52 protein-coding genes and 1 pseudogene (1 of these 53 cut by a window edge) are annotated in these 56,882 nt (G+C 66.0%); 20 read left to right on the forward strand and 33 right to left on the reverse strand.

The window, feature by feature from the left end:
- Nucleotides 1-730, forward strand: partial view of a TIGR02281 family clan AA aspartic protease gene (locus tag RE429_RS15730; protein WP_414471662.1) — the 3' portion only. Its footprint begins 23 nt before the window's first position; 730 of the gene's 753 nt are visible here — the last part of the coding sequence; its start codon lies off the left edge, out of view; it ends in the stop codon at nucleotides 728-730.
- Here RE429_RS15730 and RE429_RS15735 read toward each other — a convergent pair.
- The 10 genes from RE429_RS15735 to RE429_RS15780 all read right to left on the reverse strand — a co-directional run bounded on the left by RE429_RS15735 (nucleotide 697) and on the right by RE429_RS15780 (nucleotide 10,079).
- Nucleotides 697-1,494 carry an ADYC domain-containing protein gene (locus RE429_RS15735; protein ID WP_414471663.1) on the reverse strand — a complete coding sequence of 266 codons (798 nt, stop codon included), beginning with the start codon at nucleotides 1,492-1,494 and terminating at the stop codon, nucleotides 697-699. The two genes, RE429_RS15730 and RE429_RS15735, sit on opposite strands and share 34 nt — an antisense overlap.
- 51 nt (nucleotides 1,495-1,545) lie before the next feature.
- Entirely contained in the window at nucleotides 1,546-1,776 is a 231-nt protein-coding gene (locus tag RE429_RS15740; protein ID WP_414471664.1) for a hypothetical protein, read from the reverse strand.
- A 177-nt stretch (nucleotides 1,777-1,953) separates the two neighbouring features.
- Nucleotides 1,954-2,964, reverse strand: coding sequence for a tRNA dihydrouridine(20/20a) synthase DusA (dusA, locus tag RE429_RS15745; RefSeq protein WP_414474223.1), 1,011 nt, complete (start codon nucleotides 2,962-2,964; stop codon nucleotides 1,954-1,956).
- Nucleotides 2,965-3,058: 94 nt separating this feature from the next.
- A complete protein-coding gene (gene ybaK, locus RE429_RS15750; RefSeq protein WP_414471665.1) occupies nucleotides 3,059-3,529 on the reverse strand; it encodes a Cys-tRNA(Pro) deacylase in 471 nt (156 codons plus the stop codon).
- A gap of 38 nt (nucleotides 3,530-3,567) precedes the next feature.
- Complete coding sequence (locus RE429_RS15755; RefSeq protein WP_414471666.1) at nucleotides 3,568-4,185, reverse strand: urease accessory protein UreE; 618 nt, start codon at nucleotides 4,183-4,185, stop codon at nucleotides 3,568-3,570.
- Between the two features lie 56 nt (nucleotides 4,186-4,241).
- A complete protein-coding gene (locus RE429_RS15760) occupies nucleotides 4,242-4,718 on the reverse strand; it encodes a nucleoside deaminase (RefSeq protein ID WP_414471667.1) in 477 nt (158 codons plus the stop codon).
- Nucleotides 4,719-4,733: 15 nt separating this feature from the next.
- Entirely contained in the window at nucleotides 4,734-5,699 is a 966-nt protein-coding gene (gene xdhC, locus RE429_RS15765) for a xanthine dehydrogenase accessory protein XdhC (RefSeq protein WP_414471668.1), read from the reverse strand.
- A complete protein-coding gene (gene xdhB / locus RE429_RS15770) occupies nucleotides 5,696-8,023 on the reverse strand; it encodes a xanthine dehydrogenase molybdopterin binding subunit (protein WP_414471669.1) in 2,328 nt (775 codons plus the stop codon). Before xdhB ends, xdhC begins: the two co-directional genes overlap by 4 nt.
- Before the next feature lie 4 nt (nucleotides 8,024-8,027).
- A complete protein-coding gene (xdhA, locus tag RE429_RS15775) occupies nucleotides 8,028-9,539 on the reverse strand; it encodes a xanthine dehydrogenase small subunit (RefSeq protein WP_414471670.1) in 1,512 nt (503 codons plus the stop codon).
- Nucleotides 9,540-9,638: 99 nt separating this feature from the next.
- Nucleotides 9,639-10,079 (reverse strand): VOC family protein, encoded by a 441-nt coding sequence (locus RE429_RS15780; RefSeq protein ID WP_414471671.1) that lies wholly within the window; start codon nucleotides 10,077-10,079, stop codon nucleotides 9,639-9,641.
- A gap of 199 nt (nucleotides 10,080-10,278) precedes the next feature.
- Between RE429_RS15780 and pepN the strand changes: the two genes are divergently transcribed.
- Nucleotides 10,279-12,930 carry an aminopeptidase N gene (gene pepN / locus RE429_RS15785; RefSeq protein ID WP_414471672.1) on the forward strand — a complete coding sequence of 884 codons (2,652 nt, stop codon included), beginning with the start codon at nucleotides 10,279-10,281 and terminating at the stop codon, nucleotides 12,928-12,930.
- A 306-nt stretch (nucleotides 12,931-13,236) separates the two neighbouring features.
- Nucleotides 13,237-15,456, forward strand: coding sequence for a PAS domain-containing sensor histidine kinase (locus RE429_RS15790; protein WP_414471673.1), 2,220 nt, complete (start codon nucleotides 13,237-13,239; stop codon nucleotides 15,454-15,456).
- A 177-nt stretch (nucleotides 15,457-15,633) separates the two neighbouring features.
- Here the strand turns inward: RE429_RS15790 and RE429_RS15795 are convergent, their stop codons facing one another.
- From RE429_RS15795 to RE429_RS15855, 13 genes are all read right to left on the reverse strand, one after another.
- Nucleotides 15,634-18,600 (reverse strand): bifunctional [glutamine synthetase] adenylyltransferase/[glutamine synthetase]-adenylyl-L-tyrosine phosphorylase, encoded by a 2,967-nt coding sequence (locus tag RE429_RS15795; RefSeq protein ID WP_414471674.1) that lies wholly within the window; start codon nucleotides 18,598-18,600, stop codon nucleotides 15,634-15,636.
- Between the two features lie 78 nt (nucleotides 18,601-18,678).
- A complete protein-coding gene (locus tag RE429_RS15800) occupies nucleotides 18,679-20,100 on the reverse strand; it encodes an ATP-binding protein (RefSeq protein ID WP_414471675.1) in 1,422 nt (473 codons plus the stop codon).
- 10 nt (nucleotides 20,101-20,110) lie between these two features.
- Nucleotides 20,111-20,809: a winged helix-turn-helix domain-containing protein gene (locus RE429_RS15805; protein WP_414471676.1), complete on the reverse strand. Its 699-nt coding sequence runs from the start codon at nucleotides 20,807-20,809 to the stop codon at nucleotides 20,111-20,113.
- A gap of 137 nt (nucleotides 20,810-20,946) precedes the next feature.
- On the reverse strand, nucleotides 20,947-22,152 hold the full coding sequence (locus RE429_RS15810; protein WP_414471677.1) for a S1C family serine protease: 1,206 nt from the start codon (nucleotides 22,150-22,152) through the stop codon (nucleotides 20,947-20,949).
- Nucleotides 22,153-22,292: 140 nt separating this feature from the next.
- Complete coding sequence (locus tag RE429_RS15815) at nucleotides 22,293-22,658, reverse strand: type II toxin-antitoxin system death-on-curing family toxin (RefSeq protein WP_414471678.1); 366 nt, start codon at nucleotides 22,656-22,658, stop codon at nucleotides 22,293-22,295.
- A gap of 28 nt (nucleotides 22,659-22,686) precedes the next feature.
- Nucleotides 22,687-22,860 carry a hypothetical protein gene (locus tag RE429_RS15820; RefSeq protein ID WP_414471679.1) on the reverse strand — a complete coding sequence of 58 codons (174 nt, stop codon included), beginning with the start codon at nucleotides 22,858-22,860 and terminating at the stop codon, nucleotides 22,687-22,689.
- Nucleotides 22,861-23,095: 235 nt separating this feature from the next.
- Nucleotides 23,096-23,560, reverse strand: coding sequence for a cytochrome c-type biogenesis protein (locus tag RE429_RS15825; protein ID WP_414471680.1), 465 nt, complete (start codon nucleotides 23,558-23,560; stop codon nucleotides 23,096-23,098).
- A gap of 4 nt (nucleotides 23,561-23,564) precedes the next feature.
- Nucleotides 23,565-25,547, reverse strand: a complete 1,983-nt coding sequence (locus tag RE429_RS15830; protein WP_414471681.1) for a heme lyase CcmF/NrfE family subunit — start codon at nucleotides 25,545-25,547, stop codon at nucleotides 23,565-23,567.
- A gap of 14 nt (nucleotides 25,548-25,561) precedes the next feature.
- Entirely contained in the window at nucleotides 25,562-26,020 is a 459-nt protein-coding gene (gene ccmE, locus RE429_RS15835; RefSeq protein ID WP_414471682.1) for a cytochrome c maturation protein CcmE, read from the reverse strand.
- Entirely contained in the window at nucleotides 26,017-27,108 is a 1,092-nt protein-coding gene (gene ccmI / locus RE429_RS15840) for a c-type cytochrome biogenesis protein CcmI (RefSeq protein ID WP_414471683.1), read from the reverse strand. Before ccmI ends, ccmE begins: the two co-directional genes overlap by 4 nt.
- A 98-nt stretch (nucleotides 27,109-27,206) precedes the next feature.
- Nucleotides 27,207-28,604 carry a sensor histidine kinase gene (locus tag RE429_RS15845; protein WP_414471684.1) on the reverse strand — a complete coding sequence of 466 codons (1,398 nt, stop codon included), beginning with the start codon at nucleotides 28,602-28,604 and terminating at the stop codon, nucleotides 27,207-27,209.
- The gene (locus RE429_RS15850; protein ID WP_370438333.1) at nucleotides 28,601-29,278 is read right to left on the reverse strand and encodes a response regulator transcription factor; all 678 of its coding nucleotides are present in this window, start codon (nucleotides 29,276-29,278) and stop codon (nucleotides 28,601-28,603) included. Before RE429_RS15850 ends, RE429_RS15845 begins: the two co-directional genes overlap by 4 nt.
- 16 nt (nucleotides 29,279-29,294) lie before the next feature.
- Nucleotides 29,295-29,609 (reverse strand): PepSY domain-containing protein, encoded by a 315-nt coding sequence (locus RE429_RS15855; protein WP_370438334.1) that lies wholly within the window; start codon nucleotides 29,607-29,609, stop codon nucleotides 29,295-29,297.
- Between the two features lie 323 nt (nucleotides 29,610-29,932).
- Between RE429_RS15855 and RE429_RS15860 the strand changes: the two genes are divergently transcribed.
- The 3 genes from RE429_RS15860 (at nucleotide 29,933) to RE429_RS15870 (ending at nucleotide 32,291) form a co-directional block, all read left to right on the forward strand.
- Nucleotides 29,933-30,178: a YdcH family protein gene (locus RE429_RS15860; protein ID WP_414471685.1), complete on the forward strand. Its 246-nt coding sequence runs from the start codon at nucleotides 29,933-29,935 to the stop codon at nucleotides 30,176-30,178.
- A gap of 387 nt (nucleotides 30,179-30,565) precedes the next feature.
- A complete protein-coding gene (locus RE429_RS15865) occupies nucleotides 30,566-31,309 on the forward strand; it encodes a S1 family peptidase (RefSeq protein ID WP_414471686.1) in 744 nt (247 codons plus the stop codon).
- 184 nt (nucleotides 31,310-31,493) lie between these two features.
- Complete coding sequence (locus RE429_RS15870; RefSeq protein WP_414471687.1) at nucleotides 31,494-32,291, forward strand: S1 family peptidase; 798 nt, start codon at nucleotides 31,494-31,496, stop codon at nucleotides 32,289-32,291.
- A 312-nt stretch (nucleotides 32,292-32,603) separates the two neighbouring features.
- Here the strand turns inward: RE429_RS15870 and RE429_RS15875 are convergent, their stop codons facing one another.
- The 3 genes from RE429_RS15875 to RE429_RS15885 all read right to left on the reverse strand — a co-directional run bounded on the left by RE429_RS15875 (nucleotide 32,604) and on the right by RE429_RS15885 (nucleotide 34,000).
- Entirely contained in the window at nucleotides 32,604-32,834 is a 231-nt protein-coding gene (locus RE429_RS15875; protein ID WP_414471688.1) for a hypothetical protein, read from the reverse strand.
- A gap of 192 nt (nucleotides 32,835-33,026) precedes the next feature.
- Nucleotides 33,027-33,227, reverse strand: coding sequence for a hypothetical protein (locus tag RE429_RS15880; RefSeq protein WP_414471689.1), 201 nt, complete (start codon nucleotides 33,225-33,227; stop codon nucleotides 33,027-33,029).
- Between the two features lie 461 nt (nucleotides 33,228-33,688).
- A complete protein-coding gene (locus RE429_RS15885; RefSeq protein ID WP_414471690.1) occupies nucleotides 33,689-34,000 on the reverse strand; it encodes a hypothetical protein in 312 nt (103 codons plus the stop codon).
- A 240-nt stretch (nucleotides 34,001-34,240) separates the two neighbouring features.
- On the opposite strand from RE429_RS15885, the gene RE429_RS15890 reads away from it, so the two are divergent.
- Together RE429_RS15890 and RE429_RS15895 are read left to right on the forward strand one after the other, a co-directional pair.
- Nucleotides 34,241-35,320: an IS4 family transposase gene (locus RE429_RS15890; RefSeq protein WP_414470626.1), complete on the forward strand. Its 1,080-nt coding sequence runs from the start codon at nucleotides 34,241-34,243 to the stop codon at nucleotides 35,318-35,320.
- Between the two features lie 546 nt (nucleotides 35,321-35,866).
- The gene (locus tag RE429_RS15895; protein ID WP_414471691.1) at nucleotides 35,867-39,139 is read left to right on the forward strand and encodes a hypothetical protein; all 3,273 of its coding nucleotides are present in this window, start codon (nucleotides 35,867-35,869) and stop codon (nucleotides 39,137-39,139) included.
- Nucleotides 39,140-39,206: 67 nt separating this feature from the next.
- Here RE429_RS15895 and RE429_RS15900 read toward each other — a convergent pair whose 3' ends face one another.
- Entirely contained in the window at nucleotides 39,207-40,238 is a 1,032-nt protein-coding gene (locus RE429_RS15900; protein WP_414471692.1) for an endonuclease/exonuclease/phosphatase family protein, read from the reverse strand.
- A 292-nt stretch (nucleotides 40,239-40,530) separates the two neighbouring features.
- Here RE429_RS15900 and RE429_RS15905 point away from each other — a divergent pair, with 292 nt between their 5' ends.
- The 5 genes and pseudogenes from RE429_RS15905 (at nucleotide 40,531) to RE429_RS15925 (ending at nucleotide 46,345) form a co-directional block, all read left to right on the forward strand.
- Entirely contained in the window at nucleotides 40,531-40,686 is a 156-nt protein-coding gene (locus RE429_RS15905; RefSeq protein ID WP_414471693.1) for a hypothetical protein, read from the forward strand.
- A 367-nt stretch (nucleotides 40,687-41,053) separates the two neighbouring features.
- Nucleotides 41,054-42,515 (forward strand): annotated as a pseudogene (locus RE429_RS15910) (sensor histidine kinase).
- Nucleotides 42,516-42,650: 135 nt separating this feature from the next.
- Nucleotides 42,651-43,739 (forward strand): TRAP transporter substrate-binding protein, encoded by a 1,089-nt coding sequence (locus RE429_RS15915; protein WP_414471694.1) that lies wholly within the window; start codon nucleotides 42,651-42,653, stop codon nucleotides 43,737-43,739.
- A 373-nt stretch (nucleotides 43,740-44,112) separates the two neighbouring features.
- Nucleotides 44,113-44,730, forward strand: a complete 618-nt coding sequence (locus tag RE429_RS15920) for a DUF2939 domain-containing protein (RefSeq protein WP_414471695.1) — start codon at nucleotides 44,113-44,115, stop codon at nucleotides 44,728-44,730.
- A gap of 505 nt (nucleotides 44,731-45,235) precedes the next feature.
- Nucleotides 45,236-46,345, forward strand: a complete 1,110-nt coding sequence (locus tag RE429_RS15925) for an AI-2E family transporter (RefSeq protein WP_414471696.1) — start codon at nucleotides 45,236-45,238, stop codon at nucleotides 46,343-46,345.
- Here the strand turns inward: RE429_RS15925 and RE429_RS15930 are convergent.
- The gene (locus RE429_RS15930) at nucleotides 46,311-46,805 is read right to left on the reverse strand and encodes a YcgN family cysteine cluster protein (protein WP_414471697.1); all 495 of its coding nucleotides are present in this window, start codon (nucleotides 46,803-46,805) and stop codon (nucleotides 46,311-46,313) included. The two genes, RE429_RS15925 and RE429_RS15930, sit on opposite strands and share 35 nt — an antisense overlap.
- A 220-nt stretch (nucleotides 46,806-47,025) precedes the next feature.
- Here RE429_RS15930 and RE429_RS15935 point away from each other — a divergent pair, with 220 nt between their 5' ends.
- The 4 genes from RE429_RS15935 to RE429_RS15950 are packed head-to-tail and all read left to right on the forward strand — an operon-like array spanning nucleotide 47,026 to nucleotide 50,983.
- Nucleotides 47,026-49,236, forward strand: a complete 2,211-nt coding sequence (locus RE429_RS15935; protein WP_414471698.1) for a transglycosylase domain-containing protein — start codon at nucleotides 47,026-47,028, stop codon at nucleotides 49,234-49,236.
- 47 nt (nucleotides 49,237-49,283) lie between these two features.
- Nucleotides 49,284-49,907, forward strand: coding sequence for a DUF1214 domain-containing protein (locus tag RE429_RS15940; protein ID WP_414471699.1), 624 nt, complete (start codon nucleotides 49,284-49,286; stop codon nucleotides 49,905-49,907).
- Entirely contained in the window at nucleotides 49,904-50,467 is a 564-nt protein-coding gene (locus RE429_RS15945; protein ID WP_414471700.1) for a hypothetical protein, read from the forward strand. Before RE429_RS15940 ends, RE429_RS15945 begins: the two co-directional genes overlap by 4 nt.
- Nucleotides 50,468-50,479: 12 nt before the next feature.
- The gene (locus tag RE429_RS15950) at nucleotides 50,480-50,983 is read left to right on the forward strand and encodes a GNAT family N-acetyltransferase (protein WP_414471701.1); all 504 of its coding nucleotides are present in this window, start codon (nucleotides 50,480-50,482) and stop codon (nucleotides 50,981-50,983) included.
- A 40-nt stretch (nucleotides 50,984-51,023) separates the two neighbouring features.
- Here the strand turns inward: RE429_RS15950 and RE429_RS15955 are convergent, their stop codons facing one another.
- Nucleotides 51,024-51,227 (reverse strand): hypothetical protein, encoded by a 204-nt coding sequence (locus tag RE429_RS15955; RefSeq protein ID WP_414471702.1) that lies wholly within the window; start codon nucleotides 51,225-51,227, stop codon nucleotides 51,024-51,026.
- Nucleotides 51,228-51,531: 304 nt separating this feature from the next.
- On the opposite strand from RE429_RS15955, the gene RE429_RS15960 reads away from it, so the two are divergent.
- Nucleotides 51,532-52,539 carry a hypothetical protein gene (locus RE429_RS15960; RefSeq protein ID WP_414471703.1) on the forward strand — a complete coding sequence of 336 codons (1,008 nt, stop codon included), beginning with the start codon at nucleotides 51,532-51,534 and terminating at the stop codon, nucleotides 52,537-52,539.
- A 43-nt stretch (nucleotides 52,540-52,582) separates the two neighbouring features.
- Here the strand turns inward: RE429_RS15960 and RE429_RS15965 are convergent, their stop codons facing one another.
- Both RE429_RS15965 and RE429_RS15970 read right to left on the reverse strand, forming a co-directional pair.
- Nucleotides 52,583-52,924 carry a DUF1491 family protein gene (locus tag RE429_RS15965; RefSeq protein WP_414471704.1) on the reverse strand — a complete coding sequence of 114 codons (342 nt, stop codon included), beginning with the start codon at nucleotides 52,922-52,924 and terminating at the stop codon, nucleotides 52,583-52,585.
- The gene (locus RE429_RS15970; RefSeq protein WP_414471705.1) at nucleotides 52,924-53,769 is read right to left on the reverse strand and encodes a peptidoglycan-binding protein; all 846 of its coding nucleotides are present in this window, start codon (nucleotides 53,767-53,769) and stop codon (nucleotides 52,924-52,926) included. Before RE429_RS15970 ends, RE429_RS15965 begins: the two co-directional genes overlap by 1 nt.
- Nucleotides 53,770-54,181: 412 nt before the next feature.
- On the opposite strand from RE429_RS15970, the gene RE429_RS15975 reads away from it, so the two are divergent.
- The gene (locus RE429_RS15975) at nucleotides 54,182-54,508 is read left to right on the forward strand and encodes a hypothetical protein (RefSeq protein WP_414471706.1); all 327 of its coding nucleotides are present in this window, start codon (nucleotides 54,182-54,184) and stop codon (nucleotides 54,506-54,508) included.
- A gap of 70 nt (nucleotides 54,509-54,578) precedes the next feature.
- A complete protein-coding gene (locus RE429_RS15980) occupies nucleotides 54,579-55,007 on the forward strand; it encodes a SufE family protein (RefSeq protein WP_414471707.1) in 429 nt (142 codons plus the stop codon).
- 128 nt (nucleotides 55,008-55,135) lie between these two features.
- On the opposite strand, the gene RE429_RS15985 is transcribed toward RE429_RS15980, so the two are convergent.
- Nucleotides 55,136-55,897 (reverse strand): DUF6456 domain-containing protein, encoded by a 762-nt coding sequence (locus tag RE429_RS15985; RefSeq protein WP_414471708.1) that lies wholly within the window; start codon nucleotides 55,895-55,897, stop codon nucleotides 55,136-55,138.
- Between the two features lie 442 nt (nucleotides 55,898-56,339).
- Entirely contained in the window at nucleotides 56,340-56,774 is a 435-nt protein-coding gene (locus tag RE429_RS15990) for a MucR family transcriptional regulator (RefSeq protein ID WP_414471709.1), read from the reverse strand.
- Between the last annotated feature and the right edge of the window lie 108 nt (nucleotides 56,775-56,882).

The following is a 56,882-nucleotide window of genomic DNA, read 5'->3' on the forward strand; positions in this document are numbered from 1 at the left end:
CGGGTTGCTCCTGATCGCGGCGCTGCTGGTCGCGCTCTTCGCCGACAACAGCATCGCCGACCTCTCTCCCATGGAGGCCGCGGGCCTCATGGGCGTCGGCGGCATCAGCCTGATCCTTTCCGCCTCCATCATCGAAGGCTTCGGCGAGCACTGGACCTACGGGGTGCAGGCGAGCGCCGTGAGCGGCGGCGTGCTGATCGCGCTGCTTGTGATGTATGCCTCACGCAGCGAGTTGCAGACCGTTCTCGACCGCGCCATCGGCGACATCTCGGTCGGGCGCACGGTGGTGACGCCGGACGGCGAGGTCGTCGCGGCGCGCAAGACCGACGGCAGCTTCCTGCTTCAGGGCAAGGTCAACGGCCACGACACGCGTTTCGTGTTCGACACCGGCGCGAGCACCGTGGTGCTGCGCGCCGAGAATGCGATCGCCCTCGGGTTCAAGCCGGAACGGCTCGATTATTCCATTCCGGTCGCGACGGCGAACGGCGGGGCGCTCGCCGCTCCCGTCATCATCGACAGCCTGTCGGTCGGGCCGATCACCGAACGCAACGTCCGGGCGCTCATCGCCCGGGAAGGCGTACTGCACGCCAATCTTCTCGGCATGTCGTTCCTGGAGCGCCTCGGCTCCTACGAGGTGCGCGGCAACCGGCTGATCCTGAGGGCGGAGAACGATTCCGGCCCCGGGCGAACCGGCCGTCACCTGGGCGCGGGCACCGTCACCGCCGACTGATTGAAGATGAGCGCACGCGGATCCGCCCGCATGGCGTCCTCGCTGCAATGTTCCGGTCCCAGCCGCCCCCTGAGGCGCGGATAGCGCTCCGCGAGCTCATCGAGCGTGATGTTGTCGGGAATGCGCGGATGGGCGACGCAGACGGCCCCATCCGGCCCCCAGGCCGCCTCGAAGGCCATGCCGGGAGCGGTGCCGGGGTGCTGGATCGCGAAGCGGTCGTAGACATTGACCGGCGTGCCGTTTCTCGTGCTCGGGCGGTCGTCGCCCCCGTAATCGGCGCGCAGCAGATGGATGCAGGCCCGGAGAAGGTCGGGCATCGGCACACCCTCCCTCGCCTCCCACGGGCGATATCCGAACAGGACGCATTTGCCCTCGGCGCCGCTGGTGCAGGTGAGATTGAAGCCGCCCTTGCCGTCGGGGAATGCGAAGGCCGCGCGGCGACCGCCCGGATCGGGATGGCAGAGATCCGCCGTGCTCCCGTCCGCCTGCCGCACCGACATGCGGTAGAGCGGCAAAGGCGCGCGAAGAATGGTCCTGTCCTCCTCGAAGCCGTCGATCCGGACCTCCACGGGCTGCCCGCCCTGGCCGAGAACGAGAGTCAGGCCGACAAGACCGTCGCCGCGCAGGACCCGGCTGTCCTCCAGCCTCAGGACCAGCTCCGTGTCCTCGAGGCGGATCTGCCCTTCGAGGGCCTGCAGCTTTTGGCTCATCCCCCCGATGACGGCGAGAATCAGTCCGAGAGGAAGAGCAGCAGGTCCGCGCATCGTATCGCCGGCTCCCCGGCGCGCCGGGGAGCCGCTGATGGTTCGGTGGAGTTACTTGAGAACGACGCGCGAGCCGTCCGCCAGGACGGCGGCCTCGATCCTGTCGGAGGCGAGGCCCTGCGACGTGAGCCCGTTGAGGGTGACGCCGTTCGCGCTCACCCCGTTCGCGCCGTTCGGCGGCGGCCTTTCATCCTCGATCCCGGCGAACCAGGCCTGAGCCTCTGCGGCGGCGAAGAGCCCGAGCCCGAGAGCGAGGGCGGCGGATACGGAACGGATCTTCATGATGGTCTCCCATGATGTGCGGGCGACGGCCTTGAAGCTTGGCCGGTCCCGACACCCGCAAGGATAGACCGAATGTTGTTTCAGTAAAGTTTTTTGATACTATGTTTCATCATCGGGTGTGCGAAGCCGCACCAGATGTGCGAAGACGACCCAGATGTGCGAAGACGACTTGGACGTTCAGGCCGCATCCGCAGCTGCGCCGTCCTGGCCCGAGCGCTCCAGGGCGCGGGAGACATGCGCCACCGCATCCCGCAGGGTCTGGAGATCGGCTCCGGGCTTCACCGCCTCGGTCGCCAGATGGCGGCGGTAGGCCCGGGCTCCCGGGCGGCCCGTGAAGAGGCCGAGCATGTGCCGGGTGATGCTGCTCAGGCGCTCGCCCTTCTCCAGCTGCGCGGCGATGTAAGGCTCGTAGGCTTCGACAGCCTCGAAGCCGTCGGCCACCGGCGGCTCCTCGCCGTAGAGTTCCCGGTCCACGCCGAGCAGGATCTCCGGCTCGTGATAGGCGACGCGGCCCAGCATGACCCCGTCGACATGCGCGAGATGCCCGTGAATTTCCGCCCAGCTCTTGATGCCGCCGTTGATCGCGACCGGCAGGTCCGGCCGCGCCGCCTTGAGGCGGTAGACCCGGCCGTAATCGAGGGGCGGAATGTCCCGGTTCTCCTTGGGCGACAGGCCCTTGAGCCAGGCCTTGCGGGCATGGACCGTCAGCTCGTCGCAGCCGGCCGCGACCACGCATCCGGTCAGACGGTCGAGAGCCTCCTGCGTATCCTGATCGTCCACGCCGATGCGGCACTTCACCGTCACGGGCAGGGAGACGGCGGCCTTCATGGCCGCGACGCATTCGCCCACGAGCACAGGCTCCTGCATGAGGCATGCGCCGAAACGCCCGTTCTGCACCCGGTCGGAGGGGCAGCCCACATTGAGGTTGATCTCGTCATAGCCGAAATCGGCGCAGATCGCCGCGGCCTTTGCAAGCTCCGCCGGATTCGACCCGCCGAGCTGCACCGCCACCGGATGCTCCCTATGGCTGAAGCCGAGAAGCCGCTCCCGCGGCCCGAAGATGACCGCGCCTGTCGTGACCATCTCCGTATAGAGCCGCGCCCGGCGCGACATGATGCGGTGGAACGCGCGGCAATGCCGGTCGGTCCAATCCATCATGGGCGCAACGGTGAAGAATTTCTGTGTCATCATTCCAGCGGGGTCGGGACGGGTCGAACGGCCTTTTCCGATATGGGGACGGCGATCACAAGGAAAATAAGCGATCGGCAATGTCGCGGAGCCGTCAGAGCAGCTCCGCCACCCGGGCGCCCAGCGCCGAGACCGCATCCGCCGGCCTCAGCTTGACCTGGAGGCCGCGCTGACCGCCGTTCATGAAGACCTCCTCGTGGGCGAAGGCCGATTGCTCGACGAGGGTCGGAACGCGCTTCTTCTGGCCGAAAGGGCTGATGCCGCCCACGTGATAGCCGGTGATCCGCTCCGCGTCGGTGGGCTTCATCATCTGGGCCGCCTTGCCGCCGAGAGCCGCCGCGAGCTTCTTCAGGTTCACCTCCCTGTCGGAGGGGAGGACGACGCAGGCGGGCCTGCCGTCCACCAGCACCATCAGGGTCTTGAGAACGCCGCCGGGATCCACCCCCATGGCCTCGGCCGCCTGCAGGCCGATGCGCTCCGCGTCCGGATCATACGCATAGGTATGGACCGTGAAGGGAACGCCCGCCTGCTGAAGGGCCTGCGTGGCCCGGGTCGTCTTGGACATGAGATGGCAACTTGGGACGGCGTCAGGACAGGACGCGATCAGTGATCGTGCTTGTGGCCGTGCCCATGATGGCCGCCGCAGCCGCAACCATGACCATGCTCATGCTCATGGTGGCCATGCTCGTGACCGTGCGCGTGCCCATGATGCTCGTGCGCGTGGTCCTGATGATGGTGCTCATGAGCGTGGTCGTGATGCCCATGGCCGTGATGGTGGTGATCGTGGTCGCAGACATGGGTGCTGCGCTCCGGCCTGAACGGGCGCTCCACCGGTGTCACGGTGCAGCCCTGCCCGCGCGCCAGTTCCGCGAGAGCCGGATCGTTCTCGATATAGAGGGCATCGTTCGACATCTCGGCGAGGCCGTGGTTCGAGCCCAGATGCCAGGCGAGGCGCATGAGGCGAAGCGGGTTCTCGGCCTTCACCTCCAGCAGCGCCTCGGGCTTGGCCTTCACCTGAACCAGGCTTCCGTCCTCCAGGCGCAGCGCGTCGCCGTCGTTGATCGTGGTCTCCATGTCGAGATCGAGCAGGATTTCGGTCCCGCCCTCGGCCCTGAGCGCCGCCTGCCGGCGGTTTCTCGCCTCGTAGTCGAGGGTCACCGTGTCGACGACACGGTCGGCCTTCACGGCGGGCTTGCGGACGATGGTGGTGACGCGGGGCATGGGCTTGTCTCGGGTGATGGCTGGATGAGCGTTAGATAGGAAGCGCGGCGAGCCAGTTAATACTCGATCTTGTCCGCCTTGTCCGCCCAGGTGTCGAAGACGGCCTTGGCCTCAAGGGTCGGCAGGTGGTCCATGGGGATGAGGCGCTCCGAGACCGGCTTGGGAATTTCGTCGTAGATCAGGCTGTCGTCGAAGCCGATCGCGGCGGCGTCCTCGCGGGTATTGGCGAAGACGATGCGCGACACCCGCGCCCAATAGGCCGAAGCGAGGCACATGGGGCACGGCTCGCAGCTCGTGTAGAGCGTCGCGCCCTCCAGGGAAAAATCGCCGATCTCCTGGCAGGCGCGACGGATCGCCGTCACCTCGGCATGGGCCGTGGGATCGTTGGTGGAGGTCACCAGGTTCCAGCCCTCCGCCAGAACCTTTCCGTCGCGCACGATCAGGGCTCCGAAGGGGCCCCCGGCCCCCGCATCCATGTGCCGGCGTGACAGGTCGATGGCGCGCGCGAGATAGCGCTGGTCTTGCGTGTTCATGTCGCTCATGAAGCTTTATGTATCGCCTGGAAGGGCGAGAGGCGAGCGATTTCGGTCAAGCTGACGGCGCTCCCGCTCCTGGAGCAGCTGGACCGCCGTGGACGCGGCGATGACCGCCGGGTTCTTGTCGGCGATGCCGGGAATCCCGATGGGGCAGACCAGCGACGCGATTCTCTCCCGGGGCAGCCCGATCTCCCGGAAGCGCTTTTCGAACCGGGCCCGTTTCGAGGCGCTGCCGATCAGGCCCACATAGGGAAATCCGCGCCGCAGGGCCGCGGCCGTGATCGCCAGATCGAGCGGATGATCGTGGGTCATCACGAGGATGAACGAATCCGGCCGCGCCTCGTCGATCTCGGCCTCGGGGCTGCGCATGCGCACGGCCGCCGCATTCGCCGGGACATGGGACGGAAAGGCGCCGTCCCGGTCGTCGAGCCAGCGCACGGCAAACGGTAGGGGAGCGAGCGCCAGCACGAGCGCGCGGCCCACATGTCCCGCGCCGAAGAGCAGCACGGGCGTGCGATCCTCGCCATGGGTCTCGCGCCATTGCGCCCCCGGGCCCGCATCCGCCTCCGAAGCCAGCTCGCGCCGGACCCGCCCGTCCTCCATGCGGCACTCCACGTCGAAGGAGGCTCCCTTGTCCTCCGCTTCGACGAGCGGCGCGATGTCGTCGAGATCGCGCCCGTCGAAGGTCTCGATGAGGATCTTCACCCGCCCGCCGCAGCATTGGCCGAGATCGGGGCCGAGCGCCTGATCGACGATCCGCGCAGGGCCCCGCCCCCGGCCGAGCATCTCGCGGGCCAGGTCGAGCATGAGGAATTCGAGCTGCCCGCCGCCGATGGTGCCGTGGAACGCGCCGTCGGGCCGCACCACCATGTGCGCTCCCACCTCGCGCGGCGCGGAGCCCTTCACCTCGCGCACGCCGATCAGGGCTGCGGCTCCATGCCGCGCGACGATGTCGGCGAGCTGGCGCCAGACCCTCACCCCATGGGCCTCCCCCGCAGAGCCTCGCAGGCGCGCAGGATCGCCTCCGGGGTCGCGGGCGCGTTCAGCGGCACGGGCTTCGAGGGATCGAGCGCATGGACCGCGTCGGCGAGGGCGCAGAACACGCTGTTGGCGAGCATGATCGGCGGCTCGCCGACGGCCTTCGAGCGGTAGATCGTCTCCTCCCGGTTGGCATTGGGATAGAGCGCGACGCGAAAGTCTTCGGGCACGTCGGAGGCCACCGGGATCTTGTAGGTGGAGGGGGCGTGCGTGAGCAGGTGCCCGTCCTTGCCGAACACCAGCTCCTCGGTGGTGAGCCACCCCATTCCCTGCACGAATCCGCCCTCGATCTGGCCGATATCGATGGCCGGATTGAGGGAGCGACCGACATCGTGAAGGATGTCCGCGCGCAGAAGCCGGTTCTCGCCGGTCAGCGTGTCGACGACGACCTCGGAGCAGGCGGCGCCGTAGGCGAAATAGAAGAACGGCCGGCCGCGCCCCTTCTCGCGATCCCAGGTGATCTTCGGCGTCTTGTAGTGCCCCGCCTCAGACATCGGCACGCGGGCGAGAATGCACTTCTTCGCCAGCTCGTCGAAGGCGATGCTCTCGTTGCCGATGAACACGCGGTCGTCGCGGAACGCGATCTGATCCTCGGCCACGCCATAGGCTTCCGCCGCATGGGCGATCATGCGCGTCTTGATCGCGCCCGCCGCGACCTTCGCGGCCATGCCGTTGAGATCGGAGCCCGACGAGGCCGCCGTGGGCGAGGTGTTGGGCACCTTGGCGGTCGTCGTGGCGGTGATGCGCACACGCTCCATGGCGATGCCGAATTCCTCGGCCACCACCTGCGCCACCTTGATGTAGAGCCCCTGCCCCATCTCGGTGCCGCCGTGGTTCAGGTGCACGGAGCCGTCCTGGTACACGTGCACCAGCGCGCCCGCCTGGTTCATGTGCGTGAGCGTGAAGCTGATGCCGAACTTCACCGGCGTCAGCGCGATCCCGCGCTTCATGATCGGCGAGGCCGCGTTGAAGGCCGCGATGGCCTTCCGGCGCTCGCGGTATTCCGACGTCTCTTCGAGCATGCGCACGAGATTGCGGAGCGTGTCGGTCTCCTCCACCTCCATGCCGTAGGGCGTGAGGTTCTCGCCCGGCCGGTAGAAATTGGCATAGCGCACGTCGAGCGGATCGCGGCCCGTCGCCCAGGCGATCTGATCCATCACGTGCTCGACGGCGAGCATCCCTTGCGGGCCGCCGAAGCCGCGAAAAGCGGTGTTCGAGACCGTGTTGGTCTTCAGCCGCTTCGAGGCGACATGCACGGCGGGCATCCAATAGGCGTTGTCCGCATGGAACATGGCGCGATCCACCACGCCGGCGGAGAGATCCGCCGAATAGCCGCAGCGCGCGAGCAGATCGACGCCGTAGCCCTCAATGCGTCCCTCGCCGTCGAAGCCGACGCGCCAGTCGCAGCGGAAATCGTGCCGCTTGCCCGTGAGGATGAAATCGTCGTCGCGGTCCAGGCGGAGCTTGCAGGGACGGCCGGTGACGCGGGCGGCCAGCGCCGCCGTCACGGCCCATTGGGTTGCCTGACTCTCCTTGCCGCCGAAGCCGCCGCCCATGCGGCGGGTCTCGCAGGTCACATAGGAATCGGGAATATCGAGCACGCGGGCGACCACGTGCTGCACCTCCGTCGGGTGCTGGGTCGAGGAATAGACATGGATGTCGCCATCCTCGCCCGGGATCGCAAGCGCCACCTGCCCTTCAAGATAGAAGTGCTCCTGACCGCCCACCTGGAACTGGCCTGCGAGCCTGCAGGGCGCGGCCGCGACCGCCGCATCCGCATCACCGCGGCCGAAGGCGTAATCGGGCAGCACCGTCTCGCCGCGCTTAAGCGCATCTTCCACCGTGACGCTCGGCGTCTCGGACACGATCTCCATCACGGCCTTCTTCACCGCGCGCCGCGCGATCTCGCGGGTCGTCGCAACGACCGCGAACACCGCCTGGCCGAGGAAGCTGATCTCGCTGTCCACGAACAACGGATCGTCGCCGAAGGCAGGCGAGACGTCGTTCCTGCCGGGAATGTCCGCGATGGTGAGAACGGCCTTCACTCCCGGCGTGGCGCGCACGGCGGACACATCGAGGGAGACGAGCCGTCCGCGCGCTTTCGGGGCCTGGCCGATGGCCACATGCAGCGTGCCCTCCGGCTCGCGGATGTCGTCGATATACTGCGCGACGCCCTGCACGTGCTTGGAGCCGGAATCGTGCGGCAGGGGCTGGCGGACGTGGCGGAGCGTTTCCTGATCGATCGCCTTGGTGGGTGCGTTCATGGCCTTACTCCGCCGCCTCCATCGCCTCGCGCCGGCCGACGATCCGCGTCGCGCGCGTCTCGCCCGAGGCGGTCTCGCTCAGCGCCTTGAACACGAGGTTGCGCGCCACCGTCATGCGGTAGGCCGCGGAAGCGCGGTGATCGTCGAGAGGTTGATAGTCGCGCGCGACGGCGGCCATCGCCTCGCCCCATCTCGACGGGTCGTCGAGGGACACGCCGGCGAGCGCGGCTTCCGTTTCCAGGGCGCGCTTGGGAATGCCCGCCATGCCGCCGAACGCGATGCGGGCCTGTGCGATCCTGCGCCCATCGAGCGTGAACCTGAAGGCGCCCATGACGGCGGAGATGTCCTCATCGAAGCGCTTGGACACCTTGTAGGCCCGGAACACCTCGCCCGATTTCAGCTTAGGAAGCCAAATCAGACTGACGAACTCGCCCGGTCGGCGGTCCTGCTGACGGTAAGCGATGAAAAACGACTCCAGAGGGATCTTACGGGTTGCCCCGTCCCGGTCCAGCCTTCCTCTTTGCAGGGTGATCTCGCTGCCGAGAGCAATCAGGGCCGGAGCCAGATCACCGATGGGCGAACCATTGGCGATGTTGCCGCCGACTGTGCCCGACGCGCGAACCTGGGCTGAGCCGAAACGGCGCATCAGCTCCCCAAGATCGGGATCGATCGCATGAAGATGCGGCATGGCTGCCGCGTGGGTTGCGCCTGCGCCGATGATAAGATCGTCCCCCGCGTCGATGATCTCATCGAAATCCTCCACGCGCCCGAGCCAAATGATCTTGTCGACTTCCGCTAAACCCTTCGTGATCCACAGGCCCACATCGGTGCACCCGGCCACCAGGGTCGAGTCGGGATGTGCCAGATAAAGCTCGGCCAAGGCTTCGACGGATCCGGGCGCGGCGAAGAAGCGCCCGGCATTGCCGACGAAGATGTCATCACGATGGATCTGCGGACCGATCTCCAGAAGCTGTCCGGCCACGATAAGCTTCGCGACGGCCTGCTGCCAATGCTCGTCCGGCTCCCGGGAGCACACGTCGAGCGCGGCCTCGACGATGGGGCGATAGCCCGTGCAGCGGCAGAGATTTCCGGCCAGTGCATCGTTGATCTGCTCACGGCTCAAGGGCCGCTCGGCTTCCTGGTACAGGGTGAACAGGCTCATCACGATCCCGGGTGTGCAGAATCCGCATTGGGATCCGTGATGCGCCACCATGGCGGACTGGACCGGGTGCAGCTCGCCGTTCCGCGCCAGATCCTCGACCGTGACGACATCAGCTCCGTCCACCTGGCCCAGGAGCAGGATGCAGGCATTGACGGGCTCGTAATGGACGCGCCCGTCCCTGAAACGGCCGAGCGCCACCGTACAGGCCCCACAATCGCCTTCGGCGCAGCCCTCCTTCGTTCCGACGCGGCGCTCCTGAAGCCTCAGGTAATCCAGAAGCGTGGTGCGCGGGTGAAAGCCGGAAACCTCGATGGGCTGTCCATTCCGCCAGAAGCGGATCGCGTCTCGTGCCAAGATTGTCCTCCGCCGGTTTCTTCCCGGCCTCTTATGGTGGGTCGGGAAGAATGGCGGAGCAAGGACTTTTCGCCAAGGAGACTTTCTGGGGATGCCCGCTTACCAGGAGCCGGTATTCGGCATGGACGCCCAGGGCTCCTGCACGGGCTTGGGTTCGCCGCGCTGCAGCAATTCGATGGAGATGTTGTCGGGCGTCTTGACGAAGGCCATGTTGCCGTCGCGAGGCGGACGGTTGATGGTGACGCCCGCGTCCATCAGCTTCCGGCAGGTCTCGTAGATGTCGTCGACCCGATAGGCGAGATGGCCGAAATTCCGCCCCCCGGAATACTCGTTCTCGTCCCAGTTATAGGTCAGCTCCAGAAGCGGAGCCTTGCTGTCCTTGGCCTTTTCCACGTCCCCGGGAGCCGCCAGGAACACGAGGGTGTAGCGCCCCTTCTCGTTCTCCGTCCGGCGAACCTCGACGAGACCGAACTTGTTGCAGAAAAAATCGAGAGACTGCTCCAGATTGGAGACCCGGACCATTGTGTGGAGGTATTCCATAAATCATCTCCTCTATGAGGTTCGCTCAGGGTGATGGCGCTTTTGGCGGAGAGATCAAGACCTATGCTTTTGACCCGCGGAAAAAGCCTTGGAATAATCCAAGTGGACGTGACTTTTATCGCCTGTCGATTCAGACAATCGTCCCCCTGCCGTCGAACCGCCACGATTCAAGGTAATCCTATTTCACAGAGAGTTGCCGATGCGCACTGATGCCGCCCAGATCGTTCGCCTTGAGGACTACCGGCCCAGCGATTTCCTGATCGACCGGGTCGAGCTGGACGTCAGGCTCCATCCGACGGCGACGACGGTTACCGCGACGCTGTCCCTGCGGCCGAATCCGGCCGGGCGCTCGGATGTGCCCCTCGTGCTCGACGGCGACGAGGTGAACCTGAAATCCGTCGCTCTCGACGAGCGGCCGCTGGAAGCCGGGGAGTTCGAGGCCCATCCCCAGTCCCTCACGATTTCCCAGCCTCCGCAGCACCCCTTCAGGCTCACCATCGAGACCGAGATCGACCCGACGGCCAACACCAAGCTCATGGGCCTTTACCGCTCGGGCGGGAATTACTGCACCCAATGCGAGGCCGAGGGCTTCAGGCGCATCACCTATTTTCTCGACCGGCCGGACGTTCTCGCCGTCTATACCACGCGCATCGAGGCGGACCGCGAGGAGGCTCCGGTTCTGCTCGGCAACGGCAATCCGGTCGAGAGCGGCCCCGTCGCGGGAACCGGCCGGCACTTCGCGGTGTGGCACGATCCCTTTCCTAAACCGTCCTATCTGTTCGCGCTCGTCGGCGGACGCCTCGGCCGCGTCGCGAAGCCCTTCACGACCATGACCGGACGCGACGTGGAGATCGCCGTCTACGTGGAGCCCGGCAAGGAGAGCCGCGCCGGATACGCGCTCGACGCGCTCGAGCGCTCCATGATCTGGGACGAGAAGGTGTTCGGCCGCGAATACGATCTTAACGTCTTCAACATCGTCGCCGTCTCGGACTTCAACATGGGCGCGATGGAGAACAAGGGCCTCAACATCTTCAACGACAAATACGTCCTGGCGAGCCCCGAGACCGCGACCGATACGGATTACGCGAATATCGAAGCGATCATCGCGCACGAGTACTTCCACAACTGGTCGGGCAACCGCGTGACCTGCCGCGACTGGTTCCAGCTCTGCCTGAAGGAAGGACTGACGGTTTTCCGGGATCAGGAATTCTCCTCCGACGAGCGCTCGCGGCCCGTGCACCGCATCGCGGAGGTGAAGGCCCTGAGAGCGCGGCAGTTCCTGGAGGATTCGAGCCCCCTCTCCCATCCCGTGCGGCCGAGCCAGTATCGCGAGATCAACAACTTCTACACCGCGACCGTCTACGAGAAGGGCGCCGAGATCGTCCGCATGCTCAAGACTCTCGTGGGCGGCGAGAATTTCCGCAGCGGGATGGATCTCTACTACGAACGCTGCGACGGCACCGCCGCCACCGTCGAGGATTTCCTGAAGGCCTTCGCCGACGTCACGGGGCGCGACCTCAGCCATTTCGCCCGCTGGTATGCGCAATCCGGCACGCCGCGCGTGACCGTGCGCGGCCATTTCGACGAAGCGGCTGCGACCTACCGCCTCGACTTCGAGCAGCGCACGCCTCCCACGCCCGGCCAGCCCACGAAGGAGCCGATGGTGATCCCCGTATCGCTCGGCCTCGTGACCGAGGACGGGCAGCCGATCGAGGCTTCCTGCGAGCGCGTGAATTCGCGTGGCGTCCTCGTTCTGGACAAGGCCCGGGACAGCATCACCTTCACGGGCGTGCGCTCGCGCCCCGTCCCGTCGCTCTTCCGCGGCTTCTCGGCGCCGGTGAAGGTCTCCCTCGAGCTTTCGAGCGACGATCTTCTCGTTCTGCTCCGGCACGACACGGACGCCTTCAACCGCTGGCAGGCGGCGCAGACGGTGGCGATGCGCATTCTCGTCGCCCTCTCGACGGGAGTGTCGGTCGGCGACGAGGACATGGAGGCGCTCTCCTCGGCTATACGCTCCTTCACGGAGACGGACGCTTTGAACGATCCGGCTTTCGCAGCGCTCGTCCTGACCCTGCCCAGCGAAGCCGACATCGCCCAGGAGATCGGAAAGGACGTGAACCCCGACGCCGTCCACCGCGCCCGCAAGGCCCTGCGCAGACGGATCGGCCAGGGAAGCTTGGAGCCTCTCGCGACGCTGCATCGCGCCCTTGCGCAGACGGAACCCTACAGCCCCGATGCCGCGAGCGCCGGAAGACGCGCTTTGCGCAACGCCGCACTCGACCTTCTGGCCTCAGCCGATCCATGCCTGGGAGAGAAACTCGCGAGCGAACAATTCGAGAGGGCGGGCAACATGACGGATCGGCTCGCATCCTTGAACGTCCTCATGACGATTCCCGGAATGGTGCGGGAGAACGCCATCAAGAGCTTCGAGGAGCGCTATCGCACCGAGCCGCTCGTGATGGACAAGTGGTTCACCCTGCAGGCCGTGATCCCGGAAGACACGACGCTCGATCGCGTCAAGCGCCTGATGGAACACCCGGCCTTCTCGTTCAACAATCCGAACCGCGTACGCTCCCTCGTCGGAAGCTTCGCGATGCTCAACCAGGTGCAGTTCAACCGGGAGGACGGGGCGGGCTACGCGTTCCTGGCATCCATCGTGCTGCGGATCGACGAGTTGAATCCCCAGCTCGCATCGCGGCTGCTCACCGCTTTCAGCACATGGAAGATGATGGAGCCCGTCCGCCGCTCCCATGCCCGCCGGGCGCTTCAATCGATCGCGCAAAAGTCGAATCTTTCCCGCGATGTAGGAGATATCGTGAATCGATCCCTTGAGGAGGCTCAGGCCTCCTGACGGAGATTTGGCACATCAAGAGCCCGGGCGACTTATCCCGAGCTTTCCCCAGGCATAAAAGCGGATAAGAATTTTTTATTAACCAAACCCGTCCTACAGCTGGACAAATCACCTGCCCGTGATTCTATTGTTGATGATTCGGAGAGATGCGGCACGTCCTCCGAGTGAGGACAGTTTCGGTTCCGAAGGGAGCATCGCATGGCGGGGGCGGTGACCGCATGCGTACCCGCACGCGCGGGTACGATTCTAGGGGTAGCGCGATCTGACGCGAACCCCGCTTATCGGCGGCTCGAGCAATACGAATCCTTGCTCAGGCTCGCCGTTCCGGCAGTACTCATTCTCTTTCTCGTCACTCTGGCCGGCAGCGCGTGGATTCAGATCCGCGACGGCCGTCGCGACACCCTGCTCGATGCCATCCAGGACATCGACATCATCGCCTCGCTCTCCGCCGCGAAGCTCGCCAACCACCGCGCTCCCGCCGATCCCGCGCAGGCGGCAGCCGAGCTCGGCACGCTCGCCAAGGAGATGCCGGCAAGCGCGCTGAGTCAGAACCGGAGCCTTCTTCTCATCAACCATTCGGGCGCGGTCATCGCCACCTATCCGCAGATGGACGATGCTCCGCGGACGCTGGCCGAGATTCTCGGCGATGCGCAGCCGCTCGCGCTCTTCGCCGACCGCGCGGGCGTGATGACGATCAGGATGGCCGACGGCAAGGAAGGCATTGCGACCGTGCGCGCGCTCCCGGCCTCGTCGGGCCAGATCGCCCTGGTTCAGCCGCTGCCCCATGTCCTCGCCGGCTGGTGGACGCGCACCATCGGGCATGTCTCCCTGCTCGGCGCGACCATCATGGTGCTTCTCGGCATCGGCGTCGCATACATGATGCAGGCCAACCGCGCCCGCGCCGCCGACGAGGTGTGCGAGAAGGTGCGCGACCGGATCGATTCCGCCCTCAACCGCGGACGCTGCGGCCTGTGGGACTGGGACATCGGGCGCGGCCGGATCTACTGGTCCGACTCCATGTACGAGCTGCTCGGCTACGAGCGGCAGGACGAGTTCCTCTCGTTCGGCGAAGTCAACGCCATGATCCATCCGGACGATCAGGATCTCTACACGCTCGCGGAGCAGCTCGCTTCCGCTACGACATCCCTGGTCGATTACGAATTCCGCATCCGCAGCCTCACGGGCGACTGGGTGTGGCTGCGCGCCCGCGCGGAGCTGATGAACGATCCCGACGACGCGGCGAGCCATCTCGTCGGCATCGCGGTCGACGTCACGGAGCAGCGCGGCCTCGAAGAGAAGACCGCCCGCGCGGATGCGCGCCTGCACGACGCCATCGAGGCTATTTCCGAGGCCTTCGTGCTGTGGGACGCCAACAACCATCTCGTGCTGTGCAATTCGAAGTTCCAGAAGCTCCACGAGCTTCCTGCGGACGCCAACCTGCAGGGCAAGTCCTATGCCGAAGTGATGGCGCTCGGCCGCCCGCCCGAAGTGCAGCATCAGTTCCTGCGCCGCGAGCAGCAGGACGTGGGCGCGCGCACGTTCGAGGCGCGCCTGCAGGACGGCCGCTGGCTCCAGATCAACGAGCGCCGCACGAAGGACGGCGGCTACGTGTCGGTCGGCACGGACATCACCGCGCTCAAGCGCCATGAGCATCGCCTCGTCGAATCCGAGAAGGAGCTCATCGCCACCGTTCTCGATCTCAAGCAGTCCCGCCAGAAGCTCGAAGCGCAGACGCAGCAGCTCGCGGATCTCGCCGAGCGCTACCTGGATCAGAAGGCGCAGGCCGAGAGCGCCAACCGTGCGAAGTCGGAATTCCTCGCCAATATGAGCCACGAGCTGCGCACGCCGCTCAACGCCATCATCGGCTTCGCGGAAGTCATGCAGAGCGGCATCTTCGGCTCGCTCGGCTCCGAGAAATACGAGGAATACTGCTCGGATATCCGCTCGAGCGGCGAATATCTCCTGTCGGTCATCAACGACATTCTCGACATGTCGCGCATCGAGGCGGGCCGTACGACCCTCAAGAAGCAGCCGCTCGAGATCCACGCCTCGATTCAGCGGGCGCTGAAGCTCGTCAGCGAGCAGACCAAGGCCAAGAATCTCGTCGTCACGGTCGACGTGACGCCCGAGGATATCGTGGCTCCGGCGGACGAGCGCGCGCTCCACCAGATCCTCGTGAACCTGCTTCAGAACGCGACCAAGTTCACCAGCGAAGGCGGCTGCATCACCGTGCGCACCCGCCTCGCCGGCGGCGCCGTCAACATCTATGTCGAGGACAACGGCATCGGCATTCCTGACCATGCCCTTCACAAGCTCGGCCAGCCTTTCGAGCAGGTCGAGACCGAGTTCTCGAAGAGCTACAAGGGTTCGGGGCTGGGACTTGCCATCGCCCGCTCGCTCGCGGAGCTTCATGGCGGCAGCCTGCGCATCAAGAGCCAGGAAGGAACCGGCACCATCGTGCTCGTCCACCTGCCCATGGCCGAGACCACGAACGCCGACATCGCCCTCGCGGACGCGGCTGCCTAGAGCATCGGACGTGGATGGCCGCGACTGATCCCCGGATCAAGTCCGGGGACGGCCATGACGGAAAGAGTGGAACGAGCGGAGAAACGCAGGTCACGATGACAGGCCCCCGGATCAAGTCCGGCGACCGGCATAACGGGAGAATGCGGAGGAGGTGCGGGCAGCTCCCCTCGAAACCGGTCAGCTCAGGACGCGGTCGTAAATCTCCCGGACATGCTCGCGCACCGCATTCAGATGCGTCAGCAGCACCTTGGCGTCGGGCAGGCCCGCGATCGTCGCGAGGCGCTTGAAGATGGCGGGCGGAACGCGGTCGGGAACGAAGGCTCCTTCGATCGCCAGCCTCTGCCACTGGAAGATCGCGTTGAATTGCCGATGGGCCTCGACGAGGTCCTTCGCGTCCGCATCCGAAAGAAGCCCTGCCCTGCAAGCCTCCTGGAAGGTCTCCTCGGACGGCAGCCCGATCAGCGCGGCGTGCCGGTTCGCATGCGCGAGGACGAGCGCCTGCGCGATGAAATCCAGATCGGTCAGGCCGCCCTTCGCGAGCTTGAGATCCCACGGGTCGTCGTCGCCCTTTTCCTGCGCGATCAGGTCGCGCATCGCGCGCACCTCCGCCATCACGTGGCGAGGGTCGCGCTCGGCGCCCACGATATCCTCGATGGACCGGGCGACCCGCGGCGCGAAATCGGCGTCGGCGAACAGGATGCGGGCGCGCGTGAGTGCCATGTGCTCCCACAGCTCGGCCTCGCTCTGCTGATAGGCGACGAAGCCCTTGTACTGCGCGGCGAGCGGTCCTTTGCCGCCCTGGGGCCTCAGGCGCAGGTCGACCTCGTAGAGGAGCCCGCGCCGGGTCGGCACGGTCAGGGCGGCGACGAGCCTTTGAGTGAGGCGCGTGTGATACACGACGGCGTCGAGGGAGCGCGGACCGGTGCTCTCGCGCCGCTCCTCGTCGAAATCGTAGACGACGACGAGGTCGAGATCGGAGCCCGCCGTAAGTTCCTTCGTGCCCAGGCGCCCGAGCCCGAGAACGGCCACCCTGGCGCCGGGAATCACGCCGTGCTCGGCCTCGAATTCCTGCCGGACGCGCGCGAAGGAGGCTCGGACGATCGCGGCCGCGATCGCCGCATAGGCTTCGCCCGCCTGCGCGGGAGAGATGATGCCGGAGAGAAGCCGCGCGCCCGTGATGAACCGCATCTGCCGCGCCGCATCGCGGGCGCGGTCGAGGAACTCCTCGTAATTGGCGGGGCTTGCGATGATCTGGCGCACATGCTCCTCAATCGCCGCCTCGTCGACCCGTGGAATGCCGAAGGCGGGATCGATCAGGACGTCGAGCACATGCGGCGATTGCGCGACCGTGTTGGCGAGCCGCGGCGCGGTCCCGAGAAGGTCCGCGAAGCGCAGGCGCAGCTTGTCGTGGGATTGCAGGATCGTGAGGAGCTCGACGGCGGCCGGCATGCGGCCGAACGCGCTGTCGAGAGCCGCGAGCGCTCCGTCGGGATCGGCGGTGCCGCCGAGCGCCGACAGCAGGGCCGGAGTGAGCTCGGTCAGCACCTCGCGGGCCCGCGCGCTGGTGATGGCGGAGCGCCGCCCGAAATGCCAGCCGCGCACGGTCTCGGCCGCCTTTTCCGGCTCGCGGAAACCCATGCGCTGAAGGGTGGCGAGCGTCTCCGGATCATCGCTCGTGCCGGTGAAGACCAGGCTGCCCACATCGGATGCGAGTTCCGGTCCCTCCTCGAAGAGCAGCGCGTAATGGCCCTGCACGATCTTCGCCTGATCCGTCAGCGCTTTCGAGAACGCCGCGAGGCTGGGATAGCCGCAGAAATGCGCGAAGCGCTCGAGCTCCTCCTCGTCCGAGGGAAGACGCTGCGTCTGCTCGTCGGCGACCATCTGGAGCCGGTGTTCGATGGTCCGCAAGAAGCGATAGGCCTGGGACAGCTCATCGCGCGCCTGGGCCGTGATCCAGCCTTCGTTGTGCAGCTCGACCAGCATGTCGAGGGTGCGCCGGCCCCGGAGCGCGGGGCGCCTGCCGCCGAAGACGAGCTGCTGCGTCTGCACGAAGAACTCGATCTCGCGGATGCCCCCGCGTCCGAGCTTGATGTCGTGGCCCGCCACCGCGATCTCGTCATGCCCGCGCACCGCGTGGATCTGCCGCTTCATGGCGTGCACGTCGGCGATGGAGGCGAAGTCGAAATATTTGCGCCAGATGAAGGGCCGCAGCTCCTTGAGGAAGGTTTCGCCGAGCGTCAGGTCGCCCGCGACGGGTCTCGCCTTGATGAAGGCCGCGCGCTCCCAGTTCTGCCCGAGGGTCTCGTAATAGACATAGGCCGAGGAGAGCGACATCGCCGTGGGCGTCGAGCCCGGATCCGGGCGCAGGCGGTAATCGACGCGATGCACATAGCCGTCCGGCGTGCGCTCCTGCAGCAGCCGGGCCAGCTGCTGCGCAATGCGGGTATAGATCGTCGTCGCCTCGGCCCCCTCCCTGATCGCCCGCGTTTCGGGATCGAAGAAGATCACGAGGTCGATGTCGCTCGAATAGTTGAGCTCTCCCGCCCCATGCTTGCCGAGCGCGAGCACCGTGATGCCCGCGCCCTCGCCCGGCATCTCCGGATTCTGGAGCGTGATGCGGCCGAGATCCGCGGTGTCCGTCAGGATCAGGTTCAGGCCGCCCGACACCGAGGCGTCCGCGAAATCGGAGAGGGCCTGAGTCACCGCTTCCGTTCCCCAGAGGCCGCCGATATCGGCAAGGGCGACCAGGAGCGCATGGGCGTTGCGGTTGCGCCGGAAGGCTCTCGTTGCATCGTCGCGGGTGATCTCGCCCGCGCGCACGCGGCGGAACAGGTTCGCCTGGTCGGCCAGGATGGCGGCATGGACGGCTTCCGGCTCCCCCAGCCCAAGCCGCGCCGCGCGAACCGGATCGGCCAGGACGAGCTGCCAGAGGAAGGGCGAATAATCGGCGAGGGCCATGAGGAGATCGCGGAACAATCCCTTGTCGAGATGCGCCGCCAGGTCTGCGGCCTCCGGCTCCCGGCGGGCCCGCTCTATGAACTCCGCGAGTTCAGCCTTGGCCTTCTTGCGCTCGGAAACGGGCGGGGCCTGCGTCAGGCGGCTGATGAGGGAGCGGTTCTGGTCCGGCACGGCCAATCCATTCATGTCTCGAGATGGCCTGAGTGTTCACGCCGCCGGACAAGAGGCAACCGAAAAGTGAATCGCGGTCGTCCGCCGCAAGGCTCAGGCGGCGGACGGCAGGGCGACCGGTGCGGCGGGTGCGTCCTTCAAGGGCAGGATCAGGACGACCCGCAGCCCGGGCGCATTGTCCTCCATGAGAAGACGCCCCTCATGGAGCCGCGCCACGGCGGCGGCAAGGCTCAGGCCGAGACCGAAGCCCGGGCGCGAGCGCGCGGATTCCAGCCGCACGAACCGCTCCAGGACGTGGCTGCGCTCCTCCTCCGGAATGCCGGGCCCGTGATCCGCCACGACGATCCTCACTTCCTGGCCGATGCGCTGGGCCGACACGGCGATGGTCTGCGCGCTGCCGTCGGAGGCGGCGCCGTATTTGAGCGCATTGTCGAGGAGATTGGCCATCGCCTGGCCCAGCAATTCGCGGCTGCCGTGGATCGGCAATCCGCTTTCGACGGAGACGTCGAGCGATACGCCGACTTCCTCCGCCACGGCCTCGTAAAGCTCGGCGACGTCCTGGACGGCCTCCGCCGCATCGAAATCGGCCAGGGCCTCGCGCGCATTGCCGGCCTCCAGCCGGGCGATCATGAGAAGCGCGTTGAAGATGCGGATCAGGTTGTCGCTTTCCTCGATGGTGGCCTCCAGCGCGGCCTTGAGCTCGTCGGGAGTCTTGGCCGTGCGCAGCGCCTCGTCGGCCTTGTTGCGCAGCCTTGTCAGCGGCGTCTTCAGGTCGTGCGCGATGTTGTCTGACACTTCGCGCATGCCGCGCATCAGCTCGCCGATGCGGTCGAGCATGTCGTTGAGGTTCTCGGCCAGGCGGTCGAGCTCGTCGCCCGTACCGGCGATCTTCAATCGCCCGTCGAGATCGCCGGCCATGATGTCGCGGGTGATGTCGGTCATGTCGTCGACGCGCTTGAGCACCCGCCGCGCGATGAACCAGCTTCCCAGGCAGCCGAGGACGCCGATGAACAGCAGGGAATATCCGATCGCCTTGTGGATGACGTCGCGCAGGCGGATGCGCTCCTCGATGTCGCGGCCGACCAGCAGGCGGAAACCGCCCGGCAGGACATAGACGCGCACGAGGGCGAGGTTGGGCTTCGTATCCGTCTCGTCCGTGCGGTTGTAGAGCGTCTCGAACTGTCCCACCCGGTCGATCACGCCCGGCGGCAGGGCCCCGACATTGCCGGCGACCCGTTCGCCGAGTTCGGTGGTGACGAGATAGAGCGACGCGCCGGGCGTGCGGGAGCGCCGGTCGACCACGTTCACCAGGCGGCGCAAGCCCCCGATCCTGTATTGCTGGGCCAGCCCGTCGATCTCGTTCTCGATGGTCGAGACGAACTGGTCGGTCAGCACCTTCTCGGCGCTCCAGGCGACATAGCCCAGCGTCACGAAGGCGAAGAGCGTGAAGACGACGAGATAGGCGAAGGACAGCTTGAACGCGGTGGTTCGGAAGAGTTTGCCGAGGCCGGTCATGGGGGCGCGCTCATTCCTCGCCCTCCACCGAACCGACCCGGACCATGTAGCCCGCGCCGCGGATGGTGTGGATGAGCGGCTTGTCGAAGCCCTTGTCGATCTTGGACCGCAGCCGCGAGACGTGAACGTCGATCACGTTGGTCTGGGGATCGAAGTGGTAGTCCCACACATGCTCCAGCAGCATGGTGCGCGTGACGACCTGATTGGCGTTCTTCATCAGGTATTCGAGCAGCCTGAACTCGCGCGGCTGCAGCACGATCTCCTGGCCCGAGCGCGTCACGCGATGCGAGAGCCGGTCGAGTTCGAGATCGGCGATGCGGTAGATCGTCGGCTCGGTGTTCGGCGCAGAAGGGCGGCGCCGCGCGAGAACCTCGACGCGCGCCAGAAGCTCGGAGAAGGCGTAGGGCTTCGGAAGATAATCGTCGCCGCCCGCCCGCAGGCCCTTCACCCGGTCGTCGACCTGCCCCAGGGCGGACAGGATGAGGACCGGCGTCTCGACCTTCTGCTCGCGCAGGGAGCGGATGAGGGAGAGGCCGTCGAGTTTCGGCAGCATGCGGTCGACCACGAGCACGTCGTAATCTCCCGCCTCGGCCATGGCGTATCCGTCGAGCCCGTCGGGAGCATGGTCCGCCACGTGGCCCGTCTCCCGGAACGCCTTCACAAGGTAGGAGGCCGCTTCTTTGTCGTCCTCGATAATGAGAATCCGCATCGCCTGTCTTCAAAGCACGTTAAGCCCGCGGCGGCCGGCCCTGGAGGGGGAGGAGGCCGGCCGCCGCGGGCAGAAGACACCAGGTGTCGGGGGCAATCAACATTTAAGATCCTGGTGCCCTGTTCTGTGCCGAAGGATCAGGCACCCTTCGGCTGACTGCCGACCTCGAGGGTCACGGTCCGCTCCTTGCCCTGGCGCCAGAGCGTCAGGGACAGGGTCTTGCCGGGCGCGACCTGGGCGACCTTGCGGGACAGGTCCTTGGCCTCGTTGATCGGCTGGCCGTCCACGGCGATGATGGTGTCGCCCGTCTGGACGCCCGCCTTCGCGGCGGGGCCATCCTTGATCGCCTCGGCCACCAGCGCGCCCTTGGCGTCCTTCAGGCCGATCGCCTCCGCGATCTCCTTGGTGACCGGCTGCATCTGCACGCCGATGAAGCCGCGGGTGACGGCGCCCTTGTCCTTGAGCGAGGCGACGACCTGCTCCACCGTGCTCGCCGGAATGGCGAAGGCGATGCCGACGCTGCCGCCCGAAGGCGAATAGATCGCCGTGTTCACGCCCACGACCTCGCCCGAGAGGTTGAAGGTCGGGCCGCCGGAATTGCCCTTGTTCACCGGCGCATCGATCTGGATGAAGTCGTCGTAGGGGCCTGCGCCGATGTCGCGGTGCTGGGCCGAGACGATGCCGGCCGTCACCGTGCCGCCGAGGCCGAACGGATTGCCGACCGCGAGCACCCAATCGCCGATGCGGGCCTTCTGGTCGGCGAGGCGCACGTAAGGAAAGTCGCTGCCGCCGTCCACCTTCAGCAGGGCGAGGTCGGTCTTGGCATCGGTGCCGATCACCTTGGCCGGCAGCTCCTTGCCGTCATCCATGGTCACGGTCACGTCGGCGGCGTTCTCGACCACGTGGTTGTTGGTCACGACATAGCCGTCGGCCGAAATGAAGAAGCCGGAGCCGAGAGCCTGGCCGAACTGGCGCGGCTGCGGACGGCGCCCGCGCGGGCTATCGGGCTGCTGGTCGCGGAACTGGCGGAAGAAGCGCTCCATGGGGCTGCCGGGCGGGAAATCGGGGAGTGCGAACTGCTCGCCGTCGCCGTCGTCCCGGGACGCCACGTTCTGCACCTTGACCTTCACGGCCACGACCGCGGGCTTCACCTTGTCGATCATGTCCGCAAAGGACGGCAGGCCCTGCATCGGCTGCGACATGGAGCGCAGCTCGGCATGGGCCGGATTGGGAACGACGAGCCCGCCGCCGACGGCGCCGCCCGCGATCAGGGCCGCAACGGCCGCGGCGCCGAGCCATTTGGCGGTCTTGTGACGGATGGGAGCAGGAACCTTGTCCGACATCTCTTCTCTCCTGAAAGAACCTTCTCGGTTCGTGTTGAGAAGAAGATGGGGGCGCGCGCCTTACGGTACTCTCACCTCAAGATGAATTGTTGGTAAGGTTTCTTGCGCTTCCGCCTACGAACGAACGCAAACCCGTTCCCTCATCCGTCATAGAATTCTGTCGCGAAGGGCCGCAGCGCCTCGGCGAATTGCTTCTCCGTCATGTCGCCATTGAGGACTTGGAGGACCCAATCGCCGAGTTCCTCCGTGTCGGCGATCGTCAGCATGTAGCCGTTCATTTCCAGGAAGATGACGGCCGCTATGAAGCCTGCCCGTTTGTTTCCCTGCTCAAACGCATGATTGCGGGCAATACCGAACAAAAGGGTCGTCGCCAGCGTCAGCAGGTCCCGCTCGCCGGCATAGTGATAGTGAGCGCGCGGCTTGTAGACAGCACTTTCCAGGAGGTCGTAGCTCAGGAGCAGGAAGGGCTCTCCGGTCGAAGCGACCGCGTCCCGGCAGATCTCCAAGACTTCCGCAGTCGGAAGCCAAAGAGGTTCATTTGGCAAGATGTGCGAGCACTTTCGGGAACCGCGCCATCACCTTCTTGCGGAGAGCTGAATAATCGACAGGCTCCTCCTGAGGTTTTGCAAGAAGGACGCGCTTCTTCGCCTCCTGCTCATCGCGAGCTGCGGCATCACGTTCAGCAATGCGCGTTTTACGGGCGGTCATGGCGAGGCCCCTCTTTACCTTACGTCTTTTGCGGTCGGTGTCCCTCATAGCGACACTCCAACGTGAGGGATCATGATTGGTTTCACCGAACTTGACAACATAACTTGCGGCCCAGCCGCTTCGAGGCCGGCACCAGTCAGTCCTCCGCGAATTGTCACAAGGTTCCGTGACCCTTCTGGAAGGGCCTGCGGCAAAGCCAAATTATCCAGGTTTAGGCAAGATCTATCGCGATTCGTCAGGACGCCGGCCGGTCGCGGCTGAGCAGCGCCTCCAGGGCTTTCCGCTCCTCTTCGTTCAGGGTCTGCGCGCCCTGCGGGCGCCGGCGGAGGGCGGCGACACAGGCTCCCGCGGCCCCGAGAACCAGGACCAGCACCGGGGTCAGCCACAGAAGCATGTTGTGGGCGCTGAAGGTGGGTTTCAGCAGGACGAACTCGCCGTAGCGCTGCACCAGGAAGTCCTGCACCTGCCGGTCGTCGTCGCCGGCCACGAGCCGCTCGCGCACGAGAAGCCGCAGGTCCCGGGCGAGCTGCGCGTCGGAATCGTCGATGGACTGGTTCTGGCAGACGAGGCAGCGCAGGCCCGAGGAGATGTCCCGCGCGCGCTTTTCCAGAGCCGGATCCTTCAGCACCTCGTCGGGCTGCACCGCGAAGGCCGGCCCGACGGCGGTCAGGAGGGCGAGGAGGGCGAGAACGAACCGCATGGCTTTACTCGGCGGGAACGGGCGCGGCGGCGGAGGCCCTGGCCCGCACCGGAGCGCCGATCCGGAGCCGCCGGTCGGTCAGGGAGATGCCTCCGCCTAGGGCCATCACGAGCGCGCCGATCCATATCAGCAGCACGAGCGGCTTGTAATAGAGCCGCACGCCCACCGAACCGTCGGCCTGCATCTCGCCGAGGCTGACATAGACCTGGCCCAGGCCCACCGTCATGATGCCCGCCTCGGTGGTCGGCATGCCGCGGGTCACATAGAGGCGCTTCATGCTCTCCAGCGGCCCCAGCGCCCGGCCCTGGCGAAGAATGGTGAAGACCGCCGCATCCTCCCGGTAATTGGCCTCGGTGCGGGGAACGATCCGCTCGAGGCGAGCCTCGTAGTCGCCTCCCCGGATGCTCTCGCCGACCTTGACCGAGGCCAGCGACTCCACGCCCCAGGCGGTGGCCGCGATGCCGATGACCGTGAGGCCGACGCCTGCATGGGCCAGCACCGTGCCCCAGGCGGAGCGCGGCAGGTTCGCGGCCTTGCGCCAGGCGACCGACAGGGACGTGCCCCTGGACCAGGCGCGCGTCACGATCTCGTTGAACGAGCCGAGCACCAGATAGACCCCGAGGCCGATCCCGAGCGGCGCGGCGACGGGCCCGCCATAGGTCAGGGCGAACAGGCCCATCGTGACGAGGAGCGCGAGGCCGAATACGGCATAGAGGCGCTGCGCGGTGCCGAGGAAGTTTCCACGCTTCCAGGCGAGCGTCTGGCCGAGCGGCAGGAGCAGGAGCAGCGGAATGATGAGCGGCAGGAAGGTGAAGTTGAAGAACGGCGCGCCGACGGAAATCTTGTCCTCGGTCAGCACCTCCAGGGCGAGCGGATAGAGCGTGCCGATCAGAACCGTCGCGCAGGCCGTCGCCAGGAACAGGTTGTTCACCACGAGCGCGCCCTCGCGCGAGATGGGGGCGAACAGGCCGCCCTGCTTGAGCAGGGGCGCGCGCCAGGCGAAGAGCGCGAGCGAGCCGCCGATGAACAGGATGAGGATGCCGAGGATGAAGGTGCCGCGCTCCGGATCGACCGCGAAGGAATGCACCGAGGTCAGAACGCCCGAGCGCACCAGGAAGGTGCCGAGCAGGGAGAGCGAGAAGGTCAGGATGGCGAGAAGGATAGTCCAGACCTTCAGGGCGTCGCGCTTCTCCATGACGACCGTGGAATGCAGGAGAGCCGTGCCCGCGAGCCACGGCATGAGCGAGGCGTTCTCCACCGGGTCCCAGAACCACCAGCCGCCCCAGCCGAGTTCGTAATAGGCCCAGTACGACCCCATGGCGATGCCGAGCGTCAGAAACGCCCAGGCGCCGAGGGTCCAGGGCCGGACGATGCGCGCCCACACGGCGTCGATCCGCCCGTCGATCAGGGCGGCGATCGCGAACGCGAAGGAGATCGAGAAGCCGACATAGCCGATATAGAGGAGCGGCGGATGGATCGCGAGGCCGGGATCCTGCAGCAGCGGATTGAGATCCTGTCCCTCCGCGGGAGCCGGAATGATCCGGGTGAACGGATTCGACGTGAGCAGGATGAAGAGCAGGAACGCGATGGTGATCGCGGCCTGAACCGCCAGCGTGTTGGCCTGGAGCCGCAGCGGAATGGTGTTCCGGGCGAGAGCCACGACGGACCCGAACAGCGCGAGGATCAGCACCCACAGGAGCATCGAGCCCTCGTGGTTCCCCCATACGCCGGAGATCTTGTAGATCAGCGGCTTGGCCGAATGCGAATTCTCGACCACGTTCACGACGGAGAAGTCGGAGGTGACATAGGCGAAGGTCAGCGCCAGGAACGAAAAGGCGATGCAGGCGAAGACGGCGAGGCCCGTCACGGGCGCCACCGACATCAGCACGGGATCGTTGGCGCGCGCGCCCCAGAGCGGCACGACGAGCTGGATCACGGATAGCCCGAGCGCCAGCGCAAGCGCGAAATGTCCAGCCTCAACGAACACCAGGCTCTCCTTCTCTACTGCGTCTTCGGCGCGGCGTTGGCCTCACCCTGCCAATGCCCCTGCTTCTTGAGCGTATCGGCCACCTCGCGGGGCATATAGTTCTCGTCATGCTTGGCGAGAACGGAATCGGCGCGGAACAGGGTGGCGCTCTCCAGAACGCCTTCGGCCACGATGCCCTGCCCTTCCCGGAACAGGTCGGGCAGCAGCCCCTTGTAACGGACCTCGATCGCGCCCTGCGCATCCATCACCTCGAAGGTGATCTGCTGGTCGGACCCGCGCTGGACGGAGCCCTCCTTCACGAGCCCTCCCAGGCGCAGGCGCGTACCGGGCTGAACGTTCTTGGCCTGGATGTCGGCGGGGGAGTTGAAGAACACGATCGTGTCGTTCATGGCGTAAAGCACAAGACCGAGGGCGATCGCCAGGATGCCTCCCGCGAGGCCGATCAGGGTCAGACGTCTCTGCTTTCTTGTCATGGTCCTGCGTCAGTCAGTTTCATGTCGCGCGCCGTCGCGTCGATGATCTTCAGCCCGGCCTCGTCCTGCGCCAGGGCCTGGCGGGCCCGCTCGGCGGTGGCCCGCGCCTTGTCGCGCTGCCCGAGAACCGCATAGGAGCGGATCAGGCGCGCCCATTCGTCGGCCGATCCGCCTTGAGTCTCGAGACGCTCGGCGAGCCCCGATACCATGCGGGCGATGTCCTCGGCGCCCATCCGGGGCGCATCGCCCGGCTGCTCCGCGGCGGGTTGCTCACCGCCGAGACCGGCCAGGCGCTGCCGGACGACGCCGACCCACGGCGCCCCCTCGGGCGAGGAGGCGAGAATCTCGCCGTAGGCCCGTTTGGCCTTCTCGACCTGCCCGTCCTGCTCGGCCGCGATGGCGAGATAGAAGCGCGCCTTCGGCGCGGTCTTGTCCAGCGCCACCGCCTGCTCGAATACCTTCTGGGCGTCGGCCGAGACGAGGCCGTCATTGGCGAGCACCATGGTCTCGCCGAAATTGGACAGCCGCTCGGGGCTCGGGCCGAGATAACGCACCGCGGACTCGTAGGCCCGGACGGCCTCGTCGATCCGCCCCATCCGGATATAGACCGGAGCCACCACTTCCCAGCCGCGTCCGTCCTCCGGGTTCTTGGCCAGATGGGCCTCGATCTGGGCGACGGCGCCCATGAGGTCGAGTCTCTGGCCCGTATCCTGAGCCTCGGCCTCACTCTGCCGCGGCGGGTGGGTCATGAGATGCGGCGACCCATAGGCCCCGTAAAGGACGAGCGCGATGATCGGGATCAAGGACAGGGCCAGCGTCGAGGCCGCCCTGCGCCGCCGAAGGGCCGGTTCGCCGAGAGCCGCGAAGGTTTCCGGGTCCGCTACGCCGGTCGCGCGCAGAAGCCGGCGCCCGGCCTCGACCTTGGCGGCCTCGGCCTCGCTTGGAAGAAGCGCGCCGCGCTCGCGGTCGCGGTCGATTTCGGCGATCTGTTCGCGGTAGAACTGGGTATCCGGGTCAGCCTGTCGCGCGGCGAGCGCACGATGACGCGACAGCGGCCAGAGCACCGCCATCACGGCAGCCGCCGTCATCAGTAACAGTATGATCCAGATCACCATGTATTCCCAAATACTCCGAGTCCTCGTCAAGCACGACGGTGGCACGGTGTCACGCGTAAATGTACATAAGGCTAGCCTCTATCCCCCGGCAGCTCGAGCACGCATCGAAGTCCGCCGAGGGGAGCTGCATCGAGCTTGAGCGATCCCCGATAGAGAGCCGCGAGATCGCTGACGATCGACAGCCCCAGACCGGATCCGGGCTTCGTTTCGTCGAGGCGGCGGCCGCGCTTGAGGACCTCGGCCCGCGCCGCTTCCGGAAGCCCCGGACCGTCGTCGTCGATCAAGAGGCGGAAGCGCGGACGGTCGTCGTCCTCGCGGATGATCTCGATGGATATCTCGACCTTTCGGGAGGCCCATTTGGCGGCGTTGTCGATCAGGTTGCCGGCCATCTCCTCCAGATCCTGCTTCTCGCCCCTGAACCGGAGATCGGGCGGAATCGCGAGCTCGAACGCCAGGTCCTTGTCGCGGTAGATCTTGGCGAAGGTCCGCGCGAGGCTCGCCATCACGGGCTCCACTTCCGTGAGCGTTCCGAGCGTCCCGGCCAGAGCCGCCGCGCGGGCGCGGTCGAGATAGTAATTGACCTGATCGCGCATCAGGGCGGCCTGCTCGCGCACGCGGGCAGCAACCTCGTCGGGAGCGTTCTCCGCCTCGTTCATGATGATGCTGAGCGGAGTCTTGAGGGCGTGGGCCAGATTGCCGACCTGGGTGCGGGCGCGCTCCAGGATCTCCCGGTTCGTGTCCAGGAGAAGGTTCAGCTCGCTCGCGAGCGGCGCGATGTCCCGGGGATATTCGCCGGCGATCCTCTCCGCCTCCCCGCGCCGGATGGTGCCCAGGGCGCTGCGGAGATTGGAGAGCGGCCTCAGGCCGAAACGGATCTGCAGGAGCGTGGAGAAGCCGAGCGCCAGCCCGAGCAGCGCGAAGGTGACGGTGAGCGCGAACAGAAAATCGCGGACGCCGATGTCGATTTCATCCGCCGGACCCGCCACGCGAATGATGTAGCGGCCGTCCTCGCCCAGGTCGATGTCGCGCTCGACGATGCGCAGATTGCGCTCGTCCGGCGCCTTGCCGTAGCCGCGTCGGATCTGCCCGAAGCGGTCGTCGGGGCTGATGGTGAGGCTCGGGATCTGTCCGCCGAACAGGGATTTGGACGAGCGGATCTCGCCCGGCTTCGCGTTGGGCCGCGCCACCTGCCAGTACCAGCCGGACAAGGGCAGCTCGAAGCGCGGATCGCCGATCGGGCCGAGGTCGCGGTCGGGATCGCCCGGGGCCACGAGGTTGGACGCCAGGGTGTTGGCATAGACGAGAAGGCGCTGGTCGAAGGCCCGCTCCGTATTGTCGCGGTAGAGCGCCTGCAGGATGAGCCCGGCGATGAGGAGGATCGCGAAGCTCCAGAAGACGGAGGAGACCGCGAGCCGGACGGCGATGGGCCGGCTCGCGAAACGGTTCAGGATCGGGCGTAGACCGCTCACGGCTTCGGATGGGTCTGGCTCGCGTCGAGGAGATAGCCCAGGCCGCGGACGGTCTGGATGATATCGACGCCGAGCTTCTTGCGCAGGCGGCCGATGAAGACCTCGATGGTGTTCGAATCCCGGTCGAAGTCCTGATCGTAGAGATGCTCCGTCAGCTCGCCGCGCGAGACGATGCGCCCCGTATGGTGCATCAGGTAGGACAGGAGCCGGTATTCATGCGAGGTGAGCTTCACCGGATTGCCGTCGACAGCCACCCGGCCCGAGCGGGTGTCGAGCTTGACCGGGCCGCAGGCGATCTCGCTCGTGGCGTGGCCGGTGGCCCGGCGCAGCAGGGCGCGGACGCGCGCCAGGAGCTCCTCCATGTGGAACGGCTTGGTCACGTAATCGTCGGCCCCGGCGTCGAAGCCCTGGACCTTGTCGCTCCAGCGGTCGCGGGCGGTCAGGATGATGACGGGGGTCTTGCGGCCCTCCCGGCGCCAGGCCGTGAGGACGGACACGCCGTCGACCTTGGGCAGGCCGAGATCGAGGATGATGGCGTCGTAGGGCTCGGTGTCCCCGAGGAACTGTCCTTCCTCGCCGTCGAAAGCCGTATCGACCGCGTAGCCCGCCTGTTCGAGGGCGGTCACAATCTGTTTATTGAGGATCTTGTCGTCCTCGACAACGAGAAGGCGCACGTTTCGAGCTTTCTTTTCACTGGACCGATTTGACCCGCCCGGACGAGCCGTCGATCGTCACTTGAACGATACGGCCGTCCTTTTGCAAGGCCATGATCACATAAACCAGGGCGTCGCTGCTGCGGCAGAGGCTCGCCCGCACCACATCCGCGTTCGGAACCTGACGGCGGGCCGTCATGACGGCGGAAGCGGGCGCGACGACGCCCTTGGAGGCCACGGCCTCCTGCATTTCCCGGGGCGGCAGGCAATTGTTGAGGGCCGAGGTCGCGCTTTGCGCGGACGCAGCCCCCACCATTCCCCACACCGCGATGACCAGCCAAACCAGACGCATGCCGCCTTGTGCCTTTTGAGCACTGAATGAATTCTGAATGCCAGGGCACCGGCCCCTGAAGCGGATCCGCGCTTTCGGGACCGACGCTCCCGTCTCGGAAGAGCGCATCGGATCGCCGGGCGGAGCCCTCGAGGGCTCCGCCCGGCGCGACAGTCTAGCTCGCAATCGTCCGGGTGGCCAGGATCCGGAAAACCGTGGAGGCGGCGATGCCGACATCGAGGGCAAAGCGGACCTCGTGACGATGAAACGAAGAAAGACGGGGTGGCGTTGTCGTCCGACAGGACGATCAGACACAGGACGATCAGACACGGAGGCAGCAGGCGATGAGCAATGCTCCCAACGACCTCACCGAGGATTTCCCGGGCAGGGCCGACCGGATTCACCAGCTGAAGACGACCAACAACCGCTTCTCGCGGCTCTATGACGAATACAACGACCTGAACCGCACCATCCACCGCATCGAGACCCGGGTGGAGCCGCAATCGGAGGAAGCGGAGGAAGAGCTCAAGCGTCGCCGCCTGCAGATCAAGGACGAGATCATGGCGATGCTCGACAACGAGAGCGCCTGAGAGCAGGGCTCCCTCCATCCCGCGCCGGCCTCGGGCGATGGCCGGCCAGCGCACGAGATCGCGCGCGACTTCGCGCGTCGTCCGTTCGTCATCGCCTGTCGTCGTCATGGTCTGTCTTCGTCACGGTCTGTCTTCGTCATGGCCGCTCCGGGACTTGATCCGGGGATCGGTCCTGGCCATCCACGTCTTGGAGGCGCTGTGCGGAGAAGACGTGGATGCCCGGCCCAAGGCCGGGCATGACGACGGAGAATGCATCCCCCTCCCGTCACGGGCATCCACGTCGAGGCGGAGATAGGCCTTCACGGCGGACAATGATATGGGCTCGGATATGGGCTCGACGGCGGGGTCCTCCACGAATACCGGGATCGTCGCAACGGGAATCCTTTCATGATGAAACGTCTGATCACGCTCTCTCTCGCCCTCCCGCTCGCGGCGACCGGAGCGAAGGCGATCGTCGGCGGCGCGGAGGACCAGGGCCCTCTCGCCAGCCGGAGCGTGATGGTGCTGAGTTCGAACGGGGGCGTCTGCAGCGCCGTCGTGGTGGCGCGCGACGTGGTGCTCACCGCCGCCCATTGCGTGACGGGCGCGGACGAGCACCGGGTTCATTTTCGCGACGCGGCGGGCGAGCCGGTGCTGATCCCCCTCGCCGCCAAGGCCGTGCATCCGGGCTACAACGCGAAGGCCATCCAGACCCGCCAGCGCTCCATCGACCTGGCGCTCGTGCGGATCCCCGAGGCCCTCCCCGAGCGCTTCGAGCGGGCGATGCTGACGGCCGCCCCGCCCGCCAAGGACGAGCCCATCGTCGTCGGCGGCTACGGCCTCGCCCGGGAGGGCGACGCGAAAACGACCGGAACCTTCCGCACGGCGTCCTTAAGGGTCACGGAGCCCTACGGCCCGAGCCGGATCCTGCTGTGGACGCAAGGGTCCGGCGCCATGGGGGCCTGCCAGGGCGATTCCGGCGGCCCGATGGCCTCGGGAGCGCTGATCGCCGCCGTCACGTCCTGGTCGTCGCCCACCCGCGGCAAAAGCTGCGGCGGCATCACGCAAGGCATCCTTCTCGGCCCGCAGAAGGACTGGATCGACCGCACGCTGAGAGCCTGGAACCGTGCGGCCTCCTGGTCGGGCGATTAGCGCATCGTGCGAGAAAGTGGGAACCGGTTTTGCGTGAAAAGATGGTCGGGATCACAATGTTGAAGTGTCGGATGCAGGTTCGATTTCACGTCCGGTGATCACGGTGCTGGAAATTTCGGGCCCGATGGAACTATCCTCTCGCGACAGGCCTTCCCCACCATTGCGATTCCTCCCCCATATTCAGATGCGCGCGCTTTCAATCCTCGTTTTCACGGCTTTGACATTCCTCACGAGCAACGCGCAGGCCGTCTTGCTGGGAGCGACATCGCGGGATCCGAACGGCCTGCGGCGCTCGGTCGTATCGATCGAGAATTCCACGGGCGAACTCTGCTCCGGCGCTCTCATCGGCCCGGGTCTCGTCCTCACGGCGGCCCATTGCGTGACCGACGCCGCCACCTACCGGGTCGTCAGCGTCAACAAGGCTTTCAAGCCACAGCGCGTCGGGGTCATTGCGCTGGCCGTCCATCCGAGCTTCGTCACAGGCACGACCCCGCGCACGCAGCCTGGCGTCGACCTGGCGATCCTGCTCCTCGAACGTCCGCTCGGCGGCGATTTCCTGCCGCTCGACCCGAGCCTGTCCGGCAGGATCAATGTCGGCGACGATGTGACCATCGCGGGGTTCGGCGTCTCGAATGAGAGCCTCAAGGGCACGGCGCGCGTTCTGCGTCAGGCCAATCTCGTCTCGCTCGGCCCCATCAAGGTCGCCAATCGCGTCCTGATCGTCGCCGACCGGGAGCGGCTCGCCGAGACGAGCGGCGCGGGAGCGTGCCGGGGCGATTCCGGCGGACCGATTCTCGCCGCGACGCAGAACAGCTATCTGCTCTACGGCATCGTGAGCTGGTCGAGCGGCGCCTTGCGCAGCGGCGGTACCAGCGCCTGCGGAGGGCTCACCGCGGTCACGCCCCTCATCGACCATCTCGGATGGATCCGGCAGGCGATCGCCAGCCTCACGGCCCGCAACGGAGCATGGGCGAGGCACTGAGCCCGCGGCGCGGGAGCGGTCGAGTGCGTCGGCGATGCGGGTGAGCCTTTCATCCGTCACCACGTCGCTCGACAGGCGCGGCTCGATCTCGGAGAGGCGCGTGTCGTTGGTGTCCTTGGTGTCGTTGGTGTCCTTGAAGATTTTGAAGGCGCGGGCGAAATCCTCGAACGCCCATGCGACGTCGCTGGACGACGATTTGGTTTCAACACCAGGCATCAAGTCGATCCGAAAGCGTTTGAAAAAGGATCGGGCTCGAACGAAAAGGCCCGCCGATCGGCGGGCCCTCGGATTCCCTTGAACGGAAATGGGTGGTCAGTGGTGCCGGTAATGGCGATGACGGGTGGTGCGGCGGGTGCTCGCCTGCACCTGATGCGTTACCGACGGTCCGGCGGCGGCCCCGATGGCTCCGCCGACGAGCGCGCCGGGCGGACCGGCCACGGCACCGACGCCTGCGCCGACCGCCGCACCGCCGACACGTTCTTCCGTGGTGGTGCAGGCTGCGGCCGCGAGGCCGATGAGGACGACGAAAGCAAGCTTCTTCATGAAACAACTCCCGAGACAGCGGACGACATCACGGGCAGCGCCCGCATCGTCCGCTTGCCTGCGGGCTTGCGTGTAACGCGCATCTCCTGCCAAGGTTCAGGAAAATAATCGAGCGGCGGCTCGAATGGATGAGGGCAGGCCCTGGCGGGCCCGCTTCACGGCTTCCACTTGCGCGCCGGGGCGAGGTTCGGATCATGGAGAATCTCCCTTGTGACGGCGGTTGAAGAGGGACAGCTCGCGCACGAATTCATCGAAGCGGCGGTTGGCCGCGAACAGATCGCGCAGAGTCATGGCGAGCAGCGTCGAGGCCCCGCTCGCCCAGACGAACAGGGCGAGATGGGCGAGATCGCCGCGGCTGATGATCGCCTCGGCGACTTGATCGATAATGTTCATTATTTGTTCTCATGCAATGGAGCCCCCGATCCCTGAGGCGGTTGAAATTATCTCGCTTTGCCAAAGCGTTAACTCAGAAGTCCGGCGAGCCGCGGGCCAGAGCATCGAACGCAAAAGTGGGAACCGGTTTTGCGTGAAAAGATGCTCATGCAAGTGGAGCATCGAACGCGGGAAGCGGGAACCGGTTTTGCGTGGAAAGATGCTCGAAAACAGAGACTGACGGCATCGGATTCAGGTTCGATGTCACGTCCGATTCCCGAGAGCGAATTGCATTCTGACGGGATCAGAATGCCTGCTCTATCTCTTTGATGAAGCATCGGCCGTCGCGCCGATATGGGCCGCGCGGTGCGCAGACCCGGACCCGTCAGCGGAATGAAGCTCTGTCATCCCCTTTCTTCATCAGCCCCTTGCCGTCATCCCCGCGAAGGCGGGGATGACGGCGGGTGCGGGGATGTCCTGCTTTATGCGGCGACGACCCCGCGCGTGGCGATGCCGTCGCCGCCCATGACTTCGACGAAGCGAGCCGTCGGCTCGCCCTCGATCATGGGAGCGATCTCGCCCCAGAGGCTGCGGACATACGGCATGGAATCGCGGGCGGCCTGCTCATCGTCGAAAAAGGCCACGACGGTGAACTCGCCGTGCTCGTCCATCAGCCCAACCCATTCGCGAAGGCCGGGCTGGCCGTAGATCCTGGTCTGGTTCTCTTCGCGCCACCGGCGCATGTCGTCGAACTTGTCGGATTTCACGCGGAACGTCGTCAGTCGTGCATACATGGCGGCCTCCTTCAGGAGGGAAGCTGGCGTCAGGCCAGCGCTGCACCGGATACGACGATGAGAGTTTAGATCGTCCCCGGCCGCTTGGGAATCCAAAAGCGCTGCGCAAAACCGGGCTCCCCGGCAGCATGATCGGGCTACAGCATCGGTCGTGAAGTCGGACCCCACAGTACACGACAGTCTGGTGGTGGACGGTGCGATCTGGTGGAGTAGCGGATTCTTCGCCAAAAGGATCCTGCTATGCCGATCTGTCTTCGCACCGCCCTGATGCGGACTTTAGCGCCGCACCTGGGTCTGAGCCAATCCCGTCTGGAAACCGCCTGCCTGTTTCTGGTCGCGCTGATCCAGGGCCGCACGGTCAACCTGACCCATGTCGCCAGCCAGTTTCCCGGACCGGCCCGCTATGCCTCGAAATACCGTCGCCTGCAACGCTTCTTCCAGGTTGTGCGCTTCGACCAAACGGTGGTGGCCGCCCTGGTGGTCCGCATGCTCAACCTGTCGCGGCCGAAATGCCTGGCGCTCGACCGCACGCACTGGAAGATCGGCCGCCGCGACATCAACATCCTGGTGCTGGCCATCGTCACGCGCCGCTTCCGGGTGCCGCTGCTGTGGAGCGTTCTCACCCATCCGGGCAACAGCACCAGCGCCCAGCGCATGGCCCTGATGCGGCGCTATCTGGCCCGGTTTGGGCCCGACACCATCGAGCTGCTGCTGGCCGACCGTGAGTTCATCGGGGCCGACTGGATCAAGTTCCTGATCGACCACGACATTCCGTTCGCCATCCGGGTCAAGGAGGACTTGCGCCTGGCGCTCGCCGACCGGCAGCTGTGGTCGATCCGGACCCTGTTGCGCACCAAGCGCGCACGCCACCTCATCCACACCGTCGACGTGTTCCTGCCCGACCACCCGACCCCGCTGCGGCTCGCCGCCCGCCGGATCAAAAGCGGCCAATGGCTCGTCGTGCTGACCAACCGCACCGATCCGCGCCGGGCGTTGCAGACCTATCGCCGGCGCTGGGCGATCGAATGCCTGTTTGCCGAGGCCAAGACGCGCGGCTTCAACCTGGAGGATACGCACCTGGCCGATCCGGGCAAGATCGAAACCTTGACCGCCCTTCTGGCGCTCACCATCACCTGGGTTTACGCCACCGCGTCGCGCACCATGGGGCTCAAGGCCATCCCACGAAAAGTCCATGGCCGGCGCGCGAAGTCATGGTTCCGCACCGGCCTCGATACCCTCAGGCAGGCGCTCTTCAACACCCCTCACATCGCCGCAAACGCATGGACGGCAAAATGTCCGATCAGGCTCAAAGCAACATGAGTCGTGTACTGTGGTCGGACCCACATCCGATGCTGTAAGTCTATGGTTTTCTGAGCATCTTTCCACGCAAAACCGGTTCCCACTTTTGGGTCCGATGCTCCAGCGCATCGTGCGGACCCGGCGGGCCGCGACAGCGAAGCGTGGACCCGGTTTTCGCAGCAAGCCATCCGCGGTTTTATGGGGAGAGCATCGAACTGATAAAAAACCGCCCAAGCGACGTCAAAGCGGTGCCTGGGCGGTGGAGGTTCCGGTGACGCGATGGAGCGGGACTGGTTTCGCTCGCACTTCGTCAGTGTTCATGTTTTGTACTCTTTCAGCGTCGCGCTGTCAAGCCGCAGTTTCCGCCCGCGCCGCGTCCCGGATCGCTCGCCGGCGAGCGGAAGGCGCCGTTGCAAGGTTTGGGCGATTGTCATCACACCCTGTCCGGACGCCCTGGGGCGATGCTGGGAGACGGTCGGAAGCGAAGCCCTCGGCCTCGACGATCCCAGCTTGCGCCCGGCCGAATAATGATACAATACAACATTCGTATCATAAGGGGACGAGACGATGGATTTGAAGCTCACAGTTGACGAGTATCTGGCTGAAACGGGAGCCTTCGACCCCGATGATCTCGTCATCATCCAGGACGATCCCCTGAACATCTATGCGCTCGACGCGGCTTGGTTTGCGCAAATGTCCGCCGACAATGTCGATTTCCTCGACAGCTGGACCGACATTCTTTTTCTCACGGCGGCCCAGATCGGCGCTCTTGGGGCGGTTCGCCTGCATCCCAGCGATGCGGCGATTCTTTACGATTCCGCCGACAGTCTCGAGCATCTGACGCCCGAGGACATCACATCGTTCGCCGGCAAGGGCATCGACTTCATCGACTGCTCCGACGACGCGTGGAGCATGAATGCGGCTCAAGCCGTCGCCCTGGCGCGCTCGGCCATCGTTTTCATGCCCGACGACGTGACGATTGTGGGAGACACGTCCGACAATATCGCCAGCCTTTCCGCAGCCGAACTCGCGATGCTGGCCGAGAAGGGCCTCGACGGTCTTGGCTCCATAGACGGCGATCTGGTCCTCAACGCGGCGCAAGCCGACATTCTGTCCGGCGCATCCGTGGCGCTCCTCTCGACGGGAGCGGTGGTTCTGGCGGATGCGGGCGCGCGCATCGCCGCCCTGACGGCTGCCCAGATGACGGCGCTCGCCGACCAAGGCGTCAGCCTCATCGACGCCCGGGACGGCTTCTTCGATCTGCTGACCCTGGATGCCGCACAGGCCGCCGCTCTCGCGGAGACGTCCATCGGGTTTTCGGCGGACGACACGGTGGTCGTGTCGGACAGGGGAGCCAACATCGCGAGCCTGAGTGCGACGCAGCTCGCGACGCTTCTCGAACGGGGCCTCAGCGTGATCGATGCGACCGACGGGCAACTGGTTCTCGATGCGGCTCAAGCCGCGACCCTGGCAGGAGCATCCGTCGCCCTGACGGCCTCGACCATGGTGGTGGCGGACAGAGGCGCCCATATCGCCGCCCTGTCGGCGGATCAGCTCGCCGACCTGGCCGAGAAAGGCCTCGGAGCCCTGGACGCCTTGGACGATCTCCTGATCCTGGACGCGGCCCAGGCCATGATCGTTGCGGACTCGCCGATCACTTTGACCCAGCACGACGAAACGATCCTCTCGGATACGGGCGCGAACATCGCAGCCATGTCCCTGAGACAGCTCGCCGCGCTGGTGGACAAGCGGCTCGATACGATCGACGCGACGGACAACGTCCTGGTCCTGGATGCCGCGCGAGCCGCCGTTCTGGCCGATTCCCCGATCGGTCTGACGGCCGGCGACAACGTGAAATTGTCCGATACGGGCGAGAACATTTCGGCCCTGACTCCGGCGCAGATCTTCTCTCTCGGGTTCAAGGGGCTGGATCGGATCGACGTCACCGACAATCGGCTGGTGCTGAATGCGGACCAGGCGGCCTTCCTGGCGGAGACCTCCGTCGATTTCGCGGCAGGCGACACGGTGGTGGTCGCCGATACCGGCCAGAACATCGCTGCGCTCACCCCTGGACAGATCGCCATCCTCGGCGTCATGGGCGTCGATACGCTTGTTGCCACCGACAACCGGATTGATCTTTCGGCGCTCCAGTTCGCGGCTCTCGGGTCGCTCGGTTTGAGAGCGGAAGACCAGATATCCGTCTCGGATACGGGCGCGGCCTTCGCGGATCTCACCGTGGCGCAGATCGCAGACCTCACCACGAAGGGTGTCGACACGCTGGACGCCATCGACAACCAAGTCGTGCTCTCCGCCGCCCTTCTTCTGGCCCTTGGAACCCTGAACTTCAGCGCGGGCGACCGGGTCCGGTTGGTGGATACCGGCCGGAACATCGAGCGCCTGACCCCGGCGCAGATTCAGGCGCTCGTCGACAAGGGCATCGACAGCCTCGACGTGAACGACGATCCTCTCAGCCTGTCGGTGGCGCAATTCAACGCTCTCGAGCCGATTCGCCTCGTCACGACCGGCCTGATGACGCTGACCGGTACCGGCGCGAGCATCGCGGCCCTGACTCCGGCGCAGATCGGCGCCCTGATCGCCAAGGGCCTCGATGCCATCGATGCCACGAGCGATCTGACCCTTACGGCCGCCCAGTTCGCAGCTCTCGGCACTCTGACCCTGAGCGACGACGATGTCGTGGCGGTGTCCGACACGGGCGCCAACATCGCCGCCCTGACGGCGAGGCAGATCGCCGCCCTCATCGCCAAGGGCGTCGATACGCTGGATGCGACCGACGATCAGGTTGCGCTCTCGGTGGCGCAATTGGCCAATCTCGGCACTCTGAACCTGAGTGCCGGCGATCGCGTGACCGTCACGGATGCGGGCGAGAACATTTCCGCCCTGACCCTGGCCCAGGTCGCGGCCCTCATCGCCAAGGGCGTCGATACGCTGGACGCCATCGACGAGCAGGTGACGCTCTCCGTCGCGCAATTGTCGGCTCTCGGCGCGCTTTCCATCAGCGCGAGCGACACGGTCGCGGTCGTGGACACGGGCGCCAATTTCGCCACCCTGTCGGCGGACAGAATTGCCGGGCTCATCGCCAAGGGCATCGACGTTCTGGACGCGGTCGACGACCGGATCGTGCTCTCCTCCGCTCAACTGTCGGCCCTCGGCTCCCTGAGCTTCAGCGCGGGCGACATGGTCACCCTGCGTGACAACGGCGCGACACTCGCGGCTTTGACCCCGGCGCAGATCGGCGCGCTCATCGCCAAGGGCGTCGATACTTTCGATGCGATCGACAACCGCATCACTCTGTCATCGGCTCAAGTGTCCGCCCTCGGTTCCCTGCACCTGGGTTCGAACGACATCGTCAGCATCAGCGGAACGGCAGGCAGCAACACGATCACCGGAACCAGCGTCAGCGATGCAATGTTCGGTCTCGGCGGCAACGATACCCTCGGGGGCAGCGCGGGGAACGACACGCTGAACGGCGGCACCGGCAAGGACGTCCTCACGGGCGGCGCGGGCCGTGACACCTTCGTGTTCAACACCGCCCTGAATTCCCGGACGAATGTGGATCGCATCACCGACTTCCGGCCGGTGGACGACACGATCAAACTGGAGAACGGGGTCTTCCGCGGCCTGACGCGCACCGGCACGTTGTCGAAGGCGGCCTTCCACGTCGGCGCTGCTGCCCATGACGGGGACGATCGGATCATCTACAACAAGACCACGGGGGCCCTGCTCTACGACGCGGACGGCAACGGCAAGGGAGCGGCGCTCCAGTTCGCCACCCTCTCCAAGGGTTTGGCCGTTACGAATCTCGATTTCGTGGTGATCTGAGAACGGCCGCTCGAAGCGTGCGGGGACAGGCGCCGAGGGCTCCCCGCAACGCCCCTTCCGTCGCACGTCATGTGTCGAATGAGACATCGACGACGACCATCTCGTGATCGGAGATGGGCCGCCCCTCCTCGTCCAGGGATGGAACGACCTGCGGATTTTTTGCCGCGGCGCCGCGCACGAAAAGCCAGTCGAGCGTTCCGAACGGGCGCGGATGCGCCTTCGACAGGCTATCGCGCTGAGTCGGCGCGGCGAGATTTGCGCCCGCCCAGGAGAACCCCGCTTCGCGAAGATCCGCAAAAAGCGGTTCGAACCGATCGGGCTCTTCGATCAGGAGAGGCTGATCCCCCTCGCCTTTCGGCAGCGCCTTGGTGTTGAAATCTCCGCCGATGATGCAGGCCTCGCCCGGCGCGAGCCGATCCAGCGCTTGCAGCAGATTCCGGATTTGCGCCTGCCGGTCGGCGGCATCCGTTTTGCTTTCGAGATGCAGGCTCACCACCCAGAGCGGCTTCGGTGCGCCCGCCACCCGCGCGGCGAGCGCGATTCGCCCGCCGATTCGTCGCTGCGCGCCCTCGAATCCCGCAAACCACCGGCCGCTCTCCTCGAGCGGAATCAGATGCGGCCGCTCCAGCGCGAGGCCGCTGACGATGGCGTTGCCGTGGAGCCCGCAGACATTGCGCCCGCCCGCATGGCGGTGCATCTCCTCCCGGTCGCCGAGATCGAGCTCCACGAATTCGACGCCGAAGACATAGCCGTCCCCGGCCGCGCCCGCGACGTCGCGAACGGTATGAACGTTGCCGGAGCGCGCCATGCCGATATCCGCCTCGCTCAGGAGCAGCACGTCCGCGCCGGTCCGCTCCTTCAGCCGCACGACCGCATCGGGCCGCGTCAGCCGCTCGGCGTTCAGGGCCGCGATCCGCAGCCGATCGGGACATGCTTCGGCCTCGCGCGCGGGCTGGAATTCGAGGATGTGGAAAGCGTCGATCCGCTGCAGAAACGCGGCATGCGCGGACGGATCCGGCGCGGTCCGGCGCGCCTCCGCCAGGAGAGCTTCATCCGGACAGGGAAGATTTCCGACGCTCCGATCGATCAAGGGTCGCACGATGATACGCTCCTAACGCGTTTTGCTTTTCCAGAGCTGCTTTCACCTTAGGGGAAGCAGCTCTTGTTCTTGGCTCATTCTTGTTCTTGGCTCATTCTTGGCTCAACCGCATTTTTTGGGCGGCGAACCGAATCCGCTTCGCCGAAAATGCTCTCGACCCAGATAATGCGCCCGGCGACATCCGTGAGCCGCATCGCGCGAAAACCGCAAGAAAAATTGCGGGACGAAATTAGGAACTTCTTTGTCTCTTTGGGATTATTAGGACGCACGACTATCTTCCGGGAGAAAGCCCATGCTCGCCTGGGCTACGATCATTGCGCTCGCCACGAGCGCGCTTTCCTCGATCCTCGATCCAGCCATCGTGCTGAACGTCGCCGAGCTGCTCGGCGTGACGGCTCTGTTCGCTCTGGTCTGCGCCGCGGAAGCCTTCAGCGAGCCCCGAAACTGATTCCTTCGTCACAGCAGGTCCGGTCTTCGCGGTCGGGCACCCGCGTCTCGTGCATCATCATCCGAAGGCGAGCGGATGCCGACGGAAGCGGTCGGCGAATGCCGGGCTGTTCCTGAGCCGTCAGCGGATATGGATCGCCGCCTTCGCGGGGATACCCGAAGGGCGTCGATGGCATGAGAGGCAGGGATGGCGGTCGGGTTCCGGGCACGCCTCCGGGACGGTCTTCGGATCGGCGGAGACCGTAAGATTTTGTTCCGGCTGACGTATCCACTCCGCAACCGAACAGCGAGGATTGCGGATCGAATGCAAGGTGATTATATATCGTGACATGACCGCGCCTCGCTCCATCGCGACTCCCGCCTCCGACATGCAGCCGGTTCCTGACGATCTCATTGTCGCGAAGGCATACGAAAGGCCTCGGGGCCTCAACGGCGGCGCGGTTGCGCACGTTGCCGTCCGCACCGCGGAGGCGAAGGCCGACGAGAGGCTCGCGGCCCTTCTCGACGGAATCGGCGACGCCTTCTATTCCCTGGACGGCGACTGGCGCTTCACCTCCGTCAACCGCGCGGCGCAGGAGCATTTCGGCATCCCGGCCGGCGAGATGCTCGGCCGCGTGATCTGGGACGTCGCTCCCGGTTCCGAGGGAACGGAGCTGCGCAGGCGCTACGAAGACGTCCTCGGCACGGGCGTCGCGGCCTCATTCGAGGCGAGGTCCGTCATCGCTCCCGACCGGACTCTGGAGTTTCGGGTCTTTCCCTATGACGGGGGCATCGCCGTCAGCTTCCGCGACCGGACCGAGCGATGCAGGGCGGAGGATTATCTGAAGGAGAGCCAGGCGCAGCTGAGCGCGCTCGCGGATCATCTGCCGCTCGGCATGGTCTACCAGATGAGCGACGCGGACAATCTCTTCGACCGCCGCTTCATCTATGTCTCGGCGAGTTGCGAACGGCTCAACGGCGTCCCGGCCGAACGCGCGCTCGACGATCCGTCGGCGCTCTACGACCTGCTCCTGCCGGAATTCCGCGAGCCCATGTTTCGGAGGCAGACCGAGTCCCACGTCACGGGCGAGCCCTTCGACATGGAAGTCGTCATCCGCCACGGCGCGACGGGCGAGCCGCGATGGCAGCGGATCGTGGCGACGCGACGGCCGCTCCCCGATGGCGGCGCCGTCTGGGACGGGCTCCAGATCGATATCACCGATCACAAGCAGTCGGACGAGCATCTGCGCCTTCTCATCCACGAGCTCAATCATCGGGTGAAGAATACGCTTGCAACGGTTCAGTCCCTGGCGGCCCAGAGCTTCGGGCGGCTCGCAGCCCATGCGGACGACGAGGTCCGGGCGGCGCGGCGCGCCTTCGAGGCGCGGCTGCTCGCCCTCGCGCGGCCATGACGTGCTCACCCGCGAGAACTGGGAGGGCGCGCTCCTGTCCGATGTCGTGAGCGAGGCTTGCGCGCCCTATGGGGCGGCGGGCGGCGCGGAAGACGCGCGCATCGCGATCGGGGGACCGGACCTGCGCATCGCGCCGCCGATGGCGCTCAGCCTGTCCATGACCCTGCACGAGTTGTTCACCAACGCCCTCAAGTTCGGCGCCCTGAGCCGTCCCTCGGGGCGGATCCGCATCGGCTGGTCGGTCCTGACGGACTCCGCCGGATCGCGGCTGAGGATGCGCTGGGAGGAGCGCGGCGGTCCTCCGGTCGGCCCCCCGTCGCGCATGGGCTTCGGCTCGCGGCTGATCCAGGCCGGACTCCCGCGGGAACTGAACGGCACGGCGCATATCGCCTACGAGCCGGCGGGCGTGGTCTGCTCCATCGACGTGCCGGTCTCATGAGCCGCCGGAAGGAGTTTTCACACGTCCTCTCCGCCATTGGTCGATAACGGCGTTATCCCTTCTTGCGAACAGAACGAAATTAGGTGTCAATTGGGGCAAGTGACTGAAGTCACGGCCAGAGAGGAAAATAAAACTATGAAACGTCGTCAATTTTTGCAGGCCGCCGCAATCGGCACCGCCTCGACGGCGGTGGCGGCTCCCGCCATCGCGCAGACGATGCCGGAGATGAAGTGGCGCCTGCAATCCGGATTTCCGAAGTCCCTCGACACGATCTACGGCGCGTCCGAAGTGATCGCGAAATTCGTCTCGGAGGCTACGGACGGCAAGTTCCAGATCCAGCCTTTCGCGGCCGGCGAAATCGTCGGCACGCCGCAGGTGGCCGATGCGGTCGGCAACGGCACCATCGAGATGGGCCATACCTGCTCCTATTATTATTTCGGCAAGGACCCGACCTTCGCGATCGGCACCGCCCTGCCGTTCGGGCTCAATGCCCGCCAGCAGAACGCCTGGCTCTATCACGGCGGCGGCACCGACCTGCTCAACGAGTTCTATGCCAAGCACAACATGTACGGCATGCCGGCCGGGAATACCGGCGTGCAGATGGGCGGCTGGTTCCGCAAGGAGATCAAGACCGTCGAAGATCTCAAAGGTCTCAAGATGCGCATCGCGGGCCTTGCCGGCATGGTGCTGGCGAAACTCGGCGTCGTGCCGCAGCAGATTCCGGGCGGCGACATCTACCCGTCGCTCGAGCGCGGCACCATCGACGCCGCCGAATGGGTCGGACCCTACGACGACGAGAAGCTCGGCTTCGCCAAGGTCGCGCCGTTCTACTACTATCCCGGCTTCTGGGAAGGCGGACCGTCCATCCACCTGTTCATCAACAGCGCGAAATGGAAGGAGCTGCCGAAATCCTATCAGGCGATCCTGACTGCCGCCGCCGGCTACGCCAACAACGACATGCTGGCGAAATACGACGCGCGCAATCCCGCCGCCCTGCGGCGCCTGCTCGGCGCCGGCACGCAGCTGCGCCCCTTCTCGCAGGAGATCATGGAATCCGCCTACAAGGCCGCCAACGAGGTCTATGACGAGGTGTCCGGAAAGAACCCGGACTTCAAGAAGATCTACGAAAGCATCCGTGGCTTCCGCAACGAGGAGTATCTCTGGTTCCAGGTGGCCGAGTACGCCTACGACACCTTCATGATCCGCGCCCGCGCCCGCGGGTAAGCGCCTCTCCAGTCCGCGCGCTTCCGCTATCCCGGGACAGCCGCAGGCTGAGCCCGGGATCCATCTTCGCGGACGGCGCGGAATGGGGCGCGGGCGATCCGAAGCGCTGTTCTTCGACTGTCGCGGACCCGGGTCCCGTCTTCGCGGGGATGGCGGCCGCGATTCAGGTGCAGGCCTTCGCGGGAACCACGCGAGAGCCGGGTGCCGGCGAAGAGTGGGTGACAGGACGAGGATACGGTCCTCCCGACGCCCTCGGACGAACCGTGGATTGCGAAAGGGCGGCCATTCGGTTGCCCTTTTTCCGACTCGGGCGTTCCCCACATTGAGGACCCGCCGGCTGTCGCGCACCCCGCGCGGACGAGGCGAGAGCCGGGTGCCTCGGGAAGGAACGGTCGACGACATGCGCTGGACGGTACGGATCTGCTTTCTCCTCTTCCTGGCCTGGGCGATCTTCATGGTCTCGCCCTTCGTGGGCCTGTACGACCTCGGCAAGGCGGTCGAGGCCAAGGACCTGAAGCGAATCGAGGAGCGCGTGAATTTCACCGCCCTGCGGGCCTCCCTCTCCCGTCAGATCCTCGGCGAGTACCTGAAGGACAAGGACCTGGACGGGGCAGAGCTCGACGTCGCGACCCAGGCGGGAAGCTCCGTTCTCAACCCGGTCGTGGAACAGCTCGTGACGCCCCAGGCTCTGGTCGATCTGTTCGAGGACGGCTGGCCCGAGCGGGCGACGGGCCGAAGCCCGAACGGCGCGGCCGCCGCTCGCCTCCAGATCGGCTACGGCTCGCCGGAGCTCGCGTGGAAGACCTTCTTCTTCTCGGAGGCGCAGGGCTTCAGGAGCATCACGATCCCGGTTCCCGTCGATCAGCCGAAGGACAGGCAATTCAGGATCACCATGCGTCTGAAGAACCTGACCTGGCGTCTGAGCGGCATCGAATTGCCGGCTCCCTTGCGGGAGGAGCTGATCAAGCGCGCGTCCATCGCCTCACGCTGATCCTGAACTCCGCTGTCCCTTCTTGGAGGAGCGCATCGTTCCGGCGAAGAACCGGGGCCACTTTTCCGCACGATGCTCCATTTTAGAGAAGCGCATCGTTCCGGCGAAAAACCGGGGCCACTTTTCCGCACGATGCGCTGGAGAACCTCGCAAGAATTCCCGACGGGATTGTCCATGCCCCGGCAAGCGGTGCGTGGCTATTTTCCAGCCTCATCTTCGAGATCGATGAAATATCCGGCTAATGATGAGCAATCATCCAGCCGACGGCTGCCAGAGGAAAAACGGTTCCAAGCAAAAAGCAGATCACGTTCGAGGTCATTACATCCTTCCTCCTTCCGCACAATCAACCTTCTTTTCCGTTTTACGTTCCCGGACACGGCAGGAGCGCCCATCTCACAGCGCCGGCAGCCAAGCTGTACGAATTCGACATGAAAGCGCGAAGGCTCGTGACGGAACCCAGCTTTGCGGTTCCCATTGTCCCCCGTGACGAGCCCGGGGAGAGGTGATGGACGAAGACGGTTATTCCTTTCGCAAGATCATGGGCGATGCCGAGTTCGTGCGGAAAACGCTCATCGTCCTGGGGCTCGCCGTGCTCGCCCTCCTGCTTTGGAAGCTCGCGGATGTCGCGCTTCTGGCGTTCGCGGCCGTTCTCGTCGCGATCATCCTGCATGCCTTCGCGGACGTGCTCGCACGCTATCTTCGCGTGCCCGAGCGCTGGAGCCTGGCCGCCGCGTCCCTGCTCATCTTTGGCCTCTTCGTGGTCCTGGCCATTCTGTTCGGCACTCAGATCCGGTCGCAATTCGCCAACGTGGCCGAGCAGCTTCCCGTCGCCATCGACAGCATCAGCAGGAATTTCGGCTTCGGCTCCGTGACGGACAATCTGAACGACATGCTGAGCGACATACCGGCCGGCGGCATCGCATCGCGTCTCGCCGGGATCGGCGGCACCATCCTGGGCGGCCTGACGAATGCGGTGCTGGTGATCGTGGCGGGCGTGTACATCGCGGCCTCCCCGAACACCTATCTGCAAGGGGCGATCAAGCTCTTTCCGGTGCGCCACCACGAGCGCGTCGAAAGCTCGCTTCGCGCCTCCGGCGAGGCGCTGCGGCTGTGGCTGATCTCACAGCTCATCGCCATGACCTGCGTGGGCGTCCTGTCGACCCTGGCCTATTGGTGGATCGGCCTGCCCTCTCCCTATGCGCTGGGCCTGATCGCGGGGCTGGCGGATTTCATTCCCTTCCTGGGTCCATTCCTGGGAGCGGCCACCGCGGTCCTGATCGCCTTCACGATGAGCGGCGAGACGGCGCTCTGGACGATCCTCGCCGCGCTGGTCATTCAGCAGATCGAGGGCAACGTCATCCAGCCGCTGGTGACGAAAAACCTCATCGCCACCCCTCCGGCGCTCGCCCTCTTCGCCATCCTGATCGGCAGCGTCCTGTTCGGCACGCTCGGGCTGATCGTCGGCTTCCCCTTGGCCGTGGTCGTCTTCGTGCTCGTGAAGAAGCTCTATGTCCGCGAGACCCTGGGCGAGCCCACAACCATTCCGGGTGAGGACAAGGCAAAACAGGGGGAGGCCCAGATTAGCCGTCGGCCTCCTCCATCGGCCAGTCCGTGAGCCGTTCGAGGAGCTCCGCCAGGCTGAAATCCTCCTCGGGGCCCGCGACCCGGTCCCGCACGGACACGCCGGCGGCATGAACCGTCTCGGGATCGCCCGACACGAGGGGGTGCCACCAGGGCAGATCCCGGCCCTCGGAGACGAGGCGATAGGCGCAGGTTTTCGGCAGCCAGGACAGCCCCCGCACCGTCTCGGGGGTGAGCCGCACGCAATCGGGCACCTTGGCCTGGCGGTTCGGGTAATCGCGGCACCGGCAGGTCCCGCCGTCGAGAAGCGTGCAGGCCACGTCCGTGTAGAGTACCTCGCCCGTATCCTCATCCTCGAGTTTGACGAGGCAGCAGCGCCCGCAGCCGTCGCACAGGCTCTCCCATTCGTCGAGACTGAGCGCATCGAGCGTCTTGGCGCGCCAGAACGGCAGCTCCTCCGGCTCGGAGCGAGGATCGTGTGCGGTTTGGGACATGGGCGCTCTGTGGTCTCTCTTTGCGGCGGTTTGAAGGAAGGGTGCGGCAACACACGTCTACCGACCTTTTCCCCAGGCGTGGTACATCTATTTTGAACCGGAGAACCTGTTCGCGAGTTGTTGAAAAGACATTCCATAACGTGCAACCGTTGCCGTTAGGGAAACAAACGATCATAAGCAAGGTCTCAGGTATTCCTGACCCTCCCCCCGAAGGACCACCGTGCGCCAGCATCCCTCCACCCCTCTCTCGACACGGATCAAGCGTGCCGCGCTCTGGCTGGACGCGTGGCTGAACTCGTTTCTGTTCCAGAGCGGGCGCGGTCTGGCTTCGGCCTACGAATCCTATTCGGAAAAGATGAAGAGCCTGCGTTTCCGCGGGCCCCTGCGCGTGGTCCTCGACCTGACGAGCGAAGCGACGACCCTGGGCACCGCCGGCGGCATCGTCATGCTGGCCCTGGCGCTTCCGGCCTTCCGGGAGACCGAGGACGACTGGTTGAAGACCCAGGATCTCGCGGTCACCTTCGTGGACCGCTACGGGCAGGAGGTCGGGCGGCGCGGCCTGCATCTCGACGATTCCTACAAGCTCGAGGACTTCCCGGACTACATGATCAAGGCGGCGCTCTCGACAGAGGACCGGCGCTTCTACGATCACTGGGGTATCGATCCCATCGGCACCATGCGGGCGCTCGTGGTCAATACCCAGGGCGGCGGCGTGGTCCAGGGCGGATCCTCCATCACCCAGCAGCTGGCGAAGAACCTGTTCCTGACGAACGAGCGCTCCCTCGAGCGCAAGATCAAGGAAGCCTTCCTGGCCGTCTGGCTCGAATTCCACCTGACCAAGGATGAGATCCTCAAGCTCTATCTCGACCGCGCCTATATGGGCGGCGGCGCCCATGGCGTGGTGGCGGCGGCCGATTATTATTTCGGCAAGCCCGCCAAGGACCTGACCCTGGCCGAGTCCGCCATGCTGGCGGGCCTGTTCAAGGCCCCGACGAAATATGCGCCCCACGTGAACCTGCCGGCGGCCCGCGCCCGCGCCAACGAGGTCCTGCGCAACATGGTCGAGGCGGGCTTCCTCACCGAGGGCCAGATCCAGACCGCGCGGCGGAACCCGGCGACCCCGGTGAGCCGCGAGCGCGAAACGACGCCCGACTTCTATCTCGACTGGGCCTTCGAACAGGTGAAGGCTCTGGCCGCCGAGAAGAAGTTCGGCACCGAGCGCGTGCTCACCGTCAAGACGCCCCTCGACACCTCCCTGCAGCGACATGCGGAAGAGCTTCTCGAAAGCGAACTGCGCCAGAACGGGCGCCAGTACCGCGCGGGCCAGGGCGCGATCGTGGTCATGGATGTCGACGGAGCCGTCCGGGCCATCGTGGGCGGGCGCGATTACGGCCAGAGCCAGTTCAACCGCGCCACCAACGGCCTGCGCCAGCCGGGCTCCTCCTTCAAGCCCTTCGTCTACGCGGCCGCCTTGACCACCAATCCCAAGCTCAAGCCCAGCTCGACCGTGGTCGATGCCCCCATCTGCCTCGGCAACTGGTGCCCGCAGAATTACGGCCGCTCCTATGCCGGATCGATGCCACTGGTCTCGGCCCTGGCTCGCTCGATCAACTCCATCCCGGTGCGGATGTCGGTGGAAATCGGCAAGGGCAACGCGAAGGCCGGCCGCACCGTCATCATCGACACCGCCAAGCGCATGGGCCTGACCCATCCGCTGGCGAACGAGGCTCCCCTTCCCATCGGGGCCGCCGAGGTAACGCCGATCGACATGGCGTCATCCTATGCGGTGTTCGCGAATGGCGGCTATCGGGCCGATCCCTATGCCGCCTGGGAAGTGCGCAATTCCTCGGGAGAGGTGATCTACCGGCACGATCGCGACACGCCGCCCAAGCAGGTGCTGGAAACCCGCGTCGTCAACGACATGAATTTCATGCTCAACAAGGTGGTCACGGAAGGCACCGGCCGGCGCGCGGGCCTCGAGGGGATTCCCACGGCGGGCAAGACCGGCACGACCAACGCCTACAAGGACGCCTGGTTCGTGGGATTCACCGGCAATCTCGTCGCCGCCGTCTGGTACGGCAACGACGATTCCAAGCCCATGAACAACATGACCGGCGGCACCCTTCCGGCCCATACGTGGCACGAAGTGATGGACTTCGCCCACCAGAACCTGGAGATCCGGCCGATTCCCGGCGTCGACCCCGGTCCCTTCGCCCGCGTCGCCACGTCGAGCCGCCCGGCGGCCGACCAGGCGCAGGGTCCGACGTCCGCCTTCCTGGCCGGCACCCTGTCCCGGAAATCCTTTGAAGTTCTGGGAGGGATCGGCACCCTGTTCCAATCCGCCGAGCGCTCCATATCCACCGCGAAGGAAAGCGGCGTTCCGCGGATGACGGGCTCCGTCGAAGCGTCCCGCCAAGTGGCGATGCCGTAACGATGACGACCGAGGCTCTATTGACGAACGCCCCCGGGGCGGGTTCGATGCGCGCGCCCGACGCCGCATCCAAGCCCGTGACTTTTCGATCCGTCCCCACCGCATTGCTGGTTGTGTACGCGGTTCTTCTCGCGCTCGGTCTGGGACTGGGCTCGACCTATTGGATGCTCAAGGGCGAGCCGCCTTTCGGCAGATTGCGCATCGGCTCGTGGACGGCATGGCCCGCCCTCGGTTCGACCTCGGCCGATCCCTATATGCGGGCGATCCTGGCCGAACGCGGCGATGTTCCCCTGGCCACCGGCGAAGGCCTCGGGTTCACGGCGAAGACCGACAGTGAAGGCAGGGATCTCGATTCCGCCTGTACCTATCGCGTCGGTTCGGTGGCCCCGACAGCCCGCCTCTGGACCTTTTCCGTCTACGATCAGAACGGCCGCCTTCTTCAGACCGAACTGGGACGGAGCAGCTTCACCTCCGCGGAACTTCTGCGCGACGACGAGGATGGATTCGAGATCGCCCTCTCCCGCAACCTCCATGACGGCAACTGGCTCCAGCTTCCGCCTTCGGGCAGGTTCAGCGTCGTGCTCAGGCTCTACGACACGCCCGGCGCCGCGGGCACGGGGCTGACCGAGAGCGTCTTTCCATCCATCCGGCGCGTGGAGTGCGGCGCATGAGGGGCTGGGGTCGCTTTCTGATCGCCACTCTCTGCGGCCTTGTGCTGGCCGCGGGCGTGCATATCGCATCCATTCTGGCGACGCCGTATCTTGCCGAGAATGACGCCTTCTCCAAGGTTCAATCGACTCTCACGGCCGACGCGGCGCAGATCATCAGCGCTCCGGGCGGCACGGATACCTGGATGCCCCTGCCCGATCCGGCGGTCGCGGTCGCAGCCTGCGCGTTCGATCTGCGCAACGGCGCGATTCGGGTTTCGGCCCAGACCGGGCCGAACCTTTTGTCCTTCTCCTTTCACCGGAAATCGGGCGGCGTGTTCTTCGCCGTCACGGACCGTGCCGCCGTGCGCGGGGAATTGGAGATCGTCGCCATGACGGCGCGCCAGCTCGATGAGGCGCGGGCGGCGGAAGACGAGAACGAGCCCTCCCGCGACGTGCGGATCGTCGCTCCCGAGCAGCAGGGTTTCGTCATCGTGCGGGTGGCGGCTCCCACCGCCAGCCAGCGGCCGCAGGCCGAAGAGGCCGCGAAAGCCGTATCCTGCATCACCGAACCGACCGATTGAACCGAGCCCACCATGCCCTGGCGTCCCATGACCGCGCAGGATCTCGCGCAGGTGCAGATCCTGGCGGACACGATCCATCTCGACCACCCGGAAGACAGGCACGTCTTCGAGGAACGCCTGCGCCTCTATCCGCAAGGCTGCCTCGCCCTCGAGGAGAGCGGCCACCTCCTCGGCTATGCGCTCACCCATCCCTGGCATTTCGGGACGCCGCCCCCGCTGAACTCGCGCCTGGGACACATCCCGGGCGATGCGACGACCTATTACGTCCATGACGTGGCGCTGCTGCCCTCGGCCCGCGGCAAGGGCCATGCCGGGCAGGTGGGCGAACGGCTTCTCCACCACGCGCGGGACGCCGGCTTCGACACTCTCTCACTGGTCGCCGTCAACAACTCGCAGGCCTTCTGGGAGCGGTTGGGCTTTCACGTCAGGAATATTCCCGGTCTCGAGGCGAAACTCCTCACATACGGACCGGACGCGGTGCTGATGGCGCGCGAGGTGCCACGGGCCCTCGCCTGACGCGAAAAGCGTCTCGCTTCGACAAAAAACTCAAGAAAAACTACGAGCGCCGACGGCCCGGACGGCTGCTGGCGTAAGGGCGGGACGGACCGGGACTCGGCTCGGGCCGCTCGTAGCGCACGCCCGTGAAGAGGAGAATTTCGCCCCGCGGCTCGTCGGCATTCAAGTGCGGACGTTGCGGCCTGTCGGCGGCATCGGGAAAAGCGATCACCACTCCTGGCGATCTCGTCCACGCATCCTGCATTGTCTTCTCCTCTCACGTGCTGAAATCTGTCACTGCAACTCGCTCACGAAAAAAGCCTTATGGTTAACAGACCGTTTCCTGGACGTGGGGGGTCGTCGGAAAAACGCCAGGTCTCGCAAGAAAACAACAGCGACGGCAGCGCTTGAGTTCCGGGATTCACGAATGTGTGTGTGTCCTCGCGCACATTGACGGCGCACCCTTCGAAAGTGCGACCTGGAGAGCCCATCCGGCGCGCGGCATAAAGATCCGCTTAACCGCCGTTCTCTAGGGTTTTAACCGGGCTGCGCTGGAGAAGGTGTTGGATATGGCGTCCTCTGCGAACCCGGGTCTCTGGCCCGCCTTGTCCGATTTGAGCGGCGCGGATGCCTGCGCGGCCCTTCTCAAGGTCAATGCGGAGATGTTCGTCGCAGCACCCGCACGGGACCGCGAGAGCATCGAGACCTTCGAGGCCCTGGCGCTGGGTTTCCTGCCGAAGGCCGACCGCGCCACCCTCATCGAGATCGCGCAGATCCTCACACGCTGCCAGGACACACCGCGTTCCGTTCTCGACTATCTGCGCAGGCACCTGCCGGAATCGCGCGAGACCATCCCGCCGCAAGGCGCGTCATCGCCCGGTTGCCGCTTCGACAGGCGTCCGTTCGCAACGGCGGCGGGACGCGCATTGCTTGCCTCGCGCGACCGTCTCGACGAGACCGATATCGAGCGCCTGCTGGTGCTTCGGGAGGACTCCAGCGAAGACAGCCTCGCGGCCAATCCGGCATTCCCGTCCTCGATGCCGGCCTTTCATGAACTGGTCCGGCGGGCGCTCGAACGCCCTGCCCTCGCCCGCATCCTCCTCCGGCGCGGCGATCTCTCCGCGACGCAGGAATCATGCCTCTATCTGGCGGCCGATCGCGAGCGGCGGCGGCTCATCCGGCAGACGATCGCGACCTTGCTCGCGCCCGCCTGCGCGGCGACCTGCCGCCTCGCGGAGCACGATGCGGCGGCGCTGCGCAAGGCCGCGAACGAGGGCGACGTTCCAGGCTTCGAGCGATTGCTGACGCGGGCCTTCGGCTTCCCGGACCCCATTGAATGGCGCCTGCTTCAGACCGGCCGCCATCCGCTTCTCGCCCTGGCGCTGAAGGCGTTGGGAATGCCCGAGCGGGATGCGATCCGCATCCTCCTGACCCTGCATCCCGCGCTCTCCTATCCGCTCTCGGCGATCCGCAGTCTCGTGCGCACCATGCGCGAGGTCCCCGGCCCGGTCGCTCTCGTCCTCGTCGAGACGATTCTGGGCGCGAAGGCGCTCCGCGAGGCGAGCCGGCCGTTTTAGAATATCGAACCCACAACCGGTGCCCGCTTTTGGGTTGAATGTTCTAGGATTCGGGTGCGAGATCGAGGAAGTGGCGGCCCTGGCGGTCGTCCACCTCCACCAGCCAGAGATCGGAATCGAAGCGCTGCTCCCGGGCCATCCGCTCCTCCACGTCGAGAGGCGTCACACCCTGCAGGATCGGCGCGAAGAGACGCTCGCCGCTGTCGTCGACGAAGAGCTGCGGCGCGGGCCCGTAGAGGCTCGCCGTCCCGTCCAGATGGTCGATCTTGACGAAGATCGCGCCGGCCTCGGCGGCGCCGCGCTTGCGCAAAGCCGCCTCCACGCCCTCGACGCCGCAGCGGCGCAGATAGGCGGACACGAAGAAATCGGAGCGCAGACGAGCCATTACTGAACGGCAATGCCCGAGGCGACGGAGAGTTCGCGCATCGTGCGCGGTCCGAAGGCGCCGGTGACGGGAAGACGCCGGTCCTGCTCGAAGCGCTCGATCGCCTGGCGGGTTCCCGGCCCCATCATCCCGTCGACCTTCACGCCGTAGCCCAGCCGCGCGAGGGCGCGCTGGCCGGAGAGCACGGCATCGCCGCCGTCGGGCCGGCCCACATTGGCGGGCGGCGTCGGAACCGGCCCGCCGAGGCGGATCATTTCCGCAATGGGATCGCGCACCGTCGCCGCGCGGCTCTGCACCGGCGGGGGGGCCGATGCCTGAACCGCCGCCTGCTGCGGCCGCTGCGGCGCGGGAGCCGGCACACCGTTGTTGCGGATCAGGTCCGAGATGCCGCTGCGCGGTGCGGGACGCGGCGCGGAAGCGGCGGGAGCCGCCTCGACCGGAGCCGGCGGCTCGTCCTGCTCGTGCACGGCCAGCGCCTGCATCTCGTGAGCCTCGGCCCCGGGCCGGGCCGGCGGCAGAGGCTGCGTCGGTTCGGCATGCACGGCAACGGGGACCGATGCGGCAACGGACGGCTCGTGATGCGAGAACAGCGGCGCGGGATGGCGGGTGCTCTGCGACAGCAGGGCGTTCCAGGCGATGGCGCCCGCGCAGGCCGCCAGGAGCACGGATGCCGCCACGCGTCCGGGATGCTTCAGAGCCTGGGCCGCCAGCTTTTCGCCCATGCCGATCTTGCGCGGAGGCCTTTTGGAGGCCCGCTTCGACTGCGGACGCGGCGAAGCCTTCCGCCGCACGACGGCGGGCAGGTCGAAATCGTCATCGGTCTCGGCAGCGAAAGCATCACGCACAACTATCATCCCATACGTTGAAGGAGCAGCACGACGATCGGGCGCCGACGCCGCGTGACGGGCCCCGGTCGAGACCGGGGATCACGGGCGGGAGCACACAGGGCCGCTCCTCCCTCTTCTTGGCGAAAGCGTGGCAGAGGCCCGTTAAACGAACGCTTAAGCACACGCCTCCCCGGCTCCGAAGGCGCGACGGCCCTCGGCAGAATGACGCCCCGCGCGCGTCCCGGCAAGGCGACGGCCTGGGCTTTTTCCTTACAAATCAAAGATCTTAACGGCCCGGCCCGAAACGGCCCGGCCTTTAACCCTTCGTTCACCCTGTTCCGAAGTTCCATCCCGCTCGCCTACGCGGGCCGTGGGCCGTACGTTATGATGCATCACCTTTGATCTTTCGATTGGCACCGGCAATCGCCTTATGTTTTCGATTCTGCGTTTCATCCTCATCGTCGGCGCGATCTTCTACTATTCGCCCGTCCGCCAGCGCGGCGAAGGGCCCGATCCGGTCCAGGACTTCTTCTCGCCGAAGAGCGTGGAGCAGGCGGCGCCCGTGGCGCCTAAGCCTGCGGCGGACGGATCGGCGGGTCATCTCGAGACCGTGTGGCAGGCCCTGCCCGAGAACGCCAGGCAGGCCGTCGTCGACAAGATCCTCACCACGTCCGGCCTGACGCCACCGGCCGCGAGGCCGTCGGACACCCTGCGGCCGGAAGACCGCGCCCCATCGACGCACAGGCCGCGCGGCTGATCGTGGCCGGCTCCCGGTCGCCAAACGCCCGCGCAATGATTATATGACCGGCAGACAAAGCAGGACCGCCATGCTGCCGACCATTGACGAGATCGTCTCCAACTTCGAGCTGCTCGACGACTGGGAAGAGCGCTATCGCTACGTGATCGAGCTGGGACGGATGATGGATCCGCTTCCCGAGGAGGCCCATACCGACGCCAACAAGGTGAAGGGCTGCGCGAGCCAGGTCTGGATCGACATGCGCCTCGACCGCGCCCAGGGCAAACCCACGCTTCATCTCCTCGGAGACAGCGACGCCCACATCGTGCGCGGCCTCGTCGCCCTGATGATCGCGCTCTACGACGGCAAGACGCCGGAGGAGGCCCTCTCCACCGACGCCCTCGCTCTGTTCAAGGAGCTCGGCCTCGCGGAGCATCTGACGCCACAGCGGTCGAATGGCGTCAGGTCCATGGTCGAGCGCATCCGCCGCGACGCCCAGGTCGCGCAGGCGGCTCTTTAGGAGCAGTCCCTCAAGCGGAGGCGATGGGTCGGATGGGCTGGCGGCGAACCGAAGCGCTTTTTCCTTGAGATGCCTTGGTGATGGATCCCCGCCTGCGGGGATCGCAAGGGTGGGCATCCCCTCACCCGTCAGACGCGCCCGCCTTCGATCACGACGGCCTGCCAGGCCCTGATTCCACGCGCGGCCGCGGGCCCCCGCGCCGTGGACTCGATGCCGTAATGCTCCGCGAGCCGGGCCAGGGCGAGGCGCACCACGACCTTCGCGGAGCGCTGCGGCCAATCCCGCTCCCGCTCGATCAGCTCCAGGCCTTTGAGGAATCCGCAAAGATCCATCAGGAGGTCGCCGAAATCGGATCCGACCGCCGCGAAGGCATGCCGGATGCGCTGGCGGGCGGCGATCATGCGGTCCGTGGCTTCGGAAGGCGACGTGGGGCCGCCCGTCGGGACCGCATCCCACCGGGCGGTGACGCCCGGCACAAGGCCCGCCAGCATGATGTCCGTGCGCAACCTCTCGCCGGCCTGGTAGGCCGCCTCGTCGAGCAGCGGCGCGCCGGTCCGGTCCTTGCGGCGGCGCAGCCAATCGAGCGGGCTCTCCTCCGGATCCATCCGGACGCGCGCCGGGCCCGTTTCGGTCTCGATCGTGGCGTTCACGACGCCGCGATGCTGGTTCAGGAAAGCCGCGTCCGGCGCGTGTCCGGAGGCGCGCCGGAGATGGGAGCGCCCGGCCTCGCTCAAGGACAGCATCTCCCGCCCCGCCGCGCCGCGCCAGACCGCCAGATCCTGCCGGACGAGCGCCTCCGCATCCATCCGCCCGAAGCGCCCGGCCCCGACCGAGATTCCTGCGCGCTTCCTGTGGACGATGACGCTGCCGTCGTCGGTCGGATCCACCATGGCGCGTGTGTCCGCAGCGTCGAGTGCAGCCAGAAGGCGTTCTGCCTCCCGCGAAAGGCCATCCGCCCTTCCGCCCCGGCTGGCGGACGGGTTCCGCCCCCCCGCCTGCCTTGTTCCCTTGACCTTTCCCGATGACCGGGCCTTGCGACGTCCTGCGGGGGCAATGCCTTGATGAAGTCGTTCGTTCTCAATTTTGTTCATGATTTGTTCCCGAAAATAAAGAAAGAAAGGTTTGCCCCTCCACGTCCGATAGTGGGCGCATATTCCTAGTTGTCAACGGGATTCAAAACTGTTGATAAGACCGAGGATAAGTCGGGCAGCGCCCGTCCCGGGCCCATTGGCGCCACGATGGGAACATTCTCTCAGGCGAGTCGCCCGTGAGCCGTCCATGCAAAAAGCCGCCCGAAGGGGCGGCTTTTCAAGGTCTTCTCCGTCAAGCGGCTTAGCTGCTGCTGCGCGACGAACGGCGCTTCCGGCGCTGCTGGCCGAGGCCCATTTCCTTGGCAAGCTCGGAGCGGGCTTTGGCGTAGTTCGGAGCCACCATCGGGTAATCGACCGGCAGAGCCCACTTTTCGCGGTACTGCTCGGGAGTCATGTTGTATTGCGTGCGCAGATGACGCTTCAGCGACTTGAACTTCTTGCCGTCCTCCAGGCAGACGATGTAGTCGGGAGTGACGGACTTCTTCACCGGAACGGCGGGCTTCGGAGCTTCGACCGGAGCTTCGACGGTGCCGCCGCCGACGCGCATGAGAGCGGAGTGGACTTCGTTGATCAGCGTGGGCAGGTCGCCCGACGGAACGGAGTTGTTGCTCACGTATGCCGATACGATGTCGGCAGCCAGCTCAATGTAGTTTGACGTAGCGATATTGTCGCTCATTTTGATTTTCTTCCTTTCCGGCCCTCAATGACAGCTCAAATGCCTTTCAGCCTGGGATTTTGAGCAGTCATCGCGCAAGCAATGCTTGCCTCTTTCTTAAACCGCACT

Source organism: Microvirga sp. M2 (genome assembly GCF_047497095.1).
Lineage (GTDB): Bacteria > Pseudomonadota > Alphaproteobacteria > Rhizobiales > Beijerinckiaceae > Microvirga.

Bases quoted from the DNA above. Each gene is read 5' to 3' on its own strand.
- RE429_RS15735 (WP_414471663.1), bottom strand. From the start codon at position 1,494: ATGCGCGGACCTGCTGCTCTTCCTCTCGGACTGATTCTCGCCGTCATC.
- RE429_RS15740 (WP_414471664.1), bottom strand. From the start codon at position 1,776: ATGAAGATCCGTTCCGTATCCGCCGCCCTCGCTCTCGGGCTCGGGCTC.
- dusA (WP_414474223.1), bottom strand. From the start codon at position 2,964: ATGACACAGAAATTCTTCACCGTTGCGCCCATGATGGATTGGACCGAC.
- ybaK (WP_414471665.1), bottom strand. From the start codon at position 3,529: ATGTCCAAGACGACCCGGGCCACGCAGGCCCTTCAGCAGGCGGGCGTT.
- RE429_RS15755 (WP_414471666.1), bottom strand. From the start codon at position 4,185: ATGCCCCGCGTCACCACCATCGTCCGCAAGCCCGCCGTGAAGGCCGAC.
- RE429_RS15760 (WP_414471667.1), bottom strand. From the start codon at position 4,718: ATGAACACGCAAGACCAGCGCTATCTCGCGCGCGCCATCGACCTGTCA.
- xdhB (WP_414471669.1), bottom strand. From the start codon at position 8,023: ATGAACGCACCCACCAAGGCGATCGATCAGGAAACGCTCCGCCACGTC.
- RE429_RS15780 (WP_414471671.1), bottom strand. From the start codon at position 10,079: ATGGAATACCTCCACACAATGGTCCGGGTCTCCAATCTGGAGCAGTCT.
- pepN (WP_414471672.1), top strand. From the start codon at position 10,279: ATGCGCACTGATGCCGCCCAGATCGTTCGCCTTGAGGACTACCGGCCC.
- RE429_RS15795 (WP_414471674.1), bottom strand. From the start codon at position 18,600: ATGAATGGATTGGCCGTGCCGGACCAGAACCGCTCCCTCATCAGCCGC.
- RE429_RS15800 (WP_414471675.1), bottom strand. From the start codon at position 20,100: ATGACCGGCCTCGGCAAACTCTTCCGAACCACCGCGTTCAAGCTGTCC.
- RE429_RS15805 (WP_414471676.1), bottom strand. From the start codon at position 20,809: ATGCGGATTCTCATTATCGAGGACGACAAAGAAGCGGCCTCCTACCTT.
- RE429_RS15810 (WP_414471677.1), bottom strand. From the start codon at position 22,152: ATGTCGGACAAGGTTCCTGCTCCCATCCGTCACAAGACCGCCAAATGG.
- RE429_RS15820 (WP_414471679.1), bottom strand. From the start codon at position 22,860: ATGACCGCCCGTAAAACGCGCATTGCTGAACGTGATGCCGCAGCTCGC.
- RE429_RS15825 (WP_414471680.1), bottom strand. From the start codon at position 23,560: ATGCGGTTCGTTCTCGCCCTCCTCGCCCTCCTGACCGCCGTCGGGCCG.
- ccmE (WP_414471682.1), bottom strand. From the start codon at position 26,020: ATGACAAGAAAGCAGAGACGTCTGACCCTGATCGGCCTCGCGGGAGGC.
- ccmI (WP_414471683.1), bottom strand. From the start codon at position 27,108: ATGACGGCGGCTGCCGTGATGGCGGTGCTCTGGCCGCTGTCGCGTCAT.
- RE429_RS15855 (WP_370438334.1), bottom strand. From the start codon at position 29,609: ATGCGTCTGGTTTGGCTGGTCATCGCGGTGTGGGGAATGGTGGGGGCT.
- RE429_RS15860 (WP_414471685.1), top strand. From the start codon at position 29,933: ATGAGCAATGCTCCCAACGACCTCACCGAGGATTTCCCGGGCAGGGCC.
- RE429_RS15865 (WP_414471686.1), top strand. From the start codon at position 30,566: ATGATGAAACGTCTGATCACGCTCTCTCTCGCCCTCCCGCTCGCGGCG.
- RE429_RS15870 (WP_414471687.1), top strand. From the start codon at position 31,494: ATGCGCGCGCTTTCAATCCTCGTTTTCACGGCTTTGACATTCCTCACG.
- RE429_RS15875 (WP_414471688.1), bottom strand. From the start codon at position 32,834: ATGAAGAAGCTTGCTTTCGTCGTCCTCATCGGCCTCGCGGCCGCAGCC.
- RE429_RS15880 (WP_414471689.1), bottom strand. From the start codon at position 33,227: ATGAACATTATCGATCAAGTCGCCGAGGCGATCATCAGCCGCGGCGAT.
- RE429_RS15885 (WP_414471690.1), bottom strand. From the start codon at position 34,000: ATGTATGCACGACTGACGACGTTCCGCGTGAAATCCGACAAGTTCGAC.
- RE429_RS15890 (WP_414470626.1), top strand. From the start codon at position 34,241: ATGCCGATCTGTCTTCGCACCGCCCTGATGCGGACTTTAGCGCCGCAC.
- RE429_RS15895 (WP_414471691.1), top strand. From the start codon at position 35,867: ATGGATTTGAAGCTCACAGTTGACGAGTATCTGGCTGAAACGGGAGCC.
- RE429_RS15905 (WP_414471693.1), top strand. From the start codon at position 40,531: ATGCTCGCCTGGGCTACGATCATTGCGCTCGCCACGAGCGCGCTTTCC.
- RE429_RS15915 (WP_414471694.1), top strand. From the start codon at position 42,651: ATGAAACGTCGTCAATTTTTGCAGGCCGCCGCAATCGGCACCGCCTCG.
- RE429_RS15925 (WP_414471696.1), top strand. From the start codon at position 45,236: ATGGACGAAGACGGTTATTCCTTTCGCAAGATCATGGGCGATGCCGAG.
- RE429_RS15930 (WP_414471697.1), bottom strand. From the start codon at position 46,805: ATGTCCCAAACCGCACACGATCCTCGCTCCGAGCCGGAGGAGCTGCCG.
- RE429_RS15940 (WP_414471699.1), top strand. From the start codon at position 49,284: ATGCGCGCGCCCGACGCCGCATCCAAGCCCGTGACTTTTCGATCCGTC.
- RE429_RS15945 (WP_414471700.1), top strand. From the start codon at position 49,904: ATGAGGGGCTGGGGTCGCTTTCTGATCGCCACTCTCTGCGGCCTTGTG.
- RE429_RS15950 (WP_414471701.1), top strand. From the start codon at position 50,480: ATGCCCTGGCGTCCCATGACCGCGCAGGATCTCGCGCAGGTGCAGATC.
- RE429_RS15955 (WP_414471702.1), bottom strand. From the start codon at position 51,227: ATGCAGGATGCGTGGACGAGATCGCCAGGAGTGGTGATCGCTTTTCCC.
- RE429_RS15960 (WP_414471703.1), top strand. From the start codon at position 51,532: ATGGCGTCCTCTGCGAACCCGGGTCTCTGGCCCGCCTTGTCCGATTTG.
- RE429_RS15965 (WP_414471704.1), bottom strand. From the start codon at position 52,924: ATGGCTCGTCTGCGCTCCGATTTCTTCGTGTCCGCCTATCTGCGCCGC.
- RE429_RS15975 (WP_414471706.1), top strand. From the start codon at position 54,182: ATGTTTTCGATTCTGCGTTTCATCCTCATCGTCGGCGCGATCTTCTAC.
- RE429_RS15980 (WP_414471707.1), top strand. From the start codon at position 54,579: ATGCTGCCGACCATTGACGAGATCGTCTCCAACTTCGAGCTGCTCGAC.
- RE429_RS15985 (WP_414471708.1), bottom strand. From the start codon at position 55,897: ATGGTGGATCCGACCGACGACGGCAGCGTCATCGTCCACAGGAAGCGC.
- RE429_RS15990 (WP_414471709.1), bottom strand. From the start codon at position 56,774: ATGAGCGACAATATCGCTACGTCAAACTACATTGAGCTGGCTGCCGAC.